General features: G+C 56.7%; 63 protein-coding genes and 1 tRNA gene (2 of these 64 cut by a window edge). 32 read left to right on the forward strand and 32 right to left on the reverse strand.

Features of this window, described 5'->3' with window-relative positions:
* The 22 genes from RO22_RS17920 to RO22_RS18020 all read right to left on the reverse strand — a co-directional run.
* Positions 1-660: the 5' portion of a hypothetical protein gene (locus tag RO22_RS17920; protein WP_041158957.1), read on the reverse strand. Its footprint begins 210 nt before the window's first position; the window shows 660 of its 870 coding nt (coding positions 1-660); the start codon lies at positions 658-660; its stop codon lies beyond the left edge, outside the window.
* Positions 657-1,031 carry a hypothetical protein gene (locus tag RO22_RS17925; RefSeq protein ID WP_041158958.1) on the reverse strand — a complete coding sequence of 125 codons (375 nt, stop codon included), beginning with the start codon at positions 1,029-1,031 and terminating at the stop codon, positions 657-659. The genes RO22_RS17920 and RO22_RS17925 overlap by 4 nt, the downstream gene beginning before the upstream one ends.
* Positions 1,028-1,282 (reverse strand): hypothetical protein, encoded by a 255-nt coding sequence (locus RO22_RS17930; RefSeq protein WP_041158959.1) that lies wholly within the window; start codon positions 1,280-1,282, stop codon positions 1,028-1,030. Before RO22_RS17930 ends, RO22_RS17925 begins: the two co-directional genes overlap by 4 nt.
* On the reverse strand, positions 1,275-1,634 hold the full coding sequence (locus RO22_RS17935; protein WP_041158960.1) for a hypothetical protein: 360 nt from the start codon (positions 1,632-1,634) through the stop codon (positions 1,275-1,277). Before RO22_RS17935 ends, RO22_RS17930 begins: the two co-directional genes overlap by 8 nt.
* Positions 1,631-2,158 (reverse strand): phage tail protein, encoded by a 528-nt coding sequence (locus tag RO22_RS17940; protein ID WP_052475676.1) that lies wholly within the window; start codon positions 2,156-2,158, stop codon positions 1,631-1,633. The genes RO22_RS17935 and RO22_RS17940 overlap by 4 nt, the downstream gene beginning before the upstream one ends.
* The gene (locus tag RO22_RS23885; protein ID WP_052475677.1) at positions 2,155-3,078 is read right to left on the reverse strand and encodes a phage tail protein I; all 924 of its coding nucleotides are present in this window, start codon (positions 3,076-3,078) and stop codon (positions 2,155-2,157) included. Before RO22_RS23885 ends, RO22_RS17940 begins: the two co-directional genes overlap by 4 nt.
* Positions 3,075-3,974 carry a baseplate J/gp47 family protein gene (locus tag RO22_RS17950; protein ID WP_041158961.1) on the reverse strand — a complete coding sequence of 300 codons (900 nt, stop codon included), beginning with the start codon at positions 3,972-3,974 and terminating at the stop codon, positions 3,075-3,077. The genes RO22_RS23885 and RO22_RS17950 overlap by 4 nt, the downstream gene beginning before the upstream one ends.
* Positions 3,971-4,309, reverse strand: a complete 339-nt coding sequence (locus RO22_RS17955; RefSeq protein ID WP_041158962.1) for a GPW/gp25 family protein — start codon at positions 4,307-4,309, stop codon at positions 3,971-3,973. Before RO22_RS17955 ends, RO22_RS17950 begins: the two co-directional genes overlap by 4 nt.
* A 2-nt stretch (positions 4,310-4,311) precedes the next feature.
* Complete coding sequence (locus RO22_RS17960; protein WP_041158963.1) at positions 4,312-4,587, reverse strand: PAAR domain-containing protein; 276 nt, start codon at positions 4,585-4,587, stop codon at positions 4,312-4,314.
* A gap of 9 nt (positions 4,588-4,596) precedes the next feature.
* Positions 4,597-4,941, reverse strand: a complete 345-nt coding sequence (locus tag RO22_RS17965; protein WP_041158964.1) for a hypothetical protein — start codon at positions 4,939-4,941, stop codon at positions 4,597-4,599.
* Between the two features lie 26 nt (positions 4,942-4,967).
* Positions 4,968-5,444 (reverse strand): phage baseplate assembly protein V, encoded by a 477-nt coding sequence (locus RO22_RS17970; RefSeq protein ID WP_052475678.1) that lies wholly within the window; start codon positions 5,442-5,444, stop codon positions 4,968-4,970.
* Between the two features lie 75 nt (positions 5,445-5,519).
* Positions 5,520-5,978, reverse strand: coding sequence for a phage virion morphogenesis protein (locus RO22_RS17975; protein ID WP_041158965.1), 459 nt, complete (start codon positions 5,976-5,978; stop codon positions 5,520-5,522).
* Entirely contained in the window at positions 5,975-6,469 is a 495-nt protein-coding gene (locus RO22_RS17980) for a phage tail protein (RefSeq protein ID WP_052475679.1), read from the reverse strand. Before RO22_RS17980 ends, RO22_RS17975 begins: the two co-directional genes overlap by 4 nt.
* Positions 6,466-6,678: an Rz1-like lysis system protein LysC gene (gene lysC, locus RO22_RS25380; RefSeq protein WP_138800245.1), complete on the reverse strand. Its 213-nt coding sequence runs from the start codon at positions 6,676-6,678 to the stop codon at positions 6,466-6,468. Before lysC ends, RO22_RS17980 begins: the two co-directional genes overlap by 4 nt.
* The gene (gene lysB, locus RO22_RS23890) at positions 6,581-7,003 is read right to left on the reverse strand and encodes an Rz-like lysis system protein LysB (protein ID WP_052475680.1); all 423 of its coding nucleotides are present in this window, start codon (positions 7,001-7,003) and stop codon (positions 6,581-6,583) included. The genes lysC and lysB overlap by 98 nt, the downstream gene beginning before the upstream one ends.
* Positions 7,000-7,485 (reverse strand): lysozyme, encoded by a 486-nt coding sequence (locus RO22_RS17990; protein ID WP_041158966.1) that lies wholly within the window; start codon positions 7,483-7,485, stop codon positions 7,000-7,002. Before RO22_RS17990 ends, lysB begins: the two co-directional genes overlap by 4 nt.
* Entirely contained in the window at positions 7,475-7,681 is a 207-nt protein-coding gene (locus tag RO22_RS17995; RefSeq protein ID WP_041158967.1) for a hypothetical protein, read from the reverse strand. The genes RO22_RS17990 and RO22_RS17995 overlap by 11 nt, the downstream gene beginning before the upstream one ends.
* A gap of 6 nt (positions 7,682-7,687) precedes the next feature.
* Entirely contained in the window at positions 7,688-7,903 is a 216-nt protein-coding gene (locus RO22_RS18000) for a tail protein X (RefSeq protein WP_041158968.1), read from the reverse strand.
* Entirely contained in the window at positions 7,900-8,373 is a 474-nt protein-coding gene (locus tag RO22_RS18005) for a head completion/stabilization protein (RefSeq protein WP_041158969.1), read from the reverse strand. The genes RO22_RS18000 and RO22_RS18005 overlap by 4 nt, the downstream gene beginning before the upstream one ends.
* Before the next feature lie 113 nt (positions 8,374-8,486).
* A complete protein-coding gene (gene gpM / locus RO22_RS18010; protein ID WP_041158970.1) occupies positions 8,487-9,167 on the reverse strand; it encodes a phage terminase small subunit in 681 nt (226 codons plus the stop codon).
* Between the two features lie 9 nt (positions 9,168-9,176).
* On the reverse strand, positions 9,177-10,193 hold the full coding sequence (locus RO22_RS18015) for a phage major capsid protein, P2 family (RefSeq protein WP_041158971.1): 1,017 nt from the start codon (positions 10,191-10,193) through the stop codon (positions 9,177-9,179).
* A gap of 43 nt (positions 10,194-10,236) precedes the next feature.
* Positions 10,237-11,058 carry a GPO family capsid scaffolding protein gene (locus RO22_RS18020; RefSeq protein WP_041158972.1) on the reverse strand — a complete coding sequence of 274 codons (822 nt, stop codon included), beginning with the start codon at positions 11,056-11,058 and terminating at the stop codon, positions 10,237-10,239.
* Between the two features lie 145 nt (positions 11,059-11,203).
* On the opposite strand from RO22_RS18020, the gene RO22_RS18025 reads away from it, so the two are divergent.
* The 3 genes from RO22_RS18025 to RO22_RS18035 all read left to right on the forward strand — a co-directional run bounded on the left by RO22_RS18025 (position 11,204) and on the right by RO22_RS18035 (position 14,931).
* Positions 11,204-12,994: a terminase large subunit domain-containing protein gene (locus tag RO22_RS18025; protein WP_041159003.1), complete on the forward strand. Its 1,791-nt coding sequence runs from the start codon at positions 11,204-11,206 to the stop codon at positions 12,992-12,994.
* Complete coding sequence (locus RO22_RS18030) at positions 12,984-14,045, forward strand: phage portal protein (RefSeq protein ID WP_084625452.1); 1,062 nt, start codon at positions 12,984-12,986, stop codon at positions 14,043-14,045. Before RO22_RS18025 ends, RO22_RS18030 begins: the two co-directional genes overlap by 11 nt.
* 124 nt (positions 14,046-14,169) lie before the next feature.
* On the forward strand, positions 14,170-14,931 hold the full coding sequence (locus RO22_RS18035) for a DNA adenine methylase (RefSeq protein WP_152618919.1): 762 nt from the start codon (positions 14,170-14,172) through the stop codon (positions 14,929-14,931).
* A 633-nt stretch (positions 14,932-15,564) separates the two neighbouring features.
* Here the strand turns inward: RO22_RS18035 and RO22_RS18045 are convergent.
* From RO22_RS18045 to ispB, 3 genes are all read right to left on the reverse strand, one after another.
* Positions 15,565-15,831, reverse strand: a complete 267-nt coding sequence (locus RO22_RS18045; protein WP_041158974.1) for a hypothetical protein — start codon at positions 15,829-15,831, stop codon at positions 15,565-15,567.
* Positions 15,832-15,946: 115 nt separating this feature from the next.
* A tRNA-Pro gene (locus tag RO22_RS18050) sits at positions 15,947-16,023 on the reverse strand.
* A gap of 100 nt (positions 16,024-16,123) precedes the next feature.
* Positions 16,124-17,128 carry an octaprenyl diphosphate synthase gene (gene ispB, locus RO22_RS18055; RefSeq protein ID WP_022520762.1) on the reverse strand — a complete coding sequence of 335 codons (1,005 nt, stop codon included), beginning with the start codon at positions 17,126-17,128 and terminating at the stop codon, positions 16,124-16,126.
* 334 nt (positions 17,129-17,462) lie between these two features.
* Here ispB and rplU point away from each other — a divergent pair, with 334 nt between their 5' ends.
* From rplU to proB, 4 genes are all read left to right on the forward strand, one after another.
* The gene (gene rplU, locus RO22_RS18060) at positions 17,463-17,774 is read left to right on the forward strand and encodes a 50S ribosomal protein L21 (RefSeq protein ID WP_022520761.1); all 312 of its coding nucleotides are present in this window, start codon (positions 17,463-17,465) and stop codon (positions 17,772-17,774) included.
* A gap of 29 nt (positions 17,775-17,803) precedes the next feature.
* Complete coding sequence (gene rpmA / locus RO22_RS18065) at positions 17,804-18,061, forward strand: 50S ribosomal protein L27 (protein ID WP_008957069.1); 258 nt, start codon at positions 17,804-17,806, stop codon at positions 18,059-18,061.
* Positions 18,062-18,249: 188 nt separating this feature from the next.
* On the forward strand, positions 18,250-19,437 hold the full coding sequence (gene cgtA / locus RO22_RS18070; protein ID WP_009287884.1) for an Obg family GTPase CgtA: 1,188 nt from the start codon (positions 18,250-18,252) through the stop codon (positions 19,435-19,437).
* Positions 19,438-19,618: 181 nt separating this feature from the next.
* Complete coding sequence (gene proB, locus RO22_RS18075) at positions 19,619-20,758, forward strand: glutamate 5-kinase (RefSeq protein WP_027958196.1); 1,140 nt, start codon at positions 19,619-19,621, stop codon at positions 20,756-20,758.
* Positions 20,759-20,778: 20 nt separating this feature from the next.
* On the opposite strand, the gene RO22_RS18080 is transcribed toward proB, so the two are convergent.
* Both RO22_RS18080 and RO22_RS18085 read right to left on the reverse strand, forming a co-directional pair.
* Positions 20,779-21,792, reverse strand: a complete 1,014-nt coding sequence (locus RO22_RS18080; protein WP_009287886.1) for a DUF1853 family protein — start codon at positions 21,790-21,792, stop codon at positions 20,779-20,781.
* A gap of 120 nt (positions 21,793-21,912) precedes the next feature.
* Positions 21,913-22,392, reverse strand: a complete 480-nt coding sequence (locus tag RO22_RS18085) for a hypothetical protein (RefSeq protein WP_027958197.1) — start codon at positions 22,390-22,392, stop codon at positions 21,913-21,915.
* Positions 22,393-22,566: 174 nt separating this feature from the next.
* On the opposite strand from RO22_RS18085, the gene RO22_RS18090 reads away from it, so the two are divergent.
* From RO22_RS18090 to RO22_RS18150, 13 genes are all read left to right on the forward strand, one after another.
* Positions 22,567-22,926 carry a PepSY domain-containing protein gene (locus tag RO22_RS18090; RefSeq protein WP_022520757.1) on the forward strand — a complete coding sequence of 120 codons (360 nt, stop codon included), beginning with the start codon at positions 22,567-22,569 and terminating at the stop codon, positions 22,924-22,926.
* 38 nt (positions 22,927-22,964) lie between these two features.
* Entirely contained in the window at positions 22,965-23,639 is a 675-nt protein-coding gene (locus RO22_RS18095; RefSeq protein WP_022520756.1) for a response regulator transcription factor, read from the forward strand.
* Positions 23,636-25,024 (forward strand): sensor histidine kinase, encoded by a 1,389-nt coding sequence (locus RO22_RS18100; RefSeq protein ID WP_022520755.1) that lies wholly within the window; start codon positions 23,636-23,638, stop codon positions 25,022-25,024. The genes RO22_RS18095 and RO22_RS18100 overlap by 4 nt, the downstream gene beginning before the upstream one ends.
* 19 nt (positions 25,025-25,043) lie before the next feature.
* A complete protein-coding gene (locus RO22_RS18105; protein ID WP_041158975.1) occupies positions 25,044-26,963 on the forward strand; it encodes an alkaline phosphatase D family protein in 1,920 nt (639 codons plus the stop codon).
* 162 nt (positions 26,964-27,125) lie between these two features.
* Positions 27,126-28,883, forward strand: a complete 1,758-nt coding sequence (locus RO22_RS18110; protein ID WP_041158976.1) for an EAL domain-containing protein — start codon at positions 27,126-27,128, stop codon at positions 28,881-28,883.
* 114 nt (positions 28,884-28,997) lie between these two features.
* The gene (gene phnD, locus RO22_RS18115; protein WP_041158977.1) at positions 28,998-29,963 is read left to right on the forward strand and encodes a phosphate/phosphite/phosphonate ABC transporter substrate-binding protein; all 966 of its coding nucleotides are present in this window, start codon (positions 28,998-29,000) and stop codon (positions 29,961-29,963) included.
* A 77-nt stretch (positions 29,964-30,040) separates the two neighbouring features.
* Positions 30,041-30,901, forward strand: a complete 861-nt coding sequence (gene phnC / locus RO22_RS18120) for a phosphonate ABC transporter ATP-binding protein (protein ID WP_041158978.1) — start codon at positions 30,041-30,043, stop codon at positions 30,899-30,901.
* Positions 30,898-31,716: a phosphonate ABC transporter, permease protein PhnE gene (phnE, locus tag RO22_RS18125; RefSeq protein ID WP_041158979.1), complete on the forward strand. Its 819-nt coding sequence runs from the start codon at positions 30,898-30,900 to the stop codon at positions 31,714-31,716. Before phnC ends, phnE (RO22_RS18125) begins: the two co-directional genes overlap by 4 nt.
* A gap of 61 nt (positions 31,717-31,777) precedes the next feature.
* A complete protein-coding gene (gene phnE, locus RO22_RS18130) occupies positions 31,778-32,593 on the forward strand; it encodes a phosphonate ABC transporter, permease protein PhnE (RefSeq protein ID WP_022520751.1) in 816 nt (271 codons plus the stop codon).
* A 34-nt stretch (positions 32,594-32,627) separates the two neighbouring features.
* Positions 32,628-33,257: a histidine phosphatase family protein gene (locus RO22_RS18135; RefSeq protein WP_027958201.1), complete on the forward strand. Its 630-nt coding sequence runs from the start codon at positions 32,628-32,630 to the stop codon at positions 33,255-33,257.
* A gap of 65 nt (positions 33,258-33,322) precedes the next feature.
* Entirely contained in the window at positions 33,323-33,835 is a 513-nt protein-coding gene (locus RO22_RS18140; protein WP_022520749.1) for a C40 family peptidase, read from the forward strand.
* A 243-nt stretch (positions 33,836-34,078) separates the two neighbouring features.
* Positions 34,079-36,031, forward strand: a complete 1,953-nt coding sequence (locus RO22_RS18145) for a methyl-accepting chemotaxis protein (protein WP_041158980.1) — start codon at positions 34,079-34,081, stop codon at positions 36,029-36,031.
* A gap of 199 nt (positions 36,032-36,230) precedes the next feature.
* On the forward strand, positions 36,231-38,036 hold the full coding sequence (locus RO22_RS18150) for a GGDEF domain-containing phosphodiesterase (RefSeq protein WP_084625454.1): 1,806 nt from the start codon (positions 36,231-36,233) through the stop codon (positions 38,034-38,036).
* On the opposite strand, the gene RO22_RS18155 is transcribed toward RO22_RS18150, so the two are convergent.
* The gene (locus tag RO22_RS18155) at positions 38,033-38,674 is read right to left on the reverse strand and encodes a putative metalloprotease CJM1_0395 family protein (RefSeq protein WP_009287897.1); all 642 of its coding nucleotides are present in this window, start codon (positions 38,672-38,674) and stop codon (positions 38,033-38,035) included. The genes RO22_RS18150 and RO22_RS18155 overlap by 4 nt on opposite strands.
* Positions 38,675-38,809: 135 nt before the next feature.
* Between RO22_RS18155 and RO22_RS18160 the strand changes: the two genes are divergently transcribed.
* From RO22_RS18160 to RO22_RS18180, 5 genes are all read left to right on the forward strand, one after another.
* Positions 38,810-39,037, forward strand: a complete 228-nt coding sequence (locus tag RO22_RS18160) for a DUF2835 family protein (RefSeq protein WP_022520746.1) — start codon at positions 38,810-38,812, stop codon at positions 39,035-39,037.
* 7 nt (positions 39,038-39,044) lie between these two features.
* Positions 39,045-39,452, forward strand: coding sequence for a hypothetical protein (locus tag RO22_RS18165; protein WP_022520745.1), 408 nt, complete (start codon positions 39,045-39,047; stop codon positions 39,450-39,452).
* A gap of 127 nt (positions 39,453-39,579) precedes the next feature.
* Positions 39,580-40,155 (forward strand): antibiotic biosynthesis monooxygenase, encoded by a 576-nt coding sequence (locus RO22_RS18170; RefSeq protein WP_009287898.1) that lies wholly within the window; start codon positions 39,580-39,582, stop codon positions 40,153-40,155.
* 154 nt (positions 40,156-40,309) lie between these two features.
* Positions 40,310-40,981, forward strand: coding sequence for a glutathione S-transferase (locus tag RO22_RS18175; protein WP_027958206.1), 672 nt, complete (start codon positions 40,310-40,312; stop codon positions 40,979-40,981).
* Positions 40,982-40,990: 9 nt separating this feature from the next.
* On the forward strand, positions 40,991-42,829 hold the full coding sequence (locus RO22_RS18180) for a putative bifunctional diguanylate cyclase/phosphodiesterase (protein ID WP_041158981.1): 1,839 nt from the start codon (positions 40,991-40,993) through the stop codon (positions 42,827-42,829).
* A gap of 94 nt (positions 42,830-42,923) precedes the next feature.
* Here the strand turns inward: RO22_RS18180 and nhaD are convergent, their stop codons facing one another.
* Positions 42,924-44,402 (reverse strand): sodium:proton antiporter NhaD, encoded by a 1,479-nt coding sequence (gene nhaD, locus RO22_RS18185; RefSeq protein WP_009287900.1) that lies wholly within the window; start codon positions 44,400-44,402, stop codon positions 42,924-42,926.
* Between the two features lie 450 nt (positions 44,403-44,852).
* On the opposite strand from nhaD, the gene RO22_RS18190 reads away from it, so the two are divergent.
* Together RO22_RS18190 and RO22_RS18195 are read left to right on the forward strand one after the other, a co-directional pair.
* A complete protein-coding gene (locus tag RO22_RS18190; protein ID WP_039859972.1) occupies positions 44,853-45,830 on the forward strand; it encodes a TAXI family TRAP transporter solute-binding subunit in 978 nt (325 codons plus the stop codon).
* Between the two features lie 89 nt (positions 45,831-45,919).
* On the forward strand, positions 45,920-47,719 hold the full coding sequence (locus RO22_RS18195; protein ID WP_041158982.1) for a TRAP transporter permease: 1,800 nt from the start codon (positions 45,920-45,922) through the stop codon (positions 47,717-47,719).
* Between the two features lie 9 nt (positions 47,720-47,728).
* Here the strand turns inward: RO22_RS18195 and RO22_RS18200 are convergent, their stop codons facing one another.
* Both RO22_RS18200 and RO22_RS18205 read right to left on the reverse strand, forming a co-directional pair.
* Positions 47,729-48,286 (reverse strand): hypothetical protein, encoded by a 558-nt coding sequence (locus tag RO22_RS18200; RefSeq protein WP_041158983.1) that lies wholly within the window; start codon positions 48,284-48,286, stop codon positions 47,729-47,731.
* A gap of 86 nt (positions 48,287-48,372) precedes the next feature.
* Positions 48,373-49,329, reverse strand: a complete 957-nt coding sequence (locus tag RO22_RS18205) for a calcium/sodium antiporter (protein ID WP_009287904.1) — start codon at positions 49,327-49,329, stop codon at positions 48,373-48,375.
* A gap of 369 nt (positions 49,330-49,698) precedes the next feature.
* On the opposite strand from RO22_RS18205, the gene RO22_RS18210 reads away from it, so the two are divergent.
* The 3 genes from RO22_RS18210 to RO22_RS18220 all read left to right on the forward strand — a co-directional run bounded on the left by RO22_RS18210 (position 49,699) and on the right by RO22_RS18220 (position 51,461).
* On the forward strand, positions 49,699-49,905 hold the full coding sequence (locus tag RO22_RS18210; RefSeq protein WP_007111857.1) for a cold-shock protein: 207 nt from the start codon (positions 49,699-49,701) through the stop codon (positions 49,903-49,905).
* Between the two features lie 267 nt (positions 49,906-50,172).
* Positions 50,173-50,904, forward strand: coding sequence for a metal-binding protein ZinT (locus tag RO22_RS18215; RefSeq protein WP_041158984.1), 732 nt, complete (start codon positions 50,173-50,175; stop codon positions 50,902-50,904).
* A 158-nt stretch (positions 50,905-51,062) separates the two neighbouring features.
* Positions 51,063-51,461: a lysozyme inhibitor LprI family protein gene (locus RO22_RS18220; RefSeq protein ID WP_027958212.1), complete on the forward strand. Its 399-nt coding sequence runs from the start codon at positions 51,063-51,065 to the stop codon at positions 51,459-51,461.
* Positions 51,462-51,509: 48 nt separating this feature from the next.
* Here RO22_RS18220 and RO22_RS18225 read toward each other — a convergent pair whose 3' ends face one another.
* Entirely contained in the window at positions 51,510-52,316 is an 807-nt protein-coding gene (locus RO22_RS18225) for a LuxR family transcriptional regulator (RefSeq protein WP_223828037.1), read from the reverse strand.
* Positions 52,317-52,576: 260 nt separating this feature from the next.
* Here RO22_RS18225 and RO22_RS18230 point away from each other — a divergent pair, with 260 nt between their 5' ends.
* The gene (locus RO22_RS18230) at positions 52,577-53,953 is read left to right on the forward strand and encodes an APC family permease (RefSeq protein WP_039859977.1); all 1,377 of its coding nucleotides are present in this window, start codon (positions 52,577-52,579) and stop codon (positions 53,951-53,953) included.
* Positions 53,954-53,966: 13 nt separating this feature from the next.
* On the forward strand, positions 53,967-54,498 hold the 5' portion of the coding sequence (locus RO22_RS18235) for a carbon-nitrogen hydrolase family protein (protein ID WP_009287906.1). The gene runs 356 nt beyond the window's last position; the window shows 532 of its 888 coding nt (coding positions 1-532); it begins with the start codon at positions 53,967-53,969; its stop codon lies beyond the right edge, outside the window.

Genomic DNA, 54,498 nt, shown 5'->3' on the forward strand with positions numbered 1-54,498 from the left:
CCTCAAGCCGCCGCTCATTTTTAAATTAACCCTTAAAAAGTGGATGCTGGCATCGAGATAGCCGCCCGTAGTGGTGCCGCGTGTAAAAAGGCCTCCGAAACTAGGAGGTGTGCCACCGTCATCGCCAAAGACGGTTACACCCGTTGTGTTCTGAGTCTCGATTTCCACTTGATAGAAAGCAATTTTTAAGGAACTGCCCTCGAAATAATTGCATCGAGAAAAGCGAGTATCCTTGGGCCACAAGGTAGCTCGGCACAATAATCGACTAGGGTTTTGTGCTTCCCATCTGCTGCTTTGGCCACTAATGAAGACCGTTTTTCCGTGGAAATGATTGTGATGGGATACGTTTTCAGGTACTTCGCATATATGGTCGGCATTACCCCGTAGGTATATTGCAACCTGTGCTCCTGGCGCTGCTCTAGATGCAGCGTAAAGCACCGTTTTGAAAGGTTCCGACGATGAGCCGTTGCGGCTTGATGCGTCTACGCCAACGTCAGAATTAACATAAAATGCCTGTGACGCCATTTCACGAATAGTGGTGGGAACACTCTCCGTCGCCTTATCAACTTTCTGATCAATCCCCTTCATCTTATTGGCGACTTCAGTAGTCAACTTATTAGCGGCGCTCACTAGCGCGCTGATCTGGCTTTCTAGGCTCATGTGGCCTCCTGTTCATTGGTGGTGCTGTTTTGGATAGTGGCGGCGCCCTGAGTGAAGGCGTCGGTTAGGGCGGTGAGGGTTTCGCCGAGCTGGTTTTCCATTTCACCGACTTGGGCCTTGGTGGCTTTTTTAGCCAGCTCTTCAGTGATGGTGGTGGCGAAGTTGGGGTTGTTGCCCAGGGCTTCGGCCAGCTCGGCGAGGGTGTCCAGGGTTTCCGGCGCGCTACCGGCCAGCGCACTAAAACGCTGGTCGATCTGCTCGATGGTGGGCACGTCTGCCTTATTCGCCTTGTTGCGCAGCTTGCCGTCGATCACCCCCAGGGTGTGGGTGACGGCTTGGCGCAGGGCGATGAGGTTTTCATCAAAACTCATGGGGTGGCGTCCTCCTGGGCGGCGATCATGCCGCCGTGGTAACTGATGGCGTCTGTGAGTGCGGCCAAGACGCTATCGATCTGGTGAGTGGCTTGCCGAGCCTCCGCGACTTGGGCCAGGATCTCCGGCGAAAGGGTGCCGGGCGGGCCTTGCGTGCCGTGGCTAATCACTTGGAAGCGTGGCGGCGCGGGTAGGTGAACCGTGACCGAGCGCGCAGGCATTTGAACGGTGAGGCGAGTGGCGTTAGTCATGAACTACCCCCAGCGTTAGCTGAAAGTGGCCACGCAGCAGGCTGTACACATCGCCGGACGGGAACGTGATGCGCAGCTCGTAACGGGCGCCCGACCACTCCGGCGATACGGCGCCCGCTGTTTGTTCGGGGCGGATGTGTACGCTGATGCCGCCTTCACTGTGTACCAGCTCGATACCGTTACCGGTTTCGCAAGTAAGCAGCGGCGCGCCCTGAGTCGTGGCCACCACAAACGTGGCCTCGCAGCCGGTGAGATCCACCGGGGTCGCGGCCGCGTCTTCACTGGCCCATGCCGCGCTAAAGCGGTAGGTGGTACCGGCGACCATGGAGAGCGTGGGGGCCTGGGTGCTCATGGGCGTTTCTCTAACTCATTAACGCGGAACAGCAGATCCACCTGCCGGGCCATGTTGTCGACGATGGCGGCCGCGTTGGCGGTGTACTGCTCGCCCCAGGCGGCCAGGGAAAGATTGGCACCGGTGCCTTCTACGGTGACGGATTCAGCGGGCAGGGCGTCCAGGCGTAAGTCGAACGCCAGCAGCAGCGGTACCGCGTTGGAGATGTAGGCTAGCGGCTGGGCATCCGACCAGACGGCGAGCAGGGTGCCGTCTTCCAGAAAGAAGCCCACTTCATGCACCCAGAACTCGGGGCCATCGCCATCCACTACGCCGGTGAGGTGAATTTGGTGGGGGCTGACGCGTTGACCATCGGCGATGCTGACGCGCCTGCGTTCGTTAACCAGCGTGAATTCGTTCTTGCCGGGATTGCGGGCGTTGTCACCGATGGCGATATGCGTAATACGCGCGGCGAGGCCATCGCTCTCGGCATTGAATACGGCGGCGAGGCCTGCCGTGGTAATAACGGGTACCAGAGCTGTCATGTGGTGCTCTCCATGGTGTGATGAGTAACGGCGAATCCGCGACAGGCACCGGCGACTAACAGCGAAGCTGCCGGGAGGTTAGCTTGGGCCACAGAAGCGGGCAGGTCGGTATCGGGGGCGTTGGCCATAAGCCGACGAGTGACGGCCAGCCCGCGACAGGCACTGATAATGGCGAGCCGCGCCGTTGAGAGCGTGGTGTCCGTCGTTACCTGTGCCGCGCGTCGAGTAAAGGAACAGGCCTCATGCGCTGCTGTAACAGCCATTCCGCCAGCGATCTCCAGCGGTGGTTGAACTGGGCGCGTAGCCGCACGCGAAAACGAAGCGGGCTGCAGGGTGCTCACCGTTACCATGCCCGTCGCCAATTCGAGTGGCGGTTGGGTCGGGCAGGCATCGTTGCGGGCTAAACCGGCGGCACTCTGGGCACTGGCCACGCCAATACGGTTGGGGCCGAACTGGGCGGAAAGCGAAAAATCGTAGTGGCTGCGCAGATTCTTGGCGCTTTGAATGGCGTGGTGGATCTGCTGATAAAACGTGCCGCTGAGCTGGTCGGCTACTTCGCGGTTGTCGTTCAGGTGCAGGCGCGCACGGAAGGTGCCTGGCTTGGTAGTCGGTTGATGCTCAAACCATTCGGTGAGCGTGACGGTGATACCCATTGCGGCCAGGGCTTTTTCCACGGCCAGCCGGGTGCCTTTGATGCGGTGCACGGCAAAGCTTTCGGCGATCACGGCACGCTTGGTGGCTTCGGGCCAGTCGGCTTCCCATACATCTACGGAAAACGCCCAGGCGAGGAACGGCAGCAGTTCCGCCGGGCAGGTGGCCGGGTTCCAGAGTGTGCGCAGCGGTACCGGCAGGGCGAGCGGATGCGAGGCAGCAACGCGGGCTTCCAGTGGGCTACGGTTGGGCGGTAGCAGATGCATCATGGCAGCCGCTCCGTTGCTAAGTGAATCGCGGTGCAGCGGGGTGCCTGGTGGGGTTGGCTGCGTAGATCCTGCCAGCTATGCAACGTGACGTTTTCCACGCCCTGAATAGTGAGCGCGGCGCTGATGCCGGAGCGGGTCACCCAGGTGCCGAGTTTGTAGCGGGCGTCGGTGTAGGTGTTTAGCTCTCGGCGGGCTTCCTCGATCACCAGCTCCGCATCCGGGCCGGGGCGCAGGGTCAGCGTGGCGTTGATGGTGTAGTCGACCCGGTCGGCGGGCTGCAGGGTGAGCCGGTCGGTCAGTGGCCGGAAGGGTTCCAGGTAGTCGCGCACGGTATCGAGCAATGCAGGGGTGGCGATGCCGTCGTTTTTGCGGGATAGCACGGTGAGCACTACATCCACCGGTTCGGGGCTTTCCACGGCCACGTCGCGCACGTCGGGATGAGCCGCCGCGGCGTGGAACTGGTAGGCGCCCACCGGCCCGGCCACCGATAACCCTTCAAACGCTAACTGGATACGGGCGCGAAAGTCGCGGTCGTGTTCAAACGTAGGCGGTACCGGCGGCACCGCGTTGGGGTCGCCGGGGTCGAGCATTAGACGCGTGACTTGGAAATTAGCACCCATTTGGTCAAGGTCGCCACCGGCGGCGTAGGCCAGCATCACCGCGCGGGCGGCGTCGTTAATGCGTTCGCGCAGCAGCAGTTCACGGTAGGCGTTTTCCTGCAGCAGCTTGGTAAGCGGTTCGCTTTCAAGCGCCAGGGTGGCGGCCAGGTCTTCCCGTTCATCGCTGGGGGTAAGCTCAATCAGGCGCGCTTTGCGTTCACTGAGCAGCGCTTCATAGTCTAGCGGTTCGATCACATCCGGCGGGGTGATCTGGGAGAGGTCAATGGGTGTGCTCATGTAAACGGCACCTCGACGTGAAAACGCTGGCCATCGTGGGTTTGAGCATCGATCTCCAGCATGGCGCGGCCGTGCTGGCTGGCATCCACCTGGCGGTTGACGCGCAGCACGCGCACTCTTGGCTCCCAACGGGTAATGGCCATCACGCTGGCGGCGTAAGCCTGTAGCAGCGTGGTGTCGTTTAGCGGCTGGTCGATCAGTTCCGGCAGCAGCGAGCCGTACTCCCGACGCATCACGCGGGTGCCAATCGGGGTCGTTAGTATGTCGCGGATGCTTTGCTGGATATGGGCTAGCCCGCTAACCAGGTGGCCGTTTGATGTGCGCATGCCTGCCATGGTTAGCCCCCTACAAAGACATTGGGCGAGCCGGTGGCCACCAGCGAACCGCAAGCGACCGGGTCGCCAACGCGGCCTTTGGGGCGGCCGTTCACGAATACTGTTTTGGAGCCCGCTGCTAACACGGATTCATGGGAGCAGTGACGCGCCCAGGCATCGGCCACGCGGTGGCTGGGGATGCTGTTCACAAACACATTGGGCGATCCTGACACCGACGGCCGTGGAGAGCATGAGCCGTGGCCTGTGCAGATGTCGCCGACTCGGGTAGCTGCGGGCATAGTGTTCTCCTATAGCGGCGTAGGGGCCGCCATTTCCTGACGCACGTTATCGAGCTGATTGCTTTGCTTGAGCGCATTGATCATCGCGGCGCGGCTTAGGCCGCCATCACCTTTCGTGATGGGACGAGTGAAAATGCCCAGCTGCTCTTGGCTAGCCCGTTGCCGGATATGCTCAATGGCTTGGGCAATGGCGTGTTGGCTGGTGGCCAGTGAATCGCCGCCTGCTTGCTTACCGGCATAGAGCGCTTCACGAATCAGCGTGAGTTCGTCGCGGATCTGCTCGCCGACGGCGATCATTTGCGCGAAGTCGTCGGTGTAATCGATAGCGTTTTCATCGCTGGTTTTAACGCCCATGTGATAGCTCCCTGGCTTTTACAGGCTTAGTTTTCATAAATGTTGCGGCCCTTGAGGTGCATATCGCCGCTGGCGGTAATGCGGATCTCGCCGGTGGCGTTGATGGTGATGTCGCCAGGAATGTCGACCTTCAAATGATGCTCAACGTGGTTGTAATCGATCACCGCGCCGTCGGGCATCACGGCGTGGAAGTGGTCGCCGTTATCGCTGGGGGCGGGGTGAAGATCACGAAACAGACCCGTTAGCACCACGCCTGCATTGAGATCCCCACCGGGAGAAATAACGATGACCTGCTCATCGACCGTTGGCGGGCACCAGGTGCGTGTGGTGCCTGCGCGGGTTTCGATCCAGCGCAGCCAGCCGGTTTTCATATCGCCAATATCGACCCGCACACGCGGCGGTTTCGGCGGGTCGGCGGTGGGATTACCGTGATCCACCTCGGCGATGGTGCCAAAGCGAATCAGGTTATGTATCAGGCGGAGTAGTTCGGCGGCGTTAGTCATGCCGCTAATGGTGGTGGCGTTACGGGCGGATGGGTAGCGGTGGGCGTTGTGCCAACTAGCCAGGACAAGTAGCGGTTAACGGCCGGGCGGTGAAAGGTGGTTTAGCACGCTGTCGGCGATGCGTTCACGGTCGGCCGGTGTGATACCCACCAGCTCGCGGCGGGCGTATTGGTGTTGTGGGCCGCCTTTCTCGACGCGGTCGCGCAGGCCGTAGTGGTGTACACGGGCGATGCGGTTAATGCGGCCCAGGAAACCCACCTCGGCGGTGTCTGCCGTGGTTTTGATGCGAAGGTATTTAGCGGTGCGCAGCTTGGTGAACATCGCTTTGCGGCGGATGGCTCCGCTGCGGCCGCGTAGTTGGGTGCGGGGTTCAAACGGCGCGCCGTCGGGGTTGGTTTGGGCCTTGATGCGGCTGCGGTTGGCAATGCGCAGATCCCGCGCGACTTCCCTTGCCAGCACCCGCCGCTCTTTGGGGCTGAGCTTGTTGATTAGCGGCGTTAGCCAGCTTTCCAGCTGTTGGAGGTCGTCACTCATTCGCCGCCACCTGGGCTTTGCCATTCGCTTTTAAGTACGTGTTCGGCATCGCTTGGGCCTTTGACGTACAGCTGCCAGCTTTTCGCCGGGCAGGCGTCCACCGGGTATTCAGGCATGCGGTGTTCGGCGTTGATGTCGCCGGTTTGGCAATCCACTTTGGCGACGACGCGTTCGGTGAGGCGGACGGTTAAGGCGAGATCCCAATGGGTGTTGTTGAGTATCTCGGCCTCAATCTGAACGGCTTCATCTTCGACTAAATCGGGCTGGTAACTGTTGAGCCACTGCAGTAGCGGAACCATCACCGTGTCGAGGCTGCCGCTGTAGTCGGTAATGATGATTTGGGCATCGACCGTGTATTGGTGGCTTAGGTTGGTACCGCGCGCAAACTTGATCTTGCCGTCATTGACGAAGGTATGGAGCTGCTCGGGGTTGCGCTTTAGTTCTGGGATTGAGGCGAGCAGGTGTTGGCGTAGGGACTGGAGTTTGATCATTGCGGTGCTTCGCTGTGGCAAAGGATGATGGCATCCACTTCGGCGGCGCACTGTGCCCAGGCGGCTTCGGTGCTTTCCAACTGCAGGTGCAGTTCGCCGTTGGTTTGCGGGTTACTCGCTGGCAGGCTGCAGGGGCTCGGCGTCGCGCAGCGATTGATAGTAATCACTGGCACCGGTGACGGCGGGGCGCTTGCGCAGGCGGATAACAGCGCTAGGCAGGTGAGTGTTGGCCCAAGCGCGTAGCGTGGCGTTTTCACGTTGCAGTTCCTCTATGGTGGCCAAGCGGTTGGCGGCGGTATGGCTAAGCGCCGCTTGCTGTTCATCCAGCGCACGGCGTTGGGCTTCCAGGCGGCGGGCGTTCTCCCAAAGCGCATCAATAATCACCAGGCTTTTTTGTTCCCGGTAGTGGGATTCAGCCAGCTGCTGTTCGGCCAGTTCGGCGCGGGCATCTGCGGCGTTGCTGCGCTGCCAGAGCGCCCAGGTCACCAGCACGACCAGCACTAGAATGGCCAGGGCAGTGAGTAGGCGGGTCATGGTGCTGGCTCCTGATCGATGCCTTTCAAGCACAGCTCGCGCTCCGTGGCGCGGCGTTTGACCAGGCCGTTTAGCTTTCTGCCACCGGCGTATACCCAGCGGCTTAGCTCGTGGCAGGCGCCACGTAGATCCCCGGCGTTGAGTTTGCGCAGCAGGGTGGAACGGGCAAAGGCGCCTTCCCCCACGTTGTAAACAAAGGAGGCGAGCGCGGCGCGGGTGGGCGGCGGCAGGTTCACCTGGGCACGGCGATCCAGCGCCGAAAAGGCGTGGCCAAGATCCGCCTGCAGAAGCTGAGTGCAGCGTTCCTGGCTAAGCGTTTGCCCCATGCGTGCGGTGGCGGTGTGGCCAAAGCAGATGGTGGGCACGCCGACCGGGTCGCGGTAGGCGGTGGGCTGGTAGCCTTCGTAATAGGAGACCACGGCGGTGGCGATGCTGAGCGCGCCCGCCGTTGCGCCAATGGCAAGGCGGCGTTTAAGACTCACGGCGGCGCTCCTCTAGGTAGTTTCGGATGCGTTTTAGGTAGCGCGGCAATAGCAGACCGATTTGCAGCGCGAGATAGAGCAGCGTGAGTACCGTGACCCAGTCGGCGGGCGTCATGCCGCCCATATGCAGTAGGGAGACGATGGCCGGTGGGGCGGCTTTGACGCTCTCGGTGGTGATTTCATACGGGTGGCTCATGGTCGCTTAGTTCCAAAGCTGGATGGGCGGTTGGGTGGTGTCGCGTGCGTCCGGTGGCGGGGGCAGCGTGACCGGCGTGCCTTCGCGCAGTACTGGCCCCTGGGTGACCAGGTGCGGGTTTAGCTGTAGCGCCTGCTCGGTGATATCGGCGGTTTTGCCGTATACGCGGTAAAGCAGGGCGTCCAGCGTTTCACCCTGGTGGGCGTACACGGTGCGCTTCATATCAGCTCGACCGTGGTGTGGCTGCGGCCGACGAGCTCAGCGATGGCCCAGCGGGCATCCGCGCGGTAGTCGTCGGCGGCTAAATCCTTTGCCTCTCCGCGTTCGTCGCCTTTGCCGGTGGCGGAGGCGTCGCGGTAGCGCTCTAAAAGATCCGCCTGGGCCTGGGCGTAAACCGCGCGCAGGTAGAGCAGTTGGATATCCCCTGGGCTTTGCCAGGGTTCCGGCGGTATGGCATCACAGGCCATGCGGCCAGCTTGTTGGTGCGCGTGCTGGTAGTTGGCCAACTGGCGGTTAACGTCGGCCACGGCGGCGCGCAGCGATTGGCGGATGCGCGGCGGCGTGACCTTGAACACGCGCTCCTCTTCGCGGAATGCGTTGGGGTCGATATCCGGCCAGAAGCCGTTGTTGGTGATGACTTCCAACTGATCATCAGCCGGTGCGCTGTTGTGGGTGGTGCTGTTTGGAAACATGATGGCCACCTGTTAGACCGACAGGGTTAAGAAGGGGGTGGACCGCTTCGCGCGAGGCTAAAAGCCCTTGCTGGGCGGTGCCCCCTTGCCGTCGGGGTGCGACTCGGTTGGTGTCAGGCCTTGGCCTGGCCACCCTGTTTTTTGAGTTGGCTTTCCAGCCGTTGGATGTCTTGCTTGACGCCAATACGTTCATCCAGCGCTAACGCGGCCTTGAGTTGATCAAGCGCGCCTTCAGTATCTTCGGCGGCGCGCAGGGCGTAGCCGTAGGTCTTGTGCAGCTTGGCTTTGATCTCATCGTGCATATCGTGGTTATCCACGATGGCGGCGGCGCGGGCCATGACGTTGGCGAGGGCATCGGCGTCGGCATCTTCCTTGGCCAGGGCGCTTTTGACGCCTTCGGCGATCTCTTCGGCCAGGATGCTGACAGTGTCCCGGGCGTAGCGGTCGGGTGTGTCGATGTTGTGCTTCACGGCATAGGCTCCAATGGCGAGCGCTTTTTCAAAATCGCCCACGTCGATGCACCAGACCATCATGGTCATGAGCACGTCGTCTTTGGCGCCGTTGCCTTCGCTTAATACGCCTTCCACATAGGGCAGAAAGTCGGGCAGCAGCTCGCGCTTTTTCTCGATTTTGGCTTGGATCGATTTGATGCTTTTCAGCGTGCGCGTGGCGTCATAGAGCGCAGCGGCGTGGAGCTCGTACTGCTCGCCTGCCTGCTGCTGGCCTGGGGTGGCAGCGCCCGCCGCTTTCGCGGCGGTCACTTGCTCGTAGTGTTTACGGGCTGGGCTTTTCATCGGTTCCCCTTATTCGGCTTCTGTCAGTTCGATGTTTTCAACCAGGCAGCCGAAGCCGTAGTCCTCAACCACGTAGGCGTCGTTGCTGGATTCGTAGTTTTCGATGCGGTTGCGCTTGGGGTTGTCGATGACATGACGGCGGCGGCTGCCCAACTGCCAGTAGAGCGAGAGGTTGGCCAGGGAGGTAATCAGCAGGGAGCCGTCGGGCACGAAGGGGGCGCGGACGGCTTGCAGGCCACCGACGCGCTTTTGGCTGACCATCATGTCTAGGTCGCGGGCTTCGCTGGGCGTTTCGGCGTACTGCTGAATCATCGGGAAGTATTTATCGGCCAGCATTTTGCGGCCCATGATGGCCACCAGGGCGGTGTCTTCCCGGAACCAGGGGTCGATCATTTCGCTCACCGCATCGAATACCAGGGCGTCGAGGTTTTTGTAGTCGCCCGCCGGGCCAACGGCGACTTTGCCCGCCGTGGCGCCGCCGGTGAGTACGCGGGCGGGGGCGTGAGTGCGGTAGTGGTGCAGCCAGCCTTTGTTGACGTCTTCCAGCATCGGGTGGGTAGTGCGGTCGGTTTCCACGGCGGCACTGGTGCCGTTAAAGCCGATCATGATGCGATCCAACGCCTGGCGTTTGATGATGGCGTTGCGGATGCGCGCCTGAAAATCTGGGAAGCGCGACCAGGCGTCCAGCTGTGCCCAGCGAATGTGGGTATCAAATTCGGTGCTGACACATTCGTAAGTGGTATCGCTTAGCTCGGTGACATCGCGGGTACTGCGGTCTTTTTCATCGACGTTGGTGCGACCGGCGATGGGGCCGGAGACGCCCAGGCCGACTTTCTGGCCTTTGATCTCATCCACGCCAATGACGTTGATTTGACCTAGGAAGGCGCTGGATTCCTGCATCTTGCTCTCCAGCGTTTGCTGTACGCTGGGCTCGACGTTGAACTGTTCGCCGGTGTTGTCGACGCCGTTTAGCTGGGCTAACCGAGTTTTGAAGGCGTTAAAGGCTTTACGGGTATCGTTGCGCATTGGGTTTCCTTGAGGTGGTGGCGTTGTCGGGTGCGGCCCGCGCTTAGCAGTCGGTTAGCTGGGCCTCGCCGCCGGTGGCGGGGGCACGGCGTGAGGTGTCCGGCGTGTTATCAAGCTGGGTGTATAGCTCGTCAAAACGCTTTTTCAGGTCGTCGTGGGCGGTTTGCAGCTGGCTGAACTGGTCGGCGGTGGGGCGGGTTTCCAGTTCGTCGGCTAGGGCGTTGTAGTGCTCGGCGACCACTTCCAAGGTGCCTTCCAGTTCGGTACGGAAGGTTTCAAAGCCTTTGGCGGTTTTGGTGTCCTGGCGGCTGAACAGCGCGGCGATCTTGGCTTTCAATCCTTCGGCGGCGGGTGGTTTCTCTTCGCTGAAGTCGAGTTCGATTTCTACCGCTTCGGTGAACACGTTTTCGGCGTGCTGCTTGCGGCTGGCCAGTGGCGAGGCATCGCCCGCTTCGCGGCTGAACTTGATCATCTCGGTACCCAGCGAGGCGGGGGAGTCGGTGACCGCCAGGCCTTCCAGGTAGGCTTCGCCGGTGTCGCCAAACTTGGGGTTTACCTCAATGGAGCTGTAGACCTTTTGGCGCTTTTTGTTGATGGCCTTGAGTTCGTCGGTGGGGTCGATCTCGGCGAACAGGGCCAGCTTGCCGTCTTCGACTTCGCGGGCTTCTACCGAGAGCACATCGCCGAGGGCGTTAAAAACGCTGTCGGCGGTCATGCCGCGAATGTGTTCCATCCAGACGCGGGCGCCGTACTTATTGGGGTCGTAGTTGGCGGCCATCTGCTCGATCCATTCGCGCTGGATCTCGCGGCCGTCGGTGGTTGCGCCTTCAGTGGCGACGCGGAATTTTTTAGTTTTTCCAGACATGTTGGGCTTCCTGAGCGGGGCGGCGGTTGATGTGCGCTCAGGTTCCGCGTGTAAGCGTTTTGGCTCAACGGTTGCGCGTTGTGCGGGCGGGCTAGCACAAGGCGCGGCAGGCGTGGGCTTCGCGCGCGGCGGGTACGCTGGCGACATGACGACGACAGCTCCCATCGAACTTAAAGAATCCCCACGTATGGCCGCCCGCCACCTGTATTGGCAGGGGTGGCGGGTTTCGCATATTTCCAAGCTTATTGGTGAGAAGCCCGCCACCATTCACAGCTGGAAGGCGCGCGACCGTTGGGATGATCTAACGCCCACCGAACGGGTAGAACACTCGATTGAAGCGCGCATGGTGCAGCTCATCACCAAGCCGAAAAAAGAGCCGGTCGATTACAAGGAAATTGACTTGCTGGGTCGGCAGATTGAGCGGCTGGCCAGGATTCGCAAGTATCACGAAAGCGGCAGCGAGGCGGATCTAAATCCCAATATCGAGCGCCGTAATGCCGGGCCGAAGAAGAAGCCCCGGCGTAATGCCTTGGAAGAAGAGCAGGTCGAGGCGCTGGATGCGGCGTTTCTGGAATCGCTGTTTGAGTACCAGGCGGTGTGGCTGGAAGCGGGCCAGAAGCACCGCATCCGTAACATTCTCAAAAGCCGCCAGATTGGGGCCACCTGGTACTTCGCCCGGGAAGCGATCGTCGATGCGTTCAAAACCGGGCGCAACAAGATCTTCCTTTCTGCCAGCCGCGCCCAGGCGCATATCTTCCGCAACTACATCGTGCAGTTCGTTAAAGAGGTGTGCGATGTGGAGCTTAAAGGTGATCCGATTGTTCTGGATAACGGCGCCGAGCTGCATTTCCTGGGTACCAACTCAAAAACCCCCCAGGGCTATCACGGTGATGTTTATCTGGATGAGTACTTCTGGATTCATCGCTTTGCCGAGTTCAGGAAGGTTACGTCTGGCATGGCCATGCATAAGAAGTGGCGGCAGACGTATTTCAGTACGCCTTCCAGCGTTGGCCATGAGGGGTATCCGTTCTGGAACGGTGAGCTGTTCAACAAGCGGCGTAAAAAATCCGAGCGCGCCGAGTTTGATGTCAGCCATGAGGCGCTGAAGAACGGCAAGCTGTGCCCGGATGGCCATTGGCGGCAGATCGTGACGGTGCTGGATGCTATCGAGGGTGGCTGTGATCTGTTCGATCTTGAGCAGCTGCGCATGGAGTACTCGCCGGAAGAATTCGACAACCTGCTGATGTGTGGCTTTGTCGATGACAGCCAAAGCGCCTTCCCGCTGGCGGTGATGAAAGCCTGCATGGTCGATAGTTGGGAAGTGTGGGACGACTACCGGCCCTTTGCGCCTCGACCGGTGGGCGATCGGGAAGTGTGGATTGGTTACGACCCCACCGGTACCGGCGAAGATGGCGACGGTGCGGGGCTGGTGGTGGTTCTGCCTGCGCGCTCGAGCAACGAAAAGCACCGTGTATTGGAGCGGCACCGCTTGAAGGGCCAGGACTACGAAGACCAGGCCGCCTTTATCGAATCCTTCCGCGACAAATACACCATTGGTCACATCGGTATCGACACCACCGGCATCGGCGGTGCGGTGGCCGAGTACGTTGAGAAGTGGTTCCCCACGGTAGTGCGCTACCGCTATGACGTTTCGCTAAAAACCTCAATGGTGCTGCAAGCCCAGCAGATCATGCGTAAAGACCGGCTGGAGTTTGATGCGGGCTGGTCGGATCTCGCCGCCTCCTTTATGGCGATCAAAAAAGAGCTGACCGGCAGTGGCCGCCAGTTCACTTATGTTTCCGGCCGCAGCAAAGCGACCGGCCACGCGGATCTAGCGTGGGCCACCATGCACGCCCTACATTTTGAGCCACTCGACGGCCCAGCCAGTGAAGGCGCTGGGCGTTCCATCATGGAGTTTTCCGACGATGACGACTAACACCGCGGCGGCCAAGCCGCGCATTCGCGTGCCTGCGTATCAGGTTCAAAACGATACCGCCCCGGCGGTGGCTACCGGTAGCGGCCGTATGGAGGCGTTCACCTTTGGCGATCCGGAGCCGGTCACCAGCATGCGTGATGTTTGGTACGAAGGGGTGTGGCTAACGCCGGATGAGTGGTATGAGCCGCCGATCCCGCTAAGCGTGTTGGCCAAGAGCTACCGGGCCACCGCCCACCACGGCAGCGCCTTGCAGGTGAAGCGCAATATCCTGCTGAAAACCTTTATTCCCCACCCGCTGCTGAATCGTCGCACCTTTAGCTCGCTGGCCCTCGACTACCTGGTGTTTGGTAATGGGTACCTTGAGGATGTGCGCGGGCGGTTAGGGCGGCGGCTGGGTTTGCAGCATCGCGGCGCCAAGTATATGCGTCGCGGTGAGAATGACCGCTATTGGTGGGTACCCAACTACATGGAGCGGGTGGAGCTACCCAAAGGGCGCACCGTTCACCTGCTAGAGCCCGACATTGATCAAACGATCTATGGCGTGCCCGACTACATCGGCAGCCTACAAAGCGCCTGGCTCAACGAATCCGCCACCCTGTTTCGCCGCCGGTATTACCTCAACGGCAGCCACGCGGGCTTCATCATGTACGTCAACGACCCGGCCCACGATCAAAAAGACATCGACGACATGCGCAAGGCGCTGAAAAACAGCAAAGGCCCGGGCAACTTCCGCAACCTGTTCCTTTACTCCCCCCGGGGCAAAAAGGACGGGGTGCAGATTATCCCGGTGAGTGAGGTCGCGGCGAAAGACGAGTTCTACAACATCAAAAACATCACCCGCGACGACCAGCTGGCCGGGCATCGAATCCCGCCGCAGCTAATGGGCGTGGTGCCTCAAAATGCCGCCGGATTTGGCGACGCGGAAAAAGCCGCCAAGGTATATGTGGCCAACGAGCTAGAACCACTCCAAGCCACTTTTAAAGAGATTAACGAGCACGTGGGAGAAGAGGTGGTGAGGTTCGATCCGTATTTGTTGGATCTTCAGGCATAAAAAAAGCGCCTGGTTACCCAGGCGCTAATCGCGCTTTCATCCTTGAAAACAAAGGGAGCATCCGGCCCCGCAAGCCATAAAAAAACTATACCCTAAAACTGTATGTATGAACAGGTATTCAAGGATGATAAATCGACCGATTTTGCCCTGGATGGGCGGCAAACGACGTTTGGCCAAACAGATCTTACCGCTGTTTAAACCGCATACTGCCTACGTGGAACCGTTCTGCGGTGGGGCAGCGCTCTTCTTTATGAAAGCACCCAGCAAAGTGGAAGTGATCAACGACGCGCATGGGGAGTTGGTGAATCTCTATCGCATCGTGAAGCACCACCCTGATGAACTGGTGAAGCAGTTCCGGTGGGGGCTGATTAGCCGCGAAGAGTACCTGACTCAAAAAGAGATCGACCCACGCCACCTAACCGATATCCAACGGGCGGCGCGCTTCTTCTACCTGCAAAAGCTGGCGTTTGGCGGCAAGGTCAGCGGCCAAACGTTTGGCACCTCTGCGGTATCACCGCCGCGCATGAACCTGCTACGTATAGAGGAAGATCTCAGCGATGCACACTTACGCTTATCCAGGGCGGTGGTTGAGCATTTGGATTGGGCAGAGTGCATCCGGCGTTATGACCGGGAAGGCACGCTGTTCTATCTCGATCCGCCATACTGGGGCACGGCCGGATACGGCTGCGACTTCCCGCTGGAAGAGTACTACCGCATGGGCGAGCTCGCCCGAACAGGGCAGGGGCAGTTTGTGATCAGCGTCAACGACACGCCGGAGATGCGCGATGCTTTCAAAGGGCTAACGATCCGCACCACTCAAATACGATACACGGTAGGCCAGCAGACAACTGAACCACGGGGCGAGTTGATCATCACTAACCGCTAGGCTCGCAACCATAACCAACAAGCCGCCCCAGTGAGGGCGGCTTGTTGCATATATAAAATAGAATCAATTAGGAAGATCAGGCCAAGCATAGCTCAAAGCAATTATCCTCAATATGGCTTAGAACTAATTTCGGAGGCTTCCCTCGTGGCCAGTTTAATAGGTCTTGGCTAGCTAGCCACTGTCCTATCACCGGCTGACCTTTATCCCTGAACTCAGGACAGTCTTTCCAAAACCCCTTGGTAAGAGCAAAGCGGTGTGCCACGCCATTAACAGTGACAGTAATCGCCTCCCATCGTGGGTCAAAGTATTCTCTTCTGTTAGGTTTACCCACCCTGATGCCATATTGATTCTTGCCGTTTGACCAAGCACTGACTTTCATCTATTTAGCCTCAATTACCAGGGTTTTGCTGATCTCTCCGATTATAAGCATACCTAACTAAAGCTATCTATGAGCGAGCGACGCAGCCCCACGCCGCGCCATCGTCACCCCGCCCCGCCCGCGCGCTAAATGTAGTGGTTTTTATGCACCCCTGCGGCAGGCACTCAGACCTCGCCAGTGCTGGGCGGCAGGGTGGCTATAAGGGGTGTTGTTTTTATGCGTTTTCACGCAGATTTATGCAGTTTTTGCAGTGCCTAGCTAAACGGCGTGAGGTAGTGAGCGGCAAGCATTTCTAAGATGAGTTTTCGGTGGGCATCCCAGGTTCGATCATCGACCAGATGCGCCATGGAATAAGGCATTTCAGCGTAGGTAATCCATAGCTCATCGGTTTCTGAAGGTAGTAAGCCGATCTTGGCGCGCCGGTTCTGTGAGCGGATTTCAAACCAGGCGTAATGGTCGCCGTTCTTATCCTGGCGTAGGCGGTAGGTGAAGCGGGTGAGCTTTTGCGATGACATTGCCATTAGCTACCTCCCTTCCAATGTTTTTATTTTGCTACCTATTTGCTACCTAGAGCCACTGCCAACAAAAAACGGCCACTTGCTGTATTAGCTAAGTGGCCGTTTTTTCTGGAATTTTTGGTCGGAATAGCAGGATTCGAACCTACGACCTCTGCCTCCCGAAGGCAGCGCTCTACCAAGCTGAGCTATATTCCGAAGGTTGCCGAGCCGTGCTTATCTGTGCTCAACAACGGAGGTGGATCATACTTAGCCAGACGTGTTTTTTCAAGTCCTCGGCGGTGAGATCTAGCAATTTTTATGCTTGGCGATCAACTGCTAAGCGGGCCAACTGGGCCATGCTGTCGCGGTAGGCGCTGGGCGGTAGGGCGTCCAACTGCTGCAGGGCTTTGTCGGCCATCTCTTCGGCGCGTTGGCGGGTATAGTCGAGTGCGCCGGTGGCGTGAATAATTTCCAGCACGGCGTCGAGCTGCTCAAGCCCGCCATCGCGAATCACCTGACGAATCAGTTTGGCCTGTTCCGGCGTGCCTTGCTCCATGGCGTGGATCAGCGGCAGTGTCGGCTTGCCTTCGGCTAGGTCGTCGCCAACGTTTTTGCCCATGGCATCGGCGTCGCCCTGGTAATCCAGCAGGTCATCGATCAACTGAAAGGCGAGACCTAAGTAGCGGCCATAATATTGGAGAGCGCGCTCCTGTTCCGGCGTTGCTTCTGCCAGCACAGCACCGCTGTGGGAAGCCGCTTCAAACAGCATGGCGGTTTTGCCCAAAATGGTCTCGAAGTAGTCCTCTTCGGAGATGCTGGGGTTGCCGATGTTGGTCAACTGCAGCACTTCCCCTTCCGCGATGATGCAGGTAGCGCCGGAAAGGATCGCCATAATGCGCATCGAGCCCACATCGACCATCATCTGAAACGAGCGGGCGTAGAGGAAGTCGCCGACCAGTACCGAGGGCGCATTGCCCCAGGCGTCGTTGGCGGTTTTCTTGCCCCGGCGCATATGCGATTCATCCACCACGTCATCGTGTAGCAGCGTGGAGGTGTGCATAAACTCTATTAATGTGGCCAGCGGAATATGCTTGTCGCCGGTGTAGTCGAGGGAGCGGGCGGCTAGGAGTGCCAGTAAAGGGCGCAAGCGCTTGCCGCCGCTTTCGGTAATGTACTGGCCGATCGTTTCAACCAGTGGCACTTTAGAATTGAGCTGCTCGACAATTGTCCGATTGACGGCTGCGAAATCATCGGCCACCACGGCATGCAGCGGTGAAGGCGTTGGGCTGTCAGGCTGGGCTGAGGAGACGTTAGCGGTCATGGGATACGTTCATCGCGGCAGATTGAGGCGGTAACTCCCGCCCATAGTGGAGGTCATGCTATGGGGCTGCCTGTTAGGCGTCAAGACACGGGCTGTGGTCACGCTATGATATGCCGTTATAAGGAGATGGTCGTGTCAATTGACAACGGCCTATGGTCTTGTGGTAAGAGAAGATAGTCGTTATAATCCGCGACCCACTCATCTTGCTCCCTGTCAGATGGCTCCAAAAGGGGCGCCACTCGCAGCAGGTCGATAAGAGCACGACTCGAAAGAGCGTAGGAGATGAGTGCCGTTTAACCGTTAGAACGGCATTAACGACAGTCCGGAGAGCGACATGTACGCAGTTATCAAAAGCGGTGGTAAGCAGTACCGCGTTCAAGAAGGTCAAACCCTCAAGCTCGAGAAAATCGAAGTCGCTACCGGCGAAACGATTGAGTTTGACGAAGTGCTGATGGTCGCTGACGGCGATGACTTCAACATCGGTGCGCCGATGATCAGTGGTGCTAAAGTCTCTGCCGAAGTGGTTTCCCACGGGCGCGGCGATAAAGTCACCATCATCAAGTTCCGTCGTCGTAAGCACCACATGAAGCGTCAGGGCCACCGCCAGTGGTTCACTGAAGTCAAAATTACCGGAATTTCTGCGTAAGCGGTCAATTCCCTTAGGAGGATTTTGCAATGGCACATAAAAAGGCAGCCGGCTCCACGCGTAACGGTCGCGATTCCGAGTCCAAACGCTTAGGTGTAAAACTCTTCGGTGGCCAAGCGGCGACTGCGGGTAACATCATCGTGCGTCAGCGCGGCACGCGTTTCCACGCGGGCACGGGCGTAGGCCTTGGTCGTGACCACACACTGTTCGCACTGAGCGACGGTTTTGTGAAGTTTGAGACCAAAGGCCCGAAAAACCGCAAGTTCGTTAGCATCGTTTCTGCCTAAACGGCTAGTGCTATGCTCGCGGTTGCGAGAAAAAAGGCCCCGCTATGGCGGGGCTTTTTTGTCGGTTAAATCTCTTTTCCAATACGCTTTACCAGAATGCTGGGTTTTACCAAGATACTGGTGGGAATAAAGGGTTGGAGAAAAAGTAGTGCATATATTAGGGCGGCGGAAGCGGCCGGGAGAATCCAATGCAGTTCGTCGATGAAGCCTCGATTATTGTTGAGGCGGGCAAAGGCGGCAATGGCTGTCTGAGCTTTCGCCGCGAAAAATATGTGCCCAGGGGCGGCCCCGATGGGGGCGATGGCGGTCATGGTGGTAGCGTTTACCTAATTGGTGACGATGCTCTTAACACTTTGATCGATTTTAAATTCCAGCGCTTCTATAAAGCCCAGAACGGGCAGGGCGGCATGGGCCGTCAAATGAGCGGCAAGGCCGGTGAAGACCTGCACGTCAAAGTGCCGGTGGGCACCACGGTGATTGATGAAGACACCCTGGAAGTCATCGCCGATGTGACCGAAATTGGCCAGGTGGTGCTGGTGGGCGAAGGTGGTCGTCGTGGTTTGGGTAACATCCACTTTAAATCGTCTACCAACCGCGCACCGCGTCGGACGACACCGGGTACCGACGGTGACCGCCGCAACCTGCGCTTGGAAATGAAGGTAATGGCCGATGTGGGCCTGCTGGGCATGCCCAACGCGGGTAAGTCGACGCTGATTCGTTCGGTGTCTGCCGCCAAGCCCAAGGTTGCCAACTACCCGTTCACGACCTTAGTGCCCAACTTGGGCGTGGTAAAACTGGGTATGCACGAGCACTTCGTAATGGCCGATGTACCCGGCTTGATTGAAGGAGCCTCTGATGGCGCCGGTTTAGGGTTGCGCTTCCTGAAGCACTTAACCCGCACGCGGCTGCTATTCCACGTGGTCGACGTCGCACCGTTTGACGAGTCCGACCCGGTGGAAGCGGCAAAAGCCATTGTTCATGAGTTGGGGCAGTTTTCTCCGGCGCTTTCTGAGCGGCCGCGCTGGCTGGTGCTGAACAAGTTTGACCTGCTGCCGGAAGATGAGCGTGAAGAGCGCGCCCAGAAGATTATTCAGGCGCTGAACTGGGAAGGCCCGGTATTCCGCATTTCGGCGATCAGCAGCGACGGCACCGATAAACTGGTTCAGGCGGCTTACCGCTGGTTGACCGAGCAGCGCCGCCTTGAGCACGAAGATGAAGAGGCGTTGGCCCGTGAAGAAGAGATGCGCCGCCGCATGGAAGAGGAGTCGGTTGCGCGTACCGAAGCTCGCCTGGGCCGTCGGCGTAAGCGGGACGATGAAGATGACGAAGATTTCGACGACGATGATTACGACGTTGAAGTCGAATACGCCCCTTAGTGGTATTAAGCGGGTGCATTCGGTAGTTAGCTAAAATCGGTAGTATTCAAAAAGGGGCTGCGTTCGCGCGGCCCCTTTTATGGGCGTCTGATTAAGTTGCACGTGGCTGATTTAGTGGTGAGTATCTGATTTAGTGATGAGTGCCTGATTAAGTTGTTAGCGTCTGATTGAGGTGGGTCGCATGGAAAGTAACGAGCAAATCCTGGGCCGCAGCGCGCTCAGCCGTGCACGGCGGGTCGTGGTGAAGATTGGTAGTGCGCTGCTGACTAACGATGGCCGCGGCCTGGACGAACCCGCCATCGGTGGTTGGGTGGATCAAATTGCCGCTTTGCACCAGAAGGGGATTGAGGTGGTGCTGGTCTCTTCCGGCGCCGTGGCGGCTGGCATGGTGCGCCTTGGCTGGCAGGTGCGCCCCAGCGCCGTGCATGAACTGCAGGCGGCTGCGGCGGTAGGCCAAAATGGCCTGACCCAATGCTACGAGCAGCACTTTGCCCGCCACGACATGCTCACCGCGCAGATTCTGCTTACTCATGATGATCTTTCCAACCGCAAGCGCTACCTGAATGCGCTCTCAGCGCTGCGTACATTGGTAGAGATGCGCGTGGTGCCGGTGATCAATGAAAACGACACCGTAGTCACTGATGAGATTCGCTTTGGCGACAACGACACCCTAGGCGCGCTGGTTGCTAACCTACTGGAAGCGGATGCGCTGCTGCTATTGACCGACCAGGAAGGCCTGTTTGACGCCGACCCACGGCACAACCCCAATGCCCAGATGATTGCCGAAGGGCGCGCCGATGATCCACGCTTAGCCGCCGTGGCAGGCAGCGGTGGCGCACTGGGGCGGGGTGGTATGAGTACCAAGGTGCGCGCGGCGCAGTTGGCGGCGCGCTCCGGGGCGGTCACGGTGATTGCCAGTGGCCGCCAGCCTGACGTTATCAACCGGATAATGTCGGGCGAAGCGCTAGGCACGCTGCTGCGTCCTGACCAAGTGCCCATGGCGGCACGCAAGCGCTGGTTGGCGGGTCAACTGCAGGTGCGTGGCACGCTGGTGCTGGATGCGGGGGCGGTCAAGGTATTGCGCGATAAAGGCTCAAGCTTACTGGCAGTGGGCGTGCGCGATGTACAGGGCGGTTTCAAACGCGGCGATATGGTGGTGTGTGTGGATGAGCAGGGTGCGTCAGTGGCCAAAGGCTTGGTGAACTATGGCGCTGATGAAGCGCGCCAATTGGCGGGCCAGCCCAGCCACCAGATCGAAGCCATCCTCGGTTACGTGGAAGCCCATGAACTGATCCATCGCGATAACCTTGTCGTTATATAGAGGCTTATTCTGGTCGTTTTTCAGTCCCGAATGCGGGGCGGTAGAGGCACTTGCCGGGGCCAGTCATCAGGTACCAAAAATAGCCGCTCGTAGCGTTGTTCATTGTGCTCCCGCTCTGAGAAGCACAGCATTACTTGCTGGGGTGAGCGCCAGGCGTGAACCTTTTCGATAATGGCAGGCAACTGCTCCGCCGCAGGGCGAAAAGCGCTGAGGGGCGGCGGGGCTAGCCAGTGAGGTTTTTCCAACCACGCCATGCGCGGCATGGCGGGAAACCGGGCTGCCAGCGCAGGCCAGTCACGTAAGTAGCACCAGGTACCTCGGCGATGGTCTGCCGTCGCGCCTTCGGGCGCTGGCATGGCGGCGTGCCAGGGGTAGTAAAGTACGCCGGGCATCGCCAACCGCTGGGTTAACTGCTCGCCTAAACGCAGATCAGAAACACCCAGATCCCGTGGCGTTAGCCAATGCGTAAGCGTTTCCAGCGCAGGCGCCGTGGTGGAAAGGGGGAGCTGGTGACGTCTGAGGTGAGAGCACTTAAGCGCCAGGCTGTCTAACCCGCCGGGGCCAATCCAGCGGCTTTGACTATTGGCTGCCCCAGGCCCTTCAGGCAGCCCCAGGTAGAACTTAATAGCGACTTCTAAATGTATCGGTGCCGGGTTGTCGCGGGTTCTGTACAGCATATCCAGCTCGCCCAGGGTGTTGCGCTGGCGGGTGATGCGCACGTTCCGGGCGAGCAGCCGTGTATTCGGTGCGTGATCTAATAGCATATGCCACAGGCGTTCGTGGTAATGGCCCATGCGCGTTGCGCGGCTGCCGTTCAACGCGGTTAGCGGTGATAGGCCAAGCTTACGTAGCCAGGGCAATAGTGCTTTCTCCAGCCCTAACTCTTTAATGGTGGGCCGCCCTCCACAGGGAATCGGCGGAGGAAGCACCACAAGATCAGGCGTGGAGATCAGCCAAGCCAAATCTCTTAGCACTGACACCGTGTTGCCGAGTTCTACATTCTCCAGCGCGCCGTCAATGCCTTCGTTCAGCACGGATATCTCCTCAGCAACCTGATAAGGTCAGCACTATCACTTTAGCTACATGATTTGTCAGCCTACCATAAACGCAGCGGGCTCCCCGTGGGGAGCCCGCAAAGCGATTATCTGGATAAATTAATCGCGGTCAATTTGAGTCACTTCGGAAGAACCCTGACGGACGCTGATTTCTAGCTCACGGCCATCTTCGCCGCGGCCTTCAATATCGATGATGCCGCTTTTATCGATATCGAGATCTTCAAATTCAACCATACCCTCCTGGCTAGCTACGTCCAGTGCTTGACGGATATCGTCTTCGCTCATACCCCAGGCACCGGTAATCAGGCGCTCGCGTTTCTCTTGTAGCGTTTCACCGTTATCAAGAGAAAATTCCACATCAGCGTACCACTCATCGTCCAGCCAACCTTCTACCTCTACGCGGCCACGGCTTTTAATGCTAACTTCTTCGTAGTGGCTGAAACCGTAGTCATTGGCGTGGGTCAATACGTCATCAATGCGATCCATCGGCAGCGAATCGTCGGCCTGCACACTCCCTGCAGCCGCAGCAAGCAGCAGCGCAGAGGTCGGGATCAGCAGCATTTTTTTCATGGTGTTCATAGCAAATTCCTTCTTTACGTATCTGTACGAGAATGTCTGTACGTCAATGTTTATACAACAGTGAATAAACGGCATTCAGCGAATGCGACAGTGAATTTATACCACCCCGATACTTTCCTTAAGCTGACAAAGCTGTTCATCTAACGTTCATGTTGTCTTTGGCATGCTGACCCAATGAGTAAAATCCTACGCCACTTTAAAAAGCTACTGCGCAGCGTCCCTCGCCGCAACGTCACTGGGTTAGCCTTGGTGCTGTTGCTGGCGGGTAGCGCGGTGGGTGACCAGCATTGGGAGTCGCTACACGGTGAAGTGCGCCGCGGTGAGGTCGTGCCTCTCGACACTATTTTGGACTGGCTGGAAGCGCACTATATAGGGGAAGTACTGGAGGTTGAGGTGGAACGTGAAGGGGGTTATGTCGAGTATGAGATCAAATTGCTTGGCCCCCAGGGCCAAGTGGTCGAGTTCGAGTTTGATGGCCATAACGGCCAATTGATGGCCATTGAAGGGGTGCGTATCAATGATATGCGCCGCTAGCCTGTTGATGTCACTTGCCAAAAAAGGGTAGTTAGCCGATGAAGTGTTTGTTGGTAGAGGACGACCAGGCGCTGGCTCGCGAGCTTAGCCAAGCATTGCGCGATGGCGACTGGCTTGTAGAGCATGCGGCTAACGGTCAGGATGCTGATTTTCTGGTACGCACGGAAGCCTACGACACGCTGATTCTGGATGTCGGACTACCCGATGGCGATGGCACTCGCTGGCTTTCGGCATGGCGGGAAGATGGTATCGACCTGCCGGTGTTGATCCTTACCGCCCGGGAACGCTGGGCCGATAAAGCCGCGGGTTTTACTGCCGGGGCGGATGACTACGTCACAAAACCCTTTGAGCCCGCGGAAGTACTGTTTCGCCTGCGCGCCCTTGTGCGCCGCAGCCACGGCCATGCCCATCCAGTACTGAAAGTGGGTGAGTTGAGTTTGGATACCCACACCCAGCACGTCACCTTGGCAGGGCGTCCGGTGGGATTAACCGCCCAGGAAACCCGACTGCTGGGCTATTTAATGCACGCCGCACCGCGAGTGGTGAGCCGCACCGAGCTCTCGGAGCACGTTTATGACCGCGACCACGAGCCGGACTCCAACGTGATCGATGTTCAGGTCAGCCGCCTGCGTCGCAAGTTGGGCAGTTGGCGAATTGCCACCCTGCGTGGCCAGGGCTATCGCTTATTAGCAGAAGAGCCCGCTACCGAATGAGTCGACTCAATTCGGTCTGGCCTGAACTTTGGGTAAGGCGCTGGGCAAAGCGCTCTATAAGCCTGCGGCTACTGCTGGCGGTGCTAGTGATGATAGGGCTGGCGCTGCCCGTTGCGGGCACGCTGCTTTCTCATCATTACCGTGCCTCGGCCACTCAGGCCTTTGATGAGCGCCTGGGGGCCACCCTCAACGTCATCATGGCGGGCGTTACCTACGACCGCATAGAGCAACAGCTTGTCCATGACCGGGCGCTGGGCGACCCGCGTTTTGACAATGTCTACTCCGGCTGGTATTGGCAAATCACCGATGGCGAGCAGCATACGTTGGCCTCGCGCTCGCTGTGGGATCAGCGCCTGCCGGTGATTGATAGCGACACTCTTAGCGCTCGCTCGATACCTGGCCCTCGGGGGCAGTCGCTGCGCGTGGTGGAGCGTGATATCTATTTGGCGCCGTTAGAAACGCCGCTACATATTAGCGTCGCCGCCCGGGACGATGTGTTGGCCCGGGACATTGGCGAATTTCAGCGCCTGCTGTGGGGCGGTTTAGTGGGCCTGGGCGTGTTGTTGCTTGGCGTATTGGCGCTCCAGGTACGCTGGGGGCTAGCGCCACTGCGCCGCATGCACGCCAACCTGCATGAGGTGGAGCAGGGGCGCGCCGAGCAGTTAGATACCCGCTTGCCCGACGAGCTGGCAACGCTTGCTGCCTCAATGAACGCGGTGCTGGCCCGCGATCAGCGCTTGATTGAGCGTGGCCGCCATACCGCTGGCAACCTTGCCCATGCGCTGAAAACCCCGCTGAGCGTGATGCGCCTGCAGCTACGCCAGTTGCCGGAAGCGAACCGAGCCGCCTGGGAGGTTGAGCTAGAACGCGTGGATAGCGCGGTACGTCATCATTTGGCACGCGCTTCAGCGGCGGGCGAAGGCGTTCGCTTTGCGCCCATTGATTTACATGCCACCCTGGCGCCGCTGCTCAATGGGCTGGCCAGGCTTGCCCAGCGGCGTGGCATTGAGCTGCGCCAAACCTGGGCGGGTGAGATTAAAGTCCATATGGATGGGCAGGATATTCAAGAGCTGGTGGGTAACTTAATGGATAACGCGCTGCGCTGGGCGCATAGCGATGTGCAGCTACAGCTAGAGAGTGACGGGCAGCAGTTAACCTTGACCGTTAGCGACGACGGCCCCGGTATGAACGAAGCAGAGTGCCAGCAGGCGGTGCAGCGCGGTAAACGGTTGGATGAACAGCGTTCGGGCAGTGGCTTGGGTTTGGCCATTGTGACTGATCTTGTCGCTCTGTATAGCGGCCAACTGCACCTTAGCCGCGCCAGCACTGGTGGGTTAAAAGTCGTGGTGGAGCTGCCCGTCGTCGCGCGTAATCGTCTCGTATAAATAATGGAGACCGCACCGAATGAATCGTACAGATACGCTGCCCGATATAGTCGCCGGCCCCCTATTAAGACGTATCAGCACTACACGGCTGGTACTTTGGCTCGTCGCCACTCGGCCACTGAACATGGCATTAGTGCTGCGCCCAGGGCACGCCGATAGCCAGTCAATCGGCTTAGCGCACCACCAGCAGTGCATCCCCATCGGTCAGCGGGCCTTTATCTACCTAATTGATTGTGAGCTTGAGTCAGCGCTGCCCTGTGACGAGCGCATCGAGTACGACCTGCAGGTGGAAACACAGCAGGGCGAGTGGCGCTCTCTGCCCGAGTGGGCGCCGTGGCTCTGTTATGACGGCGCCGCCTATCCTGCCTTTGTGATTGCATCCCGCCATCACCGCCTGATGCATGGCTCCTGCCGCAAGCCCCATCACGACAGCGCCGATGGCTTGGTGCGCGCCGACAGTTGGCTTGCTGAGCAGCAGTCAGCTCCCACCGAGTGGCCCGCTTGGCTGCTGATGACTGGTGACCAGGTGTACGCCGACGACGTGGCCGGGCCGATGCTACGCGCCGTGCATGCGTTGATTGAGCGGTTAGGACTGGTGGATGAGTGGCTGGAAGGCGCGACTGTCGACGATAGCCAGGCGCTCTACCGCTCGCCGGATAGCTACTATCGGCGCGCGGAGCTGCTGCCCGATGTGACCAGCAACGCGGCACTGCGCGAGCGCTTCTTCGGCGGTGTCAAAAAGCCAGTGTTTACCTCGGCGAATGCCCATAATCACTTGATGACGCTGGCTGAAATGCTCGCCATGTACTGCCTGGTGTGGTCGCCGGTGCCCTGGCAGGTGATTGCCCCTAAAGCGCCTGCCTTAGATGAAAAAGACGCCGAGCTCTATCGTCAGGAGCAGGCGGTAATCGATGCCTTTGCTGAAGGCTTGCCCCAGTGTGCGCGGTTGATGGCGCACCTGCCCAGCCTGATGATCTTCGATGACCACGACGTTACCGACGACTGGAACCTAACCGCCGACTGGGAGCGCGCCGCCTACGGTCACCCGTTCTCTAAGCGTATTATCGGTAACGCCCTGGTGGCCTATCTGCTTTGCCAAGCCTGGGGTAACGATCCGGATAAATTGAACCCGTTAGTCCACCATGCCTTGACCCTGATGGGTGGTGGCGAACAACCGCTAGTCTGCGCTGAACAGGATGGGCTGATCGAGCGGCTGCTGCGTTTTCAGGGCTGGGAGTTTCAGGTGCCCGGCACTCCCGCACTAATTGTGCTGGATACCCGCACCCGACGCTGGCGCAGCGAACGCAGCCCGCATCGGCCTTCAGGCTTGATGGACTGGGAGGCGCTAATGGAAATGCAGCAGGCGCTAATGGGGGCCAAAAGTGCGGTGATTGTCTCTCCCGCACCGATGTTCGGCGTCAAGTTGATAGAGGGAATCCAAAAGCTGTTTACCCTTGCCGGTAAGCCGTTGGTGGTGGATGCCGAAAACTGGATGGCGCACCGGGGAGCGGCCAATACGCTGCTGCAAATTTGGCGGCACTCCAAAACCCCAGGCAACTACGTGATTCTATCTGGCGACGTGCACTACTCGTTTGTCTACGACATTGTGGTGCGTCATCAGCGCCGTTCTCCCCATCTGTGGCAGATCACCTCAAGCGGGATCAAAAACACCTTTCCCATAAACCTGCTCAATACCTTTGACCGGCTCAATCGCTGGCTCTACGCGCCGTGGTCGCCGCTTAATTGGTTCACCAAGCGCCGCAAGCTAAGCGTTCACCCCCGCGATCCTGACCGCGCCAGCGCGGGTGAACGGCTGTGGAACGCCAGCGGCATTGGCTTAGTAACGCTGGATGAAAAAGGCCACCCTATCGATATCCGACAGCTCGACGCCGACGGTAGCGAGGTGGTCTTTCCGGCGCGGGAGAAACCGCTCATTTAACGTCAGTGTAGCGTCAACTGACTGATGTCCTTGATGATTGTCATTATAGCGTCACAAAAATGACGCACGCTTGCTTGCAGCTTATCAACCAACTCCAGGGAAGGTGACACATCATAGGAACCACCGCTGGTTATTAGGGTGGCAGAATAGGGCAGCAGGCAAATGACCGCACAAGAATCGCAGTGGTTGCAAAAGATTATTGCAACAGAAGAGTTGCACGTGCTCTTTCAGCCCATTGTGGATGCCAGCCAGCAGGCGATTTATGGCTACGAAGCACTGATTCGTGGGCCTAAAACATCGCCGCTTCACTCGCCGTTACGACTGTTTGAAGTAGCCACTCAGGCCGGAAAGCTGGTGGAATTAGATATACTCTGCCGACGGTTAGCCATCTACCGCTTTGCAGAGCTCGATCTGCCGGGCCTGCTGTTTCTTAACGTTATGCCGTTGACGATCGTAGAGCGTGATTTTCGCGAAGGCTTAACGCTTGGCTTTATTCGTGACAGCGGCTTGCCCCCAGAGCGGGTGGTGATCGAGCTCACTGAACACGTGCCAATCCACGACTACGAGCTAATGCGCCAAGCGGTGGATCACTACCGCACCATGGGCTTCCAGGTGGCGCTGGATGACCTCGGTGCAGGTCACTCAAGCCTGCGCCACTGGTCGGAGCTGCGCCCGGATTTCGTTAAACTCGACCGACACTTTATCTCCGGCATTGACCAGGATCCTGCCAAGCGAGAGTTCCTGCGTTCGATTCTCGATGTGGCGCGTAGCCTGGACTGCCAAGTGATCGCCGAAGGGGTGGAGACCGCTGCTGAGCATCTTTGCTTGTGGGAACTCGACCGTGGGCTCGCACTACTACAAGGCTTCTATTTCGCCCGACCCAACCAGCAGCCGCCTTTAGAACTCAATATGGTGCTGCCAGCGAGCACCCAATTAAAAAGCACTGCGGGTCGCACCACGCGCTCGATTTTACGGGCTACCGATGCCATAACTACGGATTGCGCAGTGCCGTATATCTCCGAGCGATTTCGCCAACAACCCAGTTTGCGCTGTGTGGCCGTGCTGGAGAATGGTAAGCCCGTGGCGGTGGTGCGACGCAACTCGTTTTTAACTCTATTTACCAACCCCTATAGCCATTCGCTTTATGCCAAGCGCCGTGTGCTGGACGTTGCTGATGCACGCATGCTGGTGGCCGAAGCGGATACTCCGCTTGAGATTTTGAGTCAGAAGTTGACCGACAGCCGGGATATTGAGCAAGAGGACTTTGTCATCGTTAACGCTAACGGAGACTACCTGGGGATGGGCAATATCGTTGACCTTTTGCGTGAGATTACCGCGATTCAGGTGCGCCAAGCGCGGCATGCCAACCCGCTCACCGGCCTGCCGGGTAATATCCTGATCAATGAAACACTGGCGGCTTATTTGGCCTCCGGGCATGGGTTTGCTGCGGCCTATGTTGACTTGGATAACTTTAAAGCCTTCAACGATGCCTATGGCTACGCCCGAGGTGACCACATCATCATTTCGCTATCGCGGCTGCTGCAAGCACAGGTAGAGAATGCCGGGGGCTTTATTGGCCATATTGGCGGCGATGATTTTATGATGTTGCTGCCGCTTGAGTACTGGGAAAGTGTTTGTCAGCAAATTCTACACTCATTCGAGGTGATGGCTCCGGGCTTCTATGAAGAGGCTGACCGCCTTCAGGGCGGGATTCACATCGAAAACCGTCAAAATAGAATGACGTTTTTTCCCTTTGTGAGCGTCTCGATTGCGGTAAAACCCATCCATGATACGACTACCTGCCAATCGCTGGATATCGCAGGCGAGCTTTCTGAGCTGAAGCACCAGGCGAAAAAAATTCCCGGTAACAGCCTGTTTGTAGAGCGCCGCGGTCACGAGGCTTTTCAAGCTGTAGATTAACTGTCCTTCGCCAAAACGTCACGAAGTGGTCATATAAGTGCCCCATTTTTGTCATCTGGAGTCGTCAGGATGTTGTCATCTTTTAATAACTCTACAGAACGCTACAGGTGACCCATGCAGACATTATCCCTCTCCCGCACGTTAATCAGTGCCGCCGTTGCCAGTGCCTTCGCCTTGGTCGCAGTGAACGCCTCTGCGGATCTTTCATCGCGCTATGTGGATAACGATGGCGATATGGTCGCCGATGTTCCCAGCGACGAGTCACAGTGGGTGGATCCGGATACCTTGGTGTTTGCTTATACGCCGGTTGAAGATCCTGCGGTTTACGCTGATGTCTGGTCTGGTTTTTTGGATCACCTGAGCGAAGCCACCGGCAAAAAAGTGCAGTTTTTCCCGGTGCAGTCCAATGCTGCCCAGCAGGAAGCGCTGCGCGCTGGCCGTCTCCACGTAGCCGGTTTCAATACCGGTGGCGTACCGGTCGCGGTTAACTGCGGTGGTTTCCGCCCCTTCGCCATGATGGCCGCGGAAGATGGCAGTTTTGGCTATGAAATGGAGATCATTACCTACCCCGGAAGCGGCATTGAAGCCGTTGAAGACTTGCAGGGTCGCCAACTAGCGTTTACCTCAGAAACCTCTAACTCTGGCTTCCGCGCCCCCTCTGCGCTGCTGCGCTCTGAGTACGGTATGGAAGCGGGGGAAGATTTTGAGACCGCTTTCTCTGGTTCTCACGACAACTCAATTCTCGGCGTGGTCAACGAAGACTACGACGCGGCGGCGATTGCTAACTCCGTGGGCAAGCGGATGATTTCCCGCGGTGTAGTGAACGAAGGTGATTACGACATTATCTACACCTCACAAACCTTCCCCACCACCGCTTACGGGCTGGCGAATAACCTGAACCCGGAACTTGCCGAGAAGATTCAGGATGCGTTCTTCAGCTACGACTGGGAAGGCACGGCCCTAGAGTCGGAATTCGCCAACTCCGGCGAAGCGCAGTTTATTCCGATTACTTATCAGGATAACTGGGCGGTTATTCGCACTATCGCTGACGCCAACGGCGTGACCTACGACTGCGATTAATCTTTAAGCAGTACCCCAATACGATCGGCCAGGAGGGCAACCTTCTGGCCGAACCGCTATGTAGATGAGGCACTTCCATGTTGACACTCACCGGCGTTGGTAAACGTTACCCTACCGGGGATCGAGCGCTGACGGATATTGAACTAACGCTGCCCAAAGGCCAAGTGATGGCGCTGATTGGCCCATCTGGCGCGGGTAAAAGCACACTGATTCGCTGTGTGAACCGGTTGGTTGAGCCTACTCAGGGCAGTATTCGCTTGGACGGCACGGAACTGACGAAGCTCTCGGGACATAAGCTGCGTCATGCCCGCCGCTCCATGGGAATGATTTTTCAAGAGTATGCGTTAGTAGACCGCCTAACCGTGATGGAAAACGTGCTTTCAGGTCAGCTCGGTTACGTGGGCTTTTGGCGCAGCTTCCTGCGCCGCTACCCGCAGGAGGCTGTGATTGAAGCCTTCCGTCTATTGGAGCGAGTGGGGTTGCCGCATGCCATCGATAAACGTGCCGATGCCCTGTCTGGCGGCCAGCGCCAGCGGGTGGGTATCGCCAGGGCGCTCCTGCAAAGTCCTAAGCTGTTGCTGGTGGATGAACCCACCGCCAGCCTTGACCCAAAAACTTCGCGCCAAATCATGCGTTTGATTCGTGAGCTGTGCGCAGAGCGCGAACTGGCGGCGATCATCAATATTCACGACGTAGCGCTGGCCCAGCAATTTGCTGACCGCATTGTCGGCCTGCGGGCGGGTGAAATCGTCTTTGATGGCCTTCCCAGCGACCTCACCAGCGAGATCCTCACCACGATTTACGGTGAAGAGGACTGGGACACCACGCCTGAACCAATGGACGATGAAGTCAGCGGCGATGAGGCGACTAACACTGCTCCGATTAATCCTCCCTACGCGCGGGTGATGTCGTCAATCGAAGCGGGGGCAGCACGATGAGCGAGCATGCACGCCAGCAGGCGGCGCAGCACGGTCAGTGGCGGCGACTACCGCTAATTGACAGTCCCCGCTTGCGCTGGGGGCTCGCCATTGGTGCAGTGGTGTATCTGTCTTTAGCGCTTGCCTCGGTTGAGGTGAACTGGGAGCGGGTGGCGGAAGGCGCAGGCCGTGCGGTTAATTTTTTAGGCGCCTTTATGCAGCCCGACTTTGTCAGCCGCTACGACGATATCGTCGCGGGATTGCTGGAAAGTTTGACCATGACGCTCACCTCCACGGTACTGGGTGTGCTGCTGGCGATCCCCGTGGGTTTAGGGGCAGCGCGTAACATTTCACCACTGCCGATCTACTTTGTGTGCCGCGCGATTATCGCCGTTTCGCGCACGTTCCAGGAGATCATCATCGCGATTCTGTTTGTGGTGATGTTCGGCTTCGGGCCCTTTGCGGGCATGATTACTCTGGCCTTCGCGACGATTGGCTTTATGGCCAAGCTACTGGCGGAAGATATTGAAGATTTGGATTGGCGGCAGGTAGAAGCGGTACGCGCCACGGGCGCCAGTTGGTGGCAAACCATGAACCACGCCGTGCAGCCCCAGGTCATGCCGCGTTTGATCGGGCTCTCCATGTACCGTTTGGATATCAACTTCCGTGAGTCCTCGGTGATTGGCATTGTCGGCGCAGGCGGTATTGGCGCCACGCTGAATACCTCGCTGAGCCGCTATGAGTACGACACCTCCGCGGCGATTCTGCTGATTATCATCGCCATCGTGCTGCTGTGCGAGTACAGCTCAAGCCATGTCCGCCGCTGGACTCAGTAAACGCTGATTCAGTAACTGCTGGATCCGTAAGTTCTGGCCCCTTAATTTGTCGAGAGTTTAAATGCCTGTTTCCACTACACCCCAGGGTCAGCCGGTTTGGCGGCGGCGCACCACCCGCGCTCAATGGTTGCAGTACCTGGCTTGGCTGGCGGGTGTCAGCCTATTTCTGCTCTGCTGGAAGATGATTTCCGACAACACCATGTGGGTGTTTGTGGAAGATGCCGGCCGCCAGGGAGCAGATTTGATCAGCCGCATGACCCCTCCCGAATGGAGCTACGCCAATGTGCTCTGGAAGCCCATGTGGGACACCATCAATATCGCCACTTTGGGCACCGCGTTAGGGATTATGATGGCGTTTCCGGTGGCATTTTTAGCCGCCCGTAACACGACGCCGCATCCGCTGGTGCGCAGTTTGGCGCTGATGGTGATCGTTTCATCGCGCTCCATTAACTCGCTGATTTGGGCGATGCTACTGGTCACCATTCTTGGCCCCGGCGTACTGGCGGGGATTATTGCCATTGCCCTGCGCTCCATCGGCTTTGTGGGCAAGCTGCTTTACGAAGCGATTGAAGAGATCCATCCCACGCCCGTTGAGGCGATTAGCGCTACCGGCGCGAGTCGACTGCAGGTGATGAACTACGGCGTGCTGCCCCAGGTGATGCCCGCGTTCGCGGGGATTAGCGTTTACCGCTGGGACATTAATATCCGTGAGTCGACGGTGTTGGGCTTGGTCGGGGCAGGTGGTATTGGTCTGCAGTTGAATGCCTCGATCAATAGCCTCGCCTGGGATCAAGTTAGCGTCATCTTTATTATGATTTTCGCTACCGTGCTGGTGTCGGAGTGGATTTCCGCACGCGTGCGTCACGCAATTATCTAAACTGCAAGCTGCCTAAATCGGCGAGGTTACCCCTATGCGCTTTCCTGAAGCCGAACAAACAACGATTGACTTACTGCGCCACGGTGAGCCGGTGGGCGGGCGTATGCTCCGCGGCTCCACCGACCATCCGCTGAGTGAAACCGGCTGGCAGCAGGTGACCGATGCAGTCATGAGGCAAACGGTCGACGGGCATTTGCCCTACGATGCGATCGTTACCTCGCCGTTAACACGCTGCCGTGAATTCGCCTTATGGCTGGGCGAGGAGTTTGATCTGCCCGTTCAGGTGGAAGACGATTTCGCCGAGTTGCATTTGGGGCAGTGGGAGGGCAAAACCCACGCCCAGGTGTTTGCCGAAGAGGGCACCGAGCGAATGAGTGCCTTTTGGTTCGATCCTGCCGCGGTGTCTCCCCCCGGTGGCGAAACCCTGCAAGCCTTTGACGCGCGATTAGCCGAGGCCTGGCAGCAGCTGTTAAGTAACCCGCCTGGCAAGCATGTGCTGGTAGTGGCGCATCTGTTTGTCTGCAATGGCCTGCTGCGCCAGGTGATCGAGCAGCCGCTTTCGCGGGTACTGGCAATGGATTTACCCTACGCGGCAATGAGCCGGGTGCGGCATGAACGCCATGCGCTGGGTGAAACCAGCTTTGTCGAGTGGATTGGCCGCTAACCATTGGCGGCTAGGCATGCTTTGCGCCATCATGAAAGCATGTTGATTTATTGGAGCGGCTGCCCATGCTACTGGTTCGCCTGTGGCCTCTACCTTGCGGGTTGGCACCTTCTGGAAGGTGGCTGCTTACCTGCCTGTTACTACTGGCACTAGCGGGTTGTGCCAGCCGCGATCTTACCCCCATTGAGGCGCCTCCTAACCGCGCAGGACTCTCTATGGAGCGTGCGCTGATTCTCTCCCATGCTCAGCAGGCCATTGGCACACCGTATCGTTTTGGGGGAAATACGCCCGATGGTCTGGACTGCTCTGGCTTAGTGGAAATGACCTACCGGGCGGCGGGTATTCGTGTTCCGCGTTCCGCCGATGAACAGTTTCGTGCCTTGCCACAGGTGAAAAAACCACGCCCTGGTGATCTGCTTTTCTTTGGCGACCGTCGCAAAGCGACCCACGTAGGAATTTATCGTGGCAACGGCCAAATGATTCATGCACCTGGTAAGGGCCGTGCAGTAGTCAGCGTGCCGTTAGAGATCGATTACTGGCAGGCGCGCTTTTTGGGTGCCGCCAGTCCAGCGCCTTAAGGGGCGCTCAACTCAGCCGCTTGGTAGGCCGGAAAATCTGTCAGACTTTATGACTTGAATCAATATAGAGTTCCTCACACGCCCTATACTCGCGCCGCTTGTCGTTATTTCATCCCCTAAAATTAATCATATTTTACTAAACGGCAAAGTGCGGCAGACTTAGCTAAACGCGTCAGCTGATGCGGACAACAATAATTGAGCACGCCGCTTACCCCAACGACGCTATATATTTGAGGCTAAGCTATGAAAACTATCGTTAACCGCATGTCGATGCGGTTTAAATTTGCCTGTGTGTTGGTGCTCCCCTTGCTTGCCCTGGCTTGGTTTGCTGCGCAAGGCATTATGGAACGGCGCGCGACGGTGCAGGAGTTCGATCGTCTGCACGCCTTAACCCAACTGGCCCAACGTGCCGGTGACGCCGTGCACCAAATGCAGCTTGAACGGGGTATGACCGCTGGTTTTTTGGGCAGCGAAGGCGAAGCATTTGGCAACCGACTACGTGAGCAGCGACCCAACACCGACGCCGCTGTGCAGGCTTTCCAAACTCAGCGTGATGCCTTGGATTCAGCGCTGTTAACGCCTGCTGCCCAGCAACGACTCAACGAAATCGACGCCCAGTGGCAGCGCCAGGCAGCCTTGCGCAAACGTGTCGATGACCTGGATATTGCCATGGGCGATGCGTTAAGCCACTACACTGGCATCAACGGCCAACTAATGGCCTTTGTGGGTACGCTGTCGCATCTCACCAGCGAAGGGGGTATTGCTCGCCAGCTAAGTGCCTACTACCAACTGCTGGAAGCCAAAGATTTAGCGGGGATTGAGCGGGCTCTGCTTTCCAATGCCTTCGCCAGCGACGGCATGCCCGACGCTACGTTACGCCGTTTCTTGTCCTTGCTGGGCGAGGAACAGGCATTCTTGACAAGCTTCCGCCTGTTGGCTGGAGATGAAAGCCGCGACCAGCTTGACCAGGCATTGAGCGGTGCAGAGATCGAGCGTCTCTTGGCTCGGCGCGAATTGGCGATCAGTCAAGCGCAAGCCGGCGGTTATGGTGTCGACCCGGAACAGTGGTTTGAGTGGCAAACGGTGAAAATTGCCCGCCTTAAAGCGTTAGAGGATAGCGTGGCAGATACAGTGGTGGCCCAGACTGTCGCGCTGCGTGAGTCGGCCCAACAGGCACTTTGGCAGTATGCGGTAATTGCGCTCGTGGCCAGCTTGATGGCGATTGTCGCTGCCGTATTGATCGTACGCGTCATTACCCAATCGCTTAACCAAGCGCTAACCAGTATCGCGACCCGGGGTAGCGATTTAACACAGCGCTTAGTGGTGCCGGGTAGCGATGAGTTATCAAAGCTATATCAGGCGTTTAATGAATCGTCGGAAGTTACCGAAGCGCTGGTCGCTGACGTTAAGCGCAATGCGCAGTCGGTGGCGGTGGCCAGCAATCAGATGGCGCAGGGTAATCAAGACCTTGCCCAGCGAACCGAAGAGCAGTCCGCCTCGCTGGTGCAAACCGCGTCGAGCATGGAGCAGATTACCGCCACGGTGCGGCAGAGTGCTGAAAACGCGCAGCAAGCCCAGCAGATGACTGGGGAGGTGGCTCAAGAGGCAAAAGAAGCCACCGCAGTCGCTTCTCAAGCCCAAACAGCCATGCAGCTTATCCTGCAAGCCAACGAGCAGGTAACTAGCATTGTGGCGACTATCGATAACATCGCTTTCCAAACCAATTTGCTGGCGCTTAATGCCTCGGTTGAAGCGGCGAGAGCCGGTGAGCATGGGCGTGGTTTTGCGGTGGTTGCCGATGAAGTACGCAAATTGGCTAGCCGCAGCGCCCAGGAGGCCAGCCAGATTCGCCAATTGATCGATAATAATGTGACCAAAATTTCAGAAGGCGAAAGCCTGGTGACTACCACCAATGAAGCTCTGGGGCGGATTGCTCAACGGGTAGGGCAAATGGCAAGCCTGATGGATGAAATGGCGTCGGCTACCCATGAACAGTCGGCGGGTATTGAGCAAATTAACCGTGCCATGGCCCAGTTAGAGGAGGTGACCCAGCAAAACGCTGCATTGGTTGAGGAAATGGCCGCGGCGAGCCGCTCCCTTGATGATCAGGCCGATGATATGACCAGCAAAGTGAGCGATTACCAAGTGCGCGATACAGCGTTGGCCACCCAGCGTTTAGCCCTCTCTCCCGCGTAGCTTACCTGCCATTATATTGAGCAAACTCTTTAACTAATTACCTCGTCAGCCGATAAGGTACTTTGTAGTGCAAAGTACCTTCGCCGTCATAGGGTGTTATTATGCCTAGCAATACTACTGTCTTCATAATAACGGCTCTATATAACAACGAACCTATATAGCGACGGCTCTATAAAAACGACGAGGAGAGCAAAGACATATGTATGAATCCTTGAATTTATCGAAGGAACAGTCTTTGTCTCAACAGCACTCCCAGCCATCGCCTTCACTGCCCCGCTCGAACGCGATGCCAACGGCATCTGTAAGCCATGCGGCGTCACCCGCTGAATCGGTATTTAGTTACGCCAACGAAGCGATCATTATTACTGATGCGGAAAATCGGGTGGTGGAGGTGAACCCCGCTTTTTGTGAATTAACGGGGATTACGCAGGGCGATGTACAGGGCAAAACACCAGAAGCGTTCAGCATTTTACCGCTGGACGATAGCCGCACCACGCGGTTGATGCGGGAAGAGCTGCAGTTGCGTGACCGTAGCAAAAGCCAGGTGAGCTACCGTAGTCACGATGGCCAGTTTTATCCCGGCATGATGTCGATCAATCGTGTGCGCAATGAGCACGGCGAGATCGATCACCATGTGATTGTGCTCGCAGATCTTTCGGCCATTCCGGCCCATGCCCGCCACCTTAATCGAGAAGTCTACTTTGATGCCCTCACGGGGCTACCCAACCTGCAACTGCTGACGCAGTTGATTCAAGAGTCCATGCAGCATGCAGAAGCCAAGCAGCTCCCCTTGGCGGTGTGTTCGCTGGATATCGACTTCTTCAAAAATATTAATGACCGGCTGGGTCCCACCGTAGGCGATGCGCTGCTGTCTTCTTTTTCACAGCGCATCAGCCATCTGCTGTTTGGCGATGACGTGCTGGCGCGGGTGGGTGGCGATGAGTTCGTGCTGTTACTGCACCACGGTGTCGACGATGACTTTTTCGAGAAGTTGCTGGGCTCCATTCGACAACCGATGATGATTGAGGGCCAGAGTGTTCATCTGACGGCGAGCCTGGGGGTTACGCTCTACCCTAATGACCACGTTCAGGGCGATGTGCTGCTGCGGCATGCCAATCAGGCCATGTATCGTGCCAAACAGCGTGGCCGCGACACGTTCCACCTGTTTGACCCTAACCATGACCGCTTGCTGCAGGTGCGCCATGAGCAGCGCCAGCGTTTTATTGATGCCCTCACTCACAATGAACTGTGCCTTTACTATCAGCCCCAGGTCGATATGCGCAGTGGCAAAGTGGTCGGTCTAGAGGCGCTGATTCGTTGGCAGCACCCTGAAGATGGGCTGCTAGCACCTGGGCAGTTTTTACCCATCATCGATACCACGCCGTTGGAGGTGGATCTTGGCGAGTGGGTCATTGAACGAGCGCTGCGTCAGTTGAGTGAGTGGCAAGTTCAGGGTATCGCGCTGCCGATCAATGTGAATATAAGCCCTACGCATCTGTTAGTGAGTGATTTTAGCCAGCGGCTTGGCGAGTTATTGGCACGTTACCCTGATGTACCGCCCGTAATGCTCAAGCTCGAAGTGCTGGAGAGCGCCGCAATGCACGATATCCAGGCTGCGCTGCAAAATATGGCGCGCTGCCAGTCGCTGGGGGTGAGTTTTGCTATTGATGATTTTGGCACCGGGTTTTCGTCGTTAACCCATCTGCGGCAGTTGCCGGTCAGCCTGATCAAAATTGATCAGAGCTTTGTCCGCGATATGCTCACCGATCAGGATGATATGGCGATTGTGGAAAGCGTCATTTACATGGCTAATCGTTTTAAGCGGCCCATGCTGGCAGAGGGGGTAGAAACCTTAGACCATGCCAAAGCCTTGATGGCGCTAGGCTGCGATTTAGCCCAAGGCTATGGTATTGCGCGGCCTATGCCCGCCGAGTCATTACCTACCTGGTTGGCAAATTGGCCTAGCCGTGAAGAGTGGAGCTCTCTTGCGCTAGCGGACAATTAAGCAGCTTGTTCCTCTGAAGGTTGCTCGTTAGCGGCTGATTCATCAGCAGAAGAAGTTGCCTCGGCGCCGTTGCTGCGGGCTTGCTCCATTTCACTGCGCTGCATGGACGCTTCGAGCTTGGCTTCCAACAAGTACTGACGCGCTTGGGCAGCCACTTGATGATCTTTGGGAGAGGGATCTGCAGGCGCCATGGCTGCGGCGATCACGGTTTGCATTTTTTCGATAGTGGCTTGGGGGTCATTGGGTACCGGGCCATAATCGATCGGTACTTCTCCCGCGACCGCGTAGCGCTTGCCATCGGGGCCAACTTCATACTCGTAGCTGGCGCCGCCTGCATAGGCACCGCCCACGGTTTGGTGCGCCATCTCGTGCTGGCGAACTTCGCGGTCGTTCTGTTTAAGCTGGTCTAGTAGCCGAATCTCATCCGGCGCCATGGGCGTACCGTCAGCCCGTTTGGGGCCAGCCTCGGCACTGCTGCTCTCTTCACTAGCACTAGTCGTTTTTGGGTCGTCGGTAGACGCCGTATCTTCTTCTAGAGCACGGCCTTTAGCGGCTTGCTCAACGCGCGGGGACATTGTATTCGCTGAAGGGTACGTCCCGGCAGCGTGAGAAACAGTGCTAATGGAAGAAACGGCCATAGGTCATTACCGACTAAGTACGAGTTGGGATACCATGAAGTATTAGCGAGCAACGCCGACAGTGCAAGTTTGCGCTGTGCGATGCCAACACTTTTCTGACACGATGCCAGCCTATGCCAAGTCTATCCCTGCCCTATGCAAACCATTGATGTGGTCATTAATCTTAATTATGATGAATGTCTAGCCCATTACGAAGGGCGTATCGCCAACGTGCGAACCCGCAGCGTAGATGGCCGTTGGGTGATATTTCCCGCCGAAGCAATTCGGCGGGTGGTGGGCCGGGACGGTGTGCGCGGTATTTATCGATTAAGTTTTTCTGAGCAGGGCCGATTTATTAGCATTGACCCCTTAACCGGACGTTGAACCGCCTATGCACCGCCATGGAACACCGATCACTTTAAATGACCTCATTTATTCCATTATTCCTAATTTAAACAGTGCTGAAAAGTTAGTTTTCGCTACGTTAGAAAGCTTGATCGAAGCCGCTTCAAATCCTTTGGACATCCTTAAACGCACCGATCAACGCCAAGCGTTTGGTCTGGAAGTTCATCGTATTCGCATCAACCTGGAGCACCTGCTCGACCGTTACCGCACCGAGTTAGAGGCTGTGCTGCGTAGCGAAGGTGAGTATACCGGCCCGGTAGTAGAGCCCGACGCCCAAGAGGCCGATGCCATTCGCAGCGCTGTGGATATCTATGTTCATGTATGCGCCTTTCAACGCGGCGAGCGCCCCCACCCTGTGCCTGGGCGCGAATCCATGTCGCGCCAACGGGTATAGCGAATCATTCATCACATGGCATCAACATTGCTTGTATAATGTGCCAATTGGACTTTCAGGGTTATCCCCTTGAAAGCAAACAGCCTGCCTACCCGGCGCTGGCTGTAGACACATTAGGAGATATACCATGTCTGCCTCACCCGTCACGTTGATGGTGGCTCGTCGCGTTGAGCACGGCCGCTACGCCGATTTTAATCGTTGGCTTAATGAAGGGCGCGAACTGGCGGCCGACTTCGCTGGCTACCTCGGTTCTGGCGTACTGTCGCCACCGGCTGATGACGATGAATACCAGATTATATTCCGCTTTAGCAGCAGCGAGACCTTAGCCGCTTGGGAGCACTCCGCTTCACGGCATGCGTGGTTGGCGCGTGGTAAAGGCTTATATGAGGCGCCCCATGAGCACCGGGCCACCGGGTTGGATGCGTGGTTTCAAACCGGCAGCAGTGCACCGCCGCGCTGGAAGCAGGCCGTGGCTGTCTGGCTGGCTTTCTTTCCTATCTCGCTGATCTTTCAGTTTGTGTTCGGCGGCGTATTGGCCGATTGGGCGTTGCTGCCGCGGGTGGTGGTGAGTACCCTAATGCTGACGCCAGTGATGGTATTTGTGTTTATTCCGCTCTCTATGCGTTTACTAGCGCCCTGGCTGCAAGGTAAGTGGTCACCGCTGGATCTGCTGGCGCGTTGGCGCCATGCGCACCGTTTATAACGCACCTAATTAATAAGCATTAATTTTGACGTTGCGTTGATACTAATGCTCCTATGATGATGGGCTTTATGGTACTAAGCTAAATGTGCCATTAGAAAAGGAATACGTGTCGCCAGTGCAATGCTGGCGCGCGACTCAGCCCCACGGAGTGTTTATGATCCACGTTCACCATCTGGAAAAGTCTCGTTCGCATCGCATCCTGTGGCTACTTGAAGCCCTTGAACTGGACTACGAGTTGGTGGTTTACCAACGCGATGGCAAAACCCAGCAAGCGCCAGATTCGCTGAAAAAGATTCACCCGCTGGGTAAATCTCCGGTGATTACCGACGGCGATTTTACCGTGGCCGAATCAGGCGCCATCATAGATTACCTTGTTCAACGCTATGGGCAGGGGCGCTGTCAGCCTCCCATCGGTGATATGAGTGCGTGGGTGGACTACCGCTACTGGTTGCACTATGCCGAAGGGTCATTAATGCCGCTGCTGGTGATGCAGCTTGTGTTTAGTCAAATTCCCAAACAGTCGCCCTGGCTGATTAAGCCACTGGCTAAGGGAATTAGCGATACGGTAAGCAAGCGCTTCTTAGCACCGCAGCTTAAACAGCACCTGAACTTCATAAATCAGCACTTGTTGGCGCAGGGTAATTTTGCCGGGCCGTGGCCCAGTGGTGCTGATATTCAAATGAGTTTCCCGTTACAGGCCATGGCCGCCGTGCAGTCGTTGGAAAAGTATCCTGCCATCGCTGCGTTTGTGTCACGTATTGAAAAAGACGCTGCCTGGCAGCGAGTGGTCGAGCGGGCGGGCCCGCTGACCATGCCTGGCCAGTGAACAGCCACTATGTACTATTTTGCCTCGTCTGCAGCTCTTCCGGCGGAGCTTCTGCGCAGCATTGACAGCTACTTGGGGCGATGGGGCATCGCCTTGCTGCTTGTGTTCCTTCTTTTGGCGCTGCTGGGCAACCTGTTGCTCAAGCGGCGCATGCAGCATAACCGGGCGTTACTGCAATCCAATAAAGAGATGCTGGCGACTATTCTGGATAGCGTCGATGCCTTTATCTATATCAAATCCCCAAGCTTGGAGTATCAATACGTTAATCGTCGCATGAGCGATCTATTTGGCCTGCCTGCCGACAAAATTATCGGTAAGCGCGATGCGGCGTTTTTTGATGCCGGGAGCGCTGCGGAAATCAACCAGGTTGATCGCAACGTATTAGATTCGGGGAAAAAAGTAACGGTAGAAGAGAGCAACGTTTTGCGGGGTGAAAGCCAGGTAAGAACGTTCTTATCGATTAAAATGCCGCTTTCCATGTCCCCAGGCGCACCTCCCTCCCTGTGCGGTATTTCGACCGAGCTGACTGACTACCTCGAAATGCAGTCACGCACCCACTACCTAGCCTTCTATGACTCGCTAACCGGGCTGCCCAATCGGCGGCTACTGATGGACTCCTTAACGGCTACCATTGATCATGATGAGTGGACTATATTTTTCAGTGCGGTACTGGTGATCGACCTGGATAATTTTCGCTTAGTGAATGATATTCAGGGCCATGAGAGTGGTGACCAGCTTTTGGTCAGCGTGGCTGAACAGCTACGCCAGCGGCTTGATGAAGAGGTAACGCTAGCCCGCTTCAGTAGCGATGAGTTTGTGGTGCTGATCAAGAACCTGGGCGAGGAACAAAAAGACGCCGCACTAAAAGCCGAGCGTGTGGGGCGGCAACTGCTGGAAGTCATTGCGCAATTAAGAAGCAGTCACTCGTTACCAATCAGTGCCAGCATTGGCATTTCGCTGTTTACGGGAGCTGGCGAGTACAGTATGGATAGCGTGCTGCAACAGGCAGATATGGCGTTGCAGCAGGCGAAAAGCGCGGGCGGCAATACGCTGCGCTTTTTTAACAGCGAAATGCAGACCAGCGTATTGGAACGGGCCAGTTTAGAAGCCGATTTGCATCAGGCGCTCAAGCGCAACGAGCTGGCGCTGCATTACCAAGTGCAGGTCGACCATCAGGGCGTGACTACCGGCGTTGAAGCGCTGCTGCGGTGGTATCATCCTCAGCGTGGCTGGGTATCCCCCGCAACGTTTATCCCGCTTGCGGAAGAGAATCGGTTGATTGTGCCGATCGGTTACTGGGTGCTGCGGTCAGCTTGCGAGCAGCTAGCGAAATGGTCTCATCAACCGGCCTATGCGCCGTTAAGTATTTCCGTCAACGTGAGTTCAGTGCAGTTTCAGCAGCCGGAGTTTGTACGTGATGTTGAAGAGCTATTAGCAGAAACCCTGGCGCCGCCGAACCGCTTGGTGCTTGAAGTCACCGAGAGCCTGTTGATGCACGAGCCGGTGAGGGTGCGTAGCACGATGTTGAAACTGCGTGCTAGGGGGATTCGCTTTGCGTTGGATGACTTTGGTACCGGTTACTCATCGCTGAGTTACCTGAAGCGCTTACCGCTGGATGAATTGAAAATTGACCAATCGTTTATTCGCGAGCTGCTGACCGATAAGACAGACGCAGCGATTGTCGATACCACGATTCTACTTGCGGTAAGTTTAGGCTTAACCGTGGTCGCGGAAGGAGTGGAGAAAAAAGAGCAGTTCGATTGGCTAAGAGGCCACGGCTGTTACCGCTATCAGGGCTATCTATTTGGCCGCCCGACACCCATTGAGTATCTTTTCGAAAGCTATTAAACGGCTATACCAAAACCCCTTTCCAGCACGCTGAAAAGGGGTAAAGAGATACAAGGAAAAGAAATAGTGCCATCTATTTCTCTTTTGATCGGGCTTAGCTGAAGAGCGTAAAGCTCTCAGCGTTGAGCCACATATGCACCAGAATACTGGCGATGTAGCCGAGCAGAATAACCGGCGACCAGCGCAAGTGGCCCATAAAAGTATAGGAACCCCTTGCCTGACCCATAACCGCCACACCGGCCGCGGAGCCTATCGATAGTAGGCTGCCCCCGACGCCAGCGGTTAAGGTAATCAGTAGCCACTGGCCATGGGACATATCAGGCTCCATGGTCAGCACCGCAAACATCACGGGGATGTTGTCCACCACAGCAGAAACAACGCCTAATACAATGTTGGCCGCGGTGGCGTTCCAGCCGGTATACAGCGCTTCTGAAAGCAAGCCGAGATAGCCCATAAAACCCAGCCCGCCAACGCACATAACGACGCCGTAGAAGAACAGCAATGTATCCCACTCGGCCCGCGCTACGCGGTTGAAGACGTCAAACGGCACCACGCTACCCAACTGCTCCAGCTTGCGGTTGTCCCCTTGCCGGCTATAACGCTCGCGCTTGCGCTCCAGCGAACGCGGCAGGCTGCGGCGCAGGTAGTAACCAAAGAACTGCAAGTAGCCCAGGCCGGTCATCATGCCCAACACCGGCGGTAGGTGGAGCACAACGTGACACAGTACGGCGGTCACGATCGTCAATAAAAACAGTAGCACAATGCGCCGGGCGCCACGCTTCATCCACACATCTTCATAAACACTTGCGGGCTTTTCATCCTTGATAAACAGGCTCATGATAGAGGCAGGAATCAGGAAGTTGACCAGGGCGGGGAAGAACAGAATAAAGAACTCCTGGAACTCCACCATGCCCGCTTGCCATACCATTAGAGTGGTGATATCGCCAAAGGGACTAAACGCACCCCCCGCGTTGGCGGCCACCACGATATTGATACAGGCCAGGTTGATATAGCGCTGGTTGCCTTCGGCCACCTTGGTCACCACCGCGCACATCAAGAGTGCGGTGGTAAGGTTGTCGGCAATGGGGGATAACACAAAGGCGAGACCGCCGGTCAGCCAAAAAAGGGTTCGGTAGTTAAAGCCTTTACGCAGCATCCAGGAACGCAATGCATCGAAGACCCGACGCTCTTCCATGGCATTGATATAGGTCATGGCCACCAGCAAGAACAGCATCAGCTCGGTGAACTCCAACAGCGTGACGCGGAAAGCGTACTCAGACGCGTCCGACATGCCGTTTTGGACATACACCCAGCCGATGAGGCTCCAGATGATACCGGCTGCCACCAACACCGGTTTAGACTTGCGCATATGGATCTTTTCTTCCGCCATGACTAATGCATACGCCAGGACGAAAATCGCAACAGCAAAAAAGCCAACGGTAGAGGTGGTTAGATCTAGTTCACCGGTCACTGCAAATGCACTGGGACTTACGCCTAATAGTAAGGCCGCTAACAAAAAAAGCCAGCGACGATATAATCGAGGCTGGCAAGAGGGTTGGCACAACGTAGGCATGTGACGTTCTTCCTCATGGTTAAGTTGTCAGGAGTGGTATAAAAGCGGCCTCATTTTATCAGTCTATATTGCGCCGCAATACCTTATTAAAACGAACGGAAGTAGTTCTTCTTAAGGTAATAGCATCTTTTTTTAGGAAATTAATCTTTTAGGTAATGGTAAATCGTGCAGTAATAGTTTTATAAAAAAGTTAATAGCGGTTTAAGAATTATACTATTGACGCATAGCATTGTTGAAAAAGATTCAGAATTTATATCTTTTTAAGCTAATATTAGATGTCAATAAAACACCCTGGAGGGCATGGGGAGGGCGACCGCGGAGAGTGCCTGTCCGAGGGCAGTCGTGCTATTTTAATGCGCACCACGCTCTCAGCTTGGTCATATAACAACTGGGTAAGATAAAAACGAGGCCGATTAGAAGTGGCCGCTGGATACGTTGAGGAATATAACGATGCGCAATCCCTTTCGCTCCCTACACCGCACGCTTTTCGTCTCGGCTACTACGTTAGTGCTGACAGGTGCCGCCTTCTCCGCCCACGCAGAAACGCGTGTGACCTATAAATCGGCTTCAGCGGGTACCGCCTATTATCAAATGGGCGTAGAACTCTCAGAAGCGATTCGCCAGGGAACCGATGACGCTATCATCCTTACCCTGGAAGAAAGCCAGGGTTCGGTACAGAACGTGATGGAAGTCATGGCTCGCCAGGGCAACTATGTATTTACCACGCCGCCCGCGTTAGTCGATCAGGCCATGGGTGGGGAGGGTGCCTTTGCCGAGCGTCAGAATCCGCGTTTTCAAGAGATCCGGGGGTTGTTCCCGATCCCCTCTATCACCATGCACTTTGTATTAGCCGGTGATGATGGCGTAACCGATATTTCCACGCTGGAAGGCAAGCACCTATTGATTGGTCGAGGCACCTTTGGCGCCCGTGAAGCGGCTCGTTACCTGGAACTGTTTGGTCTGGAAGAGAGCGTGAAAATTGCCGATGCAGCGATGGGCAGCGGCCCCGATGCGCTTAAAAATGGCCAGATTGATGGCTTTGTGACCGCCAGTTCCTTTCCCTCACCCAATGTGATTGAGACAGCTGCCAGCATGCCGGTGACCTTGGTTAGCCTGACTGATCAACAAATCGAGCAAACGGGAGCGCCACGCCAAACGATCCCCGGCGGCACTTATCCCGGCGTGGATAAAGACGTTGAAACCACATCGCTACCGGTGATCGCCTACACCACAACGTATATGGACGATGACACCGCCTACACGCTGACCAAAACGTTTTGGGAGCGCCGCGACGCCATGGCCGAAGAGGCGGCGTGGTGGAGCAGTATTAGCCCTGGTATGTTGGAAAACATGACCGGCACGCTTCACCCAGGCGCGCTGCGTTACTACGAGGAAGCGGGTGTCGAGGTACCTGACGCGCTGCGCTAGTCGTTTTCTTCCATTATCCATCTTCTTGCTGCCACGGTGCTTGCGCTGTGGCAGTCCTGTATTGATGCAGTATTGATAGGCAGTGTGGCATGCGTGTTTTTACCTCTTCACAGGCGTCGACCCCTGAGGATGATCGCTCAGTAGCGCCTGGCTGGATGGCGTTAGGCGCGGTCAGTGTAATATTCCATCTTGGCTTGATTTTTTATGGTTTAACGCCTGCGCTGGTCAGCCGGCCGTTGCATATGGCGCTGCTGTTGCCATGGGTACTGATTTATATGGCCAATACACCAGCGCAGCGAGTCAGCGGCTGGCTGCTGACGGTATTGGGTGTTGTTGCCTGTGGCTATATTGCGTTTAACGAAGCTGCGCTAGCCAACCAGTACGGCTTTATTGATACCCACCTACAGATGGGGATTGGCCTGTTTTTGATTGCTCTAGCGCTTGAAGCGGCGCGCCGAGCCATCGGTTGGCCTCTGCCGCTGGTTGCCTTGCTGGCGTTGATGTATGGCGCCTTCGGTCAATATATTCCAGGCGCTTTTGGTCACCCTGGGCTGCCGCTGGCCAGTATGGTGGGTACGCTCACGATTGCCGAAGGTGGATTATGGGGTTCGCTGACGGGGGTAAGCGTCAGTGTGGTGGCGATTTTTGTGATTTTCGGCGCGGTGCTCAATGCGGGAGAGGCGGGCCAGGGCTTTATGAACCTAGCCAGTGCGGTGGCGGGGCGGCTCACCGGTGGGGCCGCTAAAGTGGCGGTGATTTCGTCGGCGCTGATGGGCTCTATCTCCGGCTCGGCGTCTGCCAACGTCGCTTCCACTGGGGCAATTACCATTCCCTCCATGGTGCGCCTGCGTTACCCGCGTTCGCTGGCGGGTGCGGTGGAAGCCGTTGCCTCCTCCGGCGGGCAAATTATGCCGCCGCTGATGGGCGCCGGGGCATTCGTGATGGTGGAACTGACGGGCACGCCCTATACCCAGATCATGGCCGCGGCGATGCTTCCAGCGGTGCTGTACTTTTTGACGGTCTGGGTGGGTATTAATGCCTATGCGACCCGGCATGATCTAAAGCCCGTGGCCGAAAGCGAGCGACCCAACGCGAAAGAGGTGCTGATTACCTCGCTGTTTTTTGCCATCCCCTTCGTGCTGCTGTTAGAGCGCATCTTTAATGGCGGTTTTACCCCTCAGTACGCCGCCAGTGTTGCGATTTTCGCGGGCATTGCGCTGCTCTTCTTTAACGTGACGCTGCGCTTTTCGCTCCCCGGCTTTGCCACCCGTTTATCCGACGCAGTGGTCACCGCTGGGCGTCAGATTGCCGTCATTGGTTCCATTATTCTATGTGCCTCGCTGGTAGTCGGCGTGCTGTCGTTGACAGGGTTGGGCGTCAAGATCACCTCGGGCATTCTATCGCTCTCCAACGACATGCTCTGGCCAGCCTTGCTACTAACGGCGCTCGCCTGCTTGATTTTAGGCATGGAGGTGCCCACCACCGCCGCCTATGTGATTTGTGTCTCTGTCGCCGGGCCTGCCCTGACCTCGCTAGGTTTGGAACCGCTTCTGGCGCACCTTTTTGTCTTTTGGTACGCGCTGCTCTCGACGATCACGCCGCCGGTGTGTGGCGGCGTGTTCATTGCTGCGGGCATGGTGGGGGAGAACTGGCTAAAAGTCGCATTCAAAGCCATGGCGTTAGGAATAGGGCTGTATATTATTCCTTTAGCCATGGTGGCCAACCCAGAGATGATCCAACTGGCCTTCAATCCTTCCGGCGCCTTGTTGTATGCGCTAAAAGTGGCGATTGGTTTAGGGGCGATCTCTTACGGGGTGATTGCACGAAAAGCACTTTGGCAGCGGAGCGCGTTGGCCGTGGGAGGGATTATCCTGATCTTTGTGGTTTAGCCCGGTTGTTTAAACGTCAGCGTCTAACCGTAGCGGCGAAGAGGCTGCTAGTGGAGTGGTGGCAAACATTACCCAGGTATCCAGCGCAGGCCCCAGTGACTGCACCAAACGCAGTTGCTCGGGGGCTTGGCCTAGCACCTCTTCAGCGCAAATGCCCGCCTCAAAACGTCCCGCAAGAAGCCCTTCTGCCACCGCCACTGTGGTGGGAGCGTCTATGATCTCTGTATAAGCCGTTAAGTCGGTGTAGTAGCGGGTCGCTGGTTGTAGCGCTACTTGGGTGGGGCGAACAGAGTCGCGCTGGGCAATCAGCGCCAGCGGCTTGCTGCCCGCTATAAAGGTGTCTACGGGATAGGCTCGATGCATATAGCGGCCCACGCAGTCGCTATGCGCTGCATGGGCGGTGCACTGTAGAACGTGGCTCACATGGCCCGCGAGGAGCGCCTGAAAGGCCGCTTCAAACTGGCTAAACAGAGTCACGCTGCCTTCGCCTGAGCAACGCATTCTGAGATAGCGCTTGGCAATCAGTTCATGGTTATTGCCACTAGGCCCCAAGGTTGCAATGTGCACGGTGCCGTTTCTCCACGATAAACAATCAAGTCATTGAGCCAAAAACGATGGGTTTTTGGCTCAGCGCAATCAATGATTAGGCCATCTCAAAAAATCGTAAAGCTTAACGCTATATAAGCGGCATAGCCTGCAAGCAGTGCGGCTCCCTCCCAGCGAGACAGGCGCATACCGGTATACAAAAACAGCACCAGTATGCCAGCAGCTCCCAGCATTACCCACTGGTCAAACAGGGCCACGCGTGGCGCAAGGGGCAGCGGCTGTAAAAACGCAGAGATACCCAGGATACCTAACAGGTTGAAAATATTGCTACCCAGAATATTTCCGATGGCAACATCCGCATGACGTCGTAACGCTGCAACCACCGACACGGCCATCTCCGGCAGTGAGGTGCCAACGGCGACGATGGTTAAACCGATGACTGCTTCGGAAATGCCCATGGCCTGGGCCAACCCAATGGCGCCATATAAGAGTAGCTGTGACCCACCAATCAGCATGCCCAAGCCAATCACTAACGCTACGACGATCATCCAGCCTGTAGTGGGTAGTTTGGTCATCTCCTCCGCTTCTGAAGCGTGCATTTCCGCCGCGGGAATGTGCTGACGGCTTTCACTTAAGTAGGCCCAAACAAGATAGCCGACCAGGCCCGCTATAAAAATTGCTGCATCGATGCGACCCAGTGCGCCGCCGAAGGAGAGTCCAATAAACAGCAGGCTGGCCAACACCACGACCAGCCCATCCCGGCGCAGTGCTAAAGGCTGAACCACCATTGGGCAAATAACCGCGCATAGGCCTAGAATCAATAAGATATTGCCGATATTGCTGCCCACGATGTTGCCAACCGCAATGTCAGGCTGCTGGTTAATCGCGGCATCAATCGAGACGACAAGTTCAGGGGCCGAGGTGCCAAAACCAACCACCACCAACCCTGTTAACAGTGGCGAGACGCCGACTCTTCGCGCACCCGCCACCGCGCCGCGGATAAGCGACTCCCCTCCAAGTGTCAAAAGGGCGATACCCGCCAATAAACTAAGTCCGTATAGCATGTTGAAACCTCTTCCAGAATGCTCACCAGGCCGCGAATGAAGCGGGTTTTAGCGAGCAAGCAAAGCGCGCCAGGCGGTCGGATTAGTAGTGCCTGGCTCATTGGCAAGATTAAGGCTATTTTTGCGAATTTGCGCGGTTTTTAAACGGCTATAAGAGGCAGAACAACAAATTAAAAAGCACAAAGGCTTTGACCTGCGACTGCCCACGTGGCAGGATGTCGGCAGTTAGTAAGTTAGCAAGCAAGCATGGTTCCAGAAACATTCGAATTCTTTCGGTAGTCTGTAATTGTATTCCTTGTTCTACTCACTATTTATCTGGGTAATACCAGGATTTCTACAATTCGCGACTTGCGAAAAGGATTTAATATCATGGCAACTGGCACAGTTAAGTGGTTCAACGATTCTAAAGGTTTCGGTTTCATTGCTCCTTCTGACGGCAGCGATGACGTTTTTGCTCATTTTTCTGAAATTCAGTCTGATGGCTTCAAAACTCTGCCTGAAGGCGCTAACGTCTCTTTTGACGTTACCCAAGGTCAGAAAGGCCTTCAAGCTTCAAACATTAAGCTGCTTTCTTAATCCTAGCGATTATTTAAGTTCTCGAATCGTTTAGATTCGATGATCGGGCCCCGCTTAGGCGGGGCCCGATGCGTTTGTGCCTGCCAAAAAATATTTTCCATTAAGCACAGCTGCGCCTGTTATTAGATCAGCAAAAGCTCTGCGATCAATCCCTTAGCTTTATAGGTGTTTATTCGCGTAATGTAAAAAACGAGCTTGATTGGTTGGTATGTTATATTGTATCTTTTTTGGCGACTTGTTTCACGAGCAGCCAAAGGAAAACTGAATATGACACCATTGCCACTTAAGGCCGCCAGCGCGCTTGTATTGAGTGCACTGATACTAACGGGCGTTCAAGGCGTTAGCGCCAGCGATCATGACCATGAGCATGATCACGACCATACTCATAACGACCACGACCACGACCACGACCACGACCACGACCACGACCACGACCACGACCACGACCACGACCACGACCACGATAGCGATATCTATTCGGGCTATTTTGATGACGACCAGGTTGAGGATCGCACGCTATCTGACTGGGAGGGTGATTGGCAGTCCGTTTATCCCTACCTACAAGATGGCACCCTTGACGAAGTGTTTGCGCATAAAGCAGACAATGGTGACAAGTCCGCCGAAGAGTATAAAGCGTATTACGATACCGGTTATCAAACGGATGTAGAGCGTATCGTTATTGATGGAAGCGACGTCACTTTCTTTGAAAATGGCCAAGAGCGCACGGGTGAATACCAATACGATGGCTATGAAATTTTAACTTACCAAGCCGGTAACCGGGGTGTGCGGTTCATCTACGCGCTTGAAGAAGCATCCGATGATCTACCCCAATACATCCAATTTAGTGACCACAGTATTTACCCCACCGATGCGCATCACTTCCATCTCTATTGGGGCGATGACCGTGAGGCGCTGTTAGAAGAAGTTACCAACTGGCCGACTTATTACCCATACGAGTTGAGCGGTGAAGAGATTGTCGAAGAAATGATTGCGCACTAGCGGTTACCGCCTAAGCGAAAAACATCTTTTGATGTGTACCTAGAAAGCGCTGGCCGAGATGCCAGCGCTTTGCTTTATTAGTACAGGGTAAATACAGCTTCGTGGACATGTTCTAACTTTTTCCGGTTCGGATTTAACCAGCATCAAGAGGTGTCACTATGCGCTTATCGTCTCTCTTTCTGAGTGTCGGGTTTTTGCTATCAAATAGCTTTGCTACCGCGGATGATTCGTGTGCTAGCGCCAATACGCAAACCGAGCTAAACCAGTGCACGGCGCAGGCCTATCAAGCGGCGGATGACGAGCTCAACGCGGTTTACCAAACCGTTGTTAGCCGTCTGGAGGACAATTCAGCGTCACTCGAAAAGCTCAGAGCGGCGCAGCGGGCGTGGATCGGCTTTCGTGATGCTGAGTGCGCGTTTGAAAGTAGTGCTGTGGAAGGCGGTAGCGCCCAACCCATGGTGCGTAACGGCTGTCTGGAAACGCTGACAGCGGAACGTACCGAGCAACTGCGTGAGCATGCTAGTTGTGAAGAGGGCGATCTCAGCTGCTCTCGGTAAACGGCGGTCAAGCGCTAGAATGCAAACCGTTGCCCCGAGGTAAAGGTGTCATCCGTGCTCGGTCAGCCGAGCGAACAGCGGCATAAGCAGCGCGAACAGCTCCGCCTGGGAGGAGATGCAGCACTTGGCGTAGAGTTGGCGGCGGAAGACCTTAACTGTCTGAAGGCTGACGCCCAGGTGTAGGCTGATCGATAGGGATGAGTGGCCTCTTAGAATAAACAGCGCCACCTCTGCCTGGCGCGGGCTTAGCCGGATGCTGTGTTGCTGATTCAGCGTCTCTCTCAGACGTTCCTCTAAAGGGGCTGGTGCCGCTTTCATCACATCGTCAGAGCGGTAATCTTGCCAGTGTTTTTTCAGCAACGAGCTGAGGGTTAACTCGTACTGTTGCAGAACCTCAAGCTCACGCCTGTTAAAGGGCTTACCACTGGAACGATCCCTACCGAAACAAGCGGTTATCGTATCACTCTCAGTGATATTGGCGAAAACCGCTACCTCGTCTAGTAGTGTGGTCTGCTGGTAGTAATTCTTATAGTAATGCGTGCGTCGAAAGTGATCGGGCGCTATATCCCTCAATCGGCGTATACCCTGAACACCGCCTCTGAGGTGCTCGCGGTAAAACGGATCCAGCAGGTAATCTCCCCCTAGATATTGGCTATCCATCGGTAGATAAACGACAGGGTCGGTGTATTCCCGATAGAGCACCGCTGGCCGGTGTTCGCCGTGATAAGCGATGATGATCAAGTTATCGAATGCCGCTAGACGTTTCACCAATGTGGAGAAGTGTTGAGGCAACGCAGGGGTCGCCAACGCCATGAGGGTATTGGCCAGTACTTCGTCAATTTCGCTATGAGTCACCAATTCCACATCCGCAGGCCCATACCACGCTGGGGTTATATACGATCCGATGAGCTGCCAATACCGTTCTAGATAGGTTGGCTACTAGGCATCTCAGTCTAGCTGGACAGCTGCAACGCTAGCAACTGAGGGTTATTAGCCGATCATTAACGGTAGCAAGCTGGTCTAGCCTCGGCGGCTGGCTTGATAAACCACCTCTTCGTTTTGTGCCGACTCAGCGATTGCCCGCTGTCGGTTCCAACGTTTCCTGGAGATGGATCATGACGGATAACAATATCAAACTGGAAAGAACCCTATCCCTAAAAGCCGTGGTGTTGTTTGGCCTTGCCTACATGACGCCATTGATCGTGCTGGGCACTTTCGGTGTGATTGCCAGCACTAGCAATGGCGCCGTACCCACTGCTTACCTCATCACTACCGTCGCCATGCTATTCACGGCATACAGCTACGGCATTATGGCGCGTACTTATCCGGTAGCCGGGTCTGCCTATACTTACGCACGCAGAGCCATCGACTCGCGTGTTGGCTTTATGGTGGGGTGGAGCGTGCTGCTGGACTATTTCTTCCTGCCCATGGTGATCTGGTTGATCGGTGCTGCTTACTTGAACGCGCGTTTTCCTGAAGTGCCGAGCTGGATATTCCTGCTCGGCTTCATCGGTATCACCACCTTCTTGAATATCTACGGCATCAAGCTTGCTTCCAAAGTGAATTCGTTGCTGATGGTCTTCCAAATACTGGTGATCGCGTTCTTCGTACTGCTTTCAATTCGTCACGTATTTGCGACCGGTGGCACTGATTCGCTTTTTAGCCTGGGGCCGTTCTTGGGTGAAGAGGCTGGTTTCACCGCGATTGCCGCGGGCGCAGCGGTGGCCGCTTACTCTTTCCTTGGTTTCGATGCCGTTACCACGCTGACCGAGGAGACCATCGAGCCAAAGCGTAATATTCCCAGAGCCATCATGCTGACTGCACTGATCGGTGGCGGTATCTACGTGCTGGTAGGTTACACAACTCAACTGGTTCACCCAGGTGGCAGTTTCGTAAATGCCGACTCCGCTGCCTTTGAAATTGCCACGACCATCGGTGCGGATCTCTTCGGGGCTATCTTTCTGGCCGGTATGGTGCTTGCCCAATTCACGTCTGGCCTAGCCGCCCAAGCGAGTGCCTCTCGGCTGCTGTTTGCCATGGGGCGGGACGCGGTACTGCCGCCTAAGCTGTTCGGTGCGCTGCACTCGCGTTTCCATACGCCTGTATTCAATATTGTGTTAACGGGTGCCATTGGCATCATCGCTTTGTTTCTCGATGTATTATCTGCCGCCTCGTTCATCAACTTCGGTGCCTTCATCGCCTTTACGATGGTTAACCTGTCAGTGATCTTTTTGGTGAGCAAAGATGCCGATGCAAAGCGCCAGTATGGTGTGATTAGAGGGATGCTGGTGCCGCTCATCGGTGCCCTGGTTAACCTTTGGCTGATGAGTAAGCTGGATATCAACGCCTTTATTCTTGGGCTGATCTGGCTTTCCATTGGTCTCGCCCAGCTGGCCTACCTTACTCGATTCTTCCGTCGCGAACCGCCGGAAGTGGCCTTTGATGAATCCGAGCCCGAGTCAGCGCCCACCTCAGTAAAAGCGACCCTTTAAACGGAGATCTACCATGTCCAGAAATTTGCCTGTCCTTGTGGTGCAGGAGGCCTCGCGGCCGCACGGCATTGACTCCGAACTGCTGGACTTCGAGGCCGAGCTGGCGGTACACCTGAGTGACTTCGGTGCTGATTTTGAACAGCCAAGGATGGTGGTTTATCCGGAGCTTCATCTATGCGGTGCCACCGGTACGCCTCAGCAGCGCAGGGAGCAACTGGAAGCTGCTGCTGAACCGATCGATGGCCCCCGTGACCAGCACTTATCACGTATCGCCCGCAACCTGGGAGTATGGCTGCTGCCCGGCACAGTATGCGAGCGGGGAGAGGACGGGCATCTGTACAACACCGCGCCGGTGTATTCGCCCGAAGGTGAGCGAGTGGCCGCCTACCGTAAGTGTTTCCCCTGGCGGCCTTACGAGCCCTATCAGCCGGGAGATCGCTTTGAAGTGTTCGAAGTGCCGGGCATAGGCCGGGTCGGCCTGGCCATCTGCTACGACATCTGGTTTCCCGAGATGGTGCGTCAACTGGCGTGGCTGGGGGCGGAGG

It is taken from the genome of Halomonas sp. KHS3 (assembly GCF_000830495.1).
GTDB classification, from domain to species: Bacteria; Pseudomonadota; Gammaproteobacteria; order Pseudomonadales; family Halomonadaceae; genus Vreelandella; species Vreelandella titanicae.

Bases quoted from the DNA above. Each gene is read 5' to 3' on its own strand.
- phnE (WP_041158979.1), top strand. From the start codon at position 30,898: ATGAGCGAGCATGCACGCCAGCAGGCGGCGCAGCACGGTCAGTGGCGG.
- RO22_RS17950 (WP_041158961.1), bottom strand. From the start codon at position 3,974: ATGAGCACACCCATTGACCTCTCCCAGATCACCCCGCCGGATGTGATC.
- gpM (WP_041158970.1), bottom strand. From the start codon at position 9,167: ATGAAAAGCCCAGCCCGTAAACACTACGAGCAAGTGACCGCCGCGAAA.
- RO22_RS18165 (WP_022520745.1), top strand. From the start codon at position 39,045: ATGCACCGCCATGGAACACCGATCACTTTAAATGACCTCATTTATTCC.
- RO22_RS18145 (WP_041158980.1), top strand. From the start codon at position 34,079: ATGAAAACTATCGTTAACCGCATGTCGATGCGGTTTAAATTTGCCTGT.
- RO22_RS17995 (WP_041158967.1), bottom strand. From the start codon at position 7,681: ATGAGCCACCCGTATGAAATCACCACCGAGAGCGTCAAAGCCGCCCCA.
- lysB (WP_052475680.1), bottom strand. From the start codon at position 7,003: ATGACCCGCCTACTCACTGCCCTGGCCATTCTAGTGCTGGTCGTGCTG.
- RO22_RS17935 (WP_041158960.1), bottom strand. From the start codon at position 1,634: ATGAGCACCCAGGCCCCCACGCTCTCCATGGTCGCCGGTACCACCTAC.
- RO22_RS18020 (WP_041158972.1), bottom strand. From the start codon at position 11,058: ATGTCTGGAAAAACTAAAAAATTCCGCGTCGCCACTGAAGGCGCAACC.
- RO22_RS18190 (WP_039859972.1), top strand. From the start codon at position 44,853: ATGCGCAATCCCTTTCGCTCCCTACACCGCACGCTTTTCGTCTCGGCT.
- nhaD (WP_009287900.1), bottom strand. From the start codon at position 44,402: ATGCCTACGTTGTGCCAACCCTCTTGCCAGCCTCGATTATATCGTCGC.
- RO22_RS18100 (WP_022520755.1), top strand. From the start codon at position 23,636: ATGAGTCGACTCAATTCGGTCTGGCCTGAACTTTGGGTAAGGCGCTGG.
- RO22_RS18095 (WP_022520756.1), top strand. From the start codon at position 22,965: ATGAAGTGTTTGTTGGTAGAGGACGACCAGGCGCTGGCTCGCGAGCTT.
- RO22_RS18105 (WP_041158975.1), top strand. From the start codon at position 25,044: ATGAATCGTACAGATACGCTGCCCGATATAGTCGCCGGCCCCCTATTA.
- rpmA (WP_008957069.1), top strand. From the start codon at position 17,804: ATGGCACATAAAAAGGCAGCCGGCTCCACGCGTAACGGTCGCGATTCC.
- RO22_RS18155 (WP_009287897.1), bottom strand. From the start codon at position 38,674: ATGGCCGTTTCTTCCATTAGCACTGTTTCTCACGCTGCCGGGACGTAC.
- RO22_RS18170 (WP_009287898.1), top strand. From the start codon at position 39,580: ATGTCTGCCTCACCCGTCACGTTGATGGTGGCTCGTCGCGTTGAGCAC.
- ispB (WP_022520762.1), bottom strand. From the start codon at position 17,128: ATGACCGCTAACGTCTCCTCAGCCCAGCCTGACAGCCCAACGCCTTCA.
- RO22_RS18025 (WP_041159003.1), top strand. From the start codon at position 11,204: ATGACGACGACAGCTCCCATCGAACTTAAAGAATCCCCACGTATGGCC.
- RO22_RS18175 (WP_027958206.1), top strand. From the start codon at position 40,310: ATGATCCACGTTCACCATCTGGAAAAGTCTCGTTCGCATCGCATCCTG.
- RO22_RS18195 (WP_041158982.1), top strand. From the start codon at position 45,920: ATGCGTGTTTTTACCTCTTCACAGGCGTCGACCCCTGAGGATGATCGC.
- RO22_RS17925 (WP_041158958.1), bottom strand. From the start codon at position 1,031: ATGAGTTTTGATGAAAACCTCATCGCCCTGCGCCAAGCCGTCACCCAC.
- RO22_RS18160 (WP_022520746.1), top strand. From the start codon at position 38,810: ATGCAAACCATTGATGTGGTCATTAATCTTAATTATGATGAATGTCTA.
- RO22_RS17955 (WP_041158962.1), bottom strand. From the start codon at position 4,309: ATGGCAGGCATGCGCACATCAAACGGCCACCTGGTTAGCGGGCTAGCC.
- RO22_RS18030 (WP_084625452.1), top strand. From the start codon at position 12,984: ATGACGACTAACACCGCGGCGGCCAAGCCGCGCATTCGCGTGCCTGCG.
- RO22_RS18110 (WP_041158976.1), top strand. From the start codon at position 27,126: ATGACCGCACAAGAATCGCAGTGGTTGCAAAAGATTATTGCAACAGAA.
- cgtA (WP_009287884.1), top strand. From the start codon at position 18,250: ATGCAGTTCGTCGATGAAGCCTCGATTATTGTTGAGGCGGGCAAAGGC.
- RO22_RS18090 (WP_022520757.1), top strand. From the start codon at position 22,567: ATGAGTAAAATCCTACGCCACTTTAAAAAGCTACTGCGCAGCGTCCCT.
- RO22_RS18205 (WP_009287904.1), bottom strand. From the start codon at position 49,329: ATGCTATACGGACTTAGTTTATTGGCGGGTATCGCCCTTTTGACACTT.
- rplU (WP_022520761.1), top strand. From the start codon at position 17,463: ATGTACGCAGTTATCAAAAGCGGTGGTAAGCAGTACCGCGTTCAAGAA.
- RO22_RS18085 (WP_027958197.1), bottom strand. From the start codon at position 22,392: ATGAACACCATGAAAAAAATGCTGCTGATCCCGACCTCTGCGCTGCTG.
- RO22_RS18045 (WP_041158974.1), bottom strand. From the start codon at position 15,831: ATGGCAATGTCATCGCAAAAGCTCACCCGCTTCACCTACCGCCTACGC.
- RO22_RS23885 (WP_052475677.1), bottom strand. From the start codon at position 3,078: ATGATGCATCTGCTACCGCCCAACCGTAGCCCACTGGAAGCCCGCGTT.
- RO22_RS17960 (WP_041158963.1), bottom strand. From the start codon at position 4,587: ATGCCCGCAGCTACCCGAGTCGGCGACATCTGCACAGGCCACGGCTCA.
- RO22_RS18215 (WP_041158984.1), top strand. From the start codon at position 50,173: ATGACACCATTGCCACTTAAGGCCGCCAGCGCGCTTGTATTGAGTGCA.
- RO22_RS18150 (WP_084625454.1), top strand. From the start codon at position 36,231: ATGTATGAATCCTTGAATTTATCGAAGGAACAGTCTTTGTCTCAACAG.
- RO22_RS18220 (WP_027958212.1), top strand. From the start codon at position 51,063: ATGCGCTTATCGTCTCTCTTTCTGAGTGTCGGGTTTTTGCTATCAAAT.
- phnE (WP_022520751.1), top strand. From the start codon at position 31,778: ATGCCTGTTTCCACTACACCCCAGGGTCAGCCGGTTTGGCGGCGGCGC.
- RO22_RS18210 (WP_007111857.1), top strand. From the start codon at position 49,699: ATGGCAACTGGCACAGTTAAGTGGTTCAACGATTCTAAAGGTTTCGGT.
- RO22_RS18135 (WP_027958201.1), top strand. From the start codon at position 32,628: ATGCGCTTTCCTGAAGCCGAACAAACAACGATTGACTTACTGCGCCAC.
- RO22_RS18015 (WP_041158971.1), bottom strand. From the start codon at position 10,193: ATGCGCAACGATACCCGTAAAGCCTTTAACGCCTTCAAAACTCGGTTA.
- RO22_RS18180 (WP_041158981.1), top strand. From the start codon at position 40,991: ATGTACTATTTTGCCTCGTCTGCAGCTCTTCCGGCGGAGCTTCTGCGC.
- RO22_RS17965 (WP_041158964.1), bottom strand. From the start codon at position 4,941: ATGGGCGTTAAAACCAGCGATGAAAACGCTATCGATTACACCGACGAC.
- RO22_RS18140 (WP_022520749.1), top strand. From the start codon at position 33,323: ATGCTACTGGTTCGCCTGTGGCCTCTACCTTGCGGGTTGGCACCTTCT.
- RO22_RS17930 (WP_041158959.1), bottom strand. From the start codon at position 1,282: ATGACTAACGCCACTCGCCTCACCGTTCAAATGCCTGCGCGCTCGGTC.
- RO22_RS18005 (WP_041158969.1), bottom strand. From the start codon at position 8,373: ATGTTTCCAAACAGCACCACCCACAACAGCGCACCGGCTGATGATCAG.
- RO22_RS18035 (WP_152618919.1), top strand. From the start codon at position 14,170: ATGATAAATCGACCGATTTTGCCCTGGATGGGCGGCAAACGACGTTTG.
- RO22_RS17980 (WP_052475679.1), bottom strand. From the start codon at position 6,469: ATGATCAAACTCCAGTCCCTACGCCAACACCTGCTCGCCTCAATCCCA.
- phnD (WP_041158977.1), top strand. From the start codon at position 28,998: ATGCAGACATTATCCCTCTCCCGCACGTTAATCAGTGCCGCCGTTGCC.
- RO22_RS18230 (WP_039859977.1), top strand. From the start codon at position 52,577: ATGACGGATAACAATATCAAACTGGAAAGAACCCTATCCCTAAAAGCC.
- RO22_RS17940 (WP_052475676.1), bottom strand. From the start codon at position 2,158: ATGACAGCTCTGGTACCCGTTATTACCACGGCAGGCCTCGCCGCCGTA.
- RO22_RS18000 (WP_041158968.1), bottom strand. From the start codon at position 7,903: ATGAAGCGCACCGTGTACGCCCACCAGGGTGAAACGCTGGACGCCCTG.
- RO22_RS17970 (WP_052475678.1), bottom strand. From the start codon at position 5,444: ATGACTAACGCCGCCGAACTACTCCGCCTGATACATAACCTGATTCGC.
- phnC (WP_041158978.1), top strand. From the start codon at position 30,041: ATGTTGACACTCACCGGCGTTGGTAAACGTTACCCTACCGGGGATCGA.
- RO22_RS17975 (WP_041158965.1), bottom strand. From the start codon at position 5,978: ATGAGTGACGACCTCCAACAGCTGGAAAGCTGGCTAACGCCGCTAATC.
- proB (WP_027958196.1), top strand. From the start codon at position 19,619: ATGGAAAGTAACGAGCAAATCCTGGGCCGCAGCGCGCTCAGCCGTGCA.